We start from the raw sequence: 45,803 nt of genomic DNA on the forward strand, positions 1-45,803 counted from the left end.
CAACCGGCTCAAGCAGTGGCGCGGCATCGCCATGCGCACCGACAAACTCGCCACCAACTACCAAGCCGCACTCAACGTCGCCGCGATCTTCCTTTGGCTCAAGTCTTGATTCGTAAGACAGGCCCTAACCCCGACGAGCCGGTGACGCAAGTGTGACGCGAACACCCCCTGATGAGGGAGTTCTGGTGATTCGCATACGTGACGGCAAAGTGATGGGGGGTCGAGGCCGTGCCCCCAACCGACTTAAGCAGGCGCGGCCCCACGCTGGCACGAAGCCCGGCAGCGCAACGAACCCCAGCAACAAAGCCCGCCCGCACCCCACGCAAACCGCAGCCCGGCGGAGCAAAGCAAACAAAGTGCGTCCACACCCCGCGCCCCTCCCGCCAGGTGCGAGGTGGTTCAGCGCGGACGGCCCGCGGGTCAAGCCGCCCCCTCAACCCCGGGACAGGCCGCCGCTGAAAGTGATGGTTCGGCGCGGCTTGAGGCGCGGGCCGTCCGCGCGCAAAATCCCAGAGCGGGAGGGGCGGGAGGCCTCCATCCGCGGTTCAGGTCACGCACGGTGCAGACCAAGCCGCGGGAGGGGCGGGAGGCCTCCATCCGCGGTTCAGGTCACGCACGGTGCAGACCAAGCGCAGTCCACACGAGCCGTTCGGCCAAAACACACGTCAACGCACCGAGCGGTTGGGTCACAGCCCTTCGCCAAGGGATGGGCCAACCGCCCCGCAGCCCCGTATGCTCGCCCCCGCCGCCGGGGTCTTCCCGTCGGTCGCCGGCACCCGGTAGAGGATCAGGATTCCGCGACGAGACCGACCACGCGACGGCTTTTCACCTCACGCACCCCGCGTGTCCCGGAAAACCGCCCGCCGGACGCCACCCGGCGTTCACGTGGTTGAAATCCTGTTGCCCCCTGATCCGGCACATCGGATGCTGGCGACATGTTCGAGCCAGCCAGGACCAAGTCATGACCAGTCGGGCACGCGCCGCAAACGAGCCGGCCGCCGGCAAGCCCGCCGGCGCCGCGAGCGGCCCGTCCGGTCCCCCGCCGAGCGACCTGATCGCGCAGCTCCGCAGCGGCCACGGAGAGGGTGCCCGCCGGGCGCTCGCCGTCCGTGAGCCCGACGCGCGCGCCGCTGTGGTCGCCGCTTTGGACTCCTGTGTGTTGCGGGATCCGCGCGCCGTACCGGCGACCGAATCCCGCTCCCTTTATTACGCGCGGCTATACGCCGAGCTGGGCGTCAGCCTCGACGCCCTCACGTCGCACCTGATCTGCGACGAGGACTGGACCGACGAGGACGCGGACCGTACCGCGCTCCCGTTGGCGGTCCTGGGCGTCCTCGCCAGAGCCGGCCGCTCCGACGCGACGGGGCTCTTGCGCCGCTACGCCGCCGAGGGCCGCGACTGGACGCTCGCCCTCGACCAGCTCGCCCGCGCCGCCGACCCCCGGGCGTTGGACGGCATGCTCGCCGTCGCGCTGGAACGCGCCGACGACGACGAGTTGTACGACTGCGTCCGGCAAAGCTCCGGCATGCGCCCGTGGCGCACCTGGGCCGTCACCGACCCCCGCATGCGGGCCATCGTCGAGCAGGTCGACCTGGACTGGTGGCGCTGGGAGCTCGCGCGCGGCAAGTCCGACTCCGGCGACACCCCCGGGAGCCCGGAGAGCACAAACCACACCCCCCGAACCGCGCCCGCACCCGGCGGGCAATCCGAGACCGGTCACGAGACCGGTCAACAGAACGTCACCGTCGACCAGGTCCTCTCCGAGGCCGCCGCCAGCCCGCGTCGGAGCATGGTGTGCGGCAGGAGACTCGCCTCCGTCGCGACCGCCGAGCACCGAGGCCTCATCCTCGCGACCGCCTGGTCGGGCGCGGCGGGCGCGAGAGTCGCAGCGCTGCGCTACCTCGGCGAGGTCGGCGATCCCGCGCTGCTGGATCTGGCGGAGAGCGCTCTGGCGCCCGAGACGCCCGTCCAGGTGCGTCAGGTCGCCGTCCAGGCCGTCGGCGCTCTCCGTACGGGCGAAGCCGTCGCCCGGGCACGCGGCTGGGTCGCCGCCGGAGGCGTCCTCGAGCAGGCCGCCGTCCGGATACTGGCCGGAGCCGGAGAGCCGTCGGACGGACCCGCGTTGATCGCCGCCCTGCGTCGAGGCCTGCGCACCGTTCAGCAGGAGCGTTTCACCTTGCTGGACGTCGTCGACGGCATCGGAAGGCTGGGCCTGGTCGAGGCCCTGGAGCCGGTCCGCGACCTGTACCGGGTCAGCCCGTGCGCCGGTGTCCGGTCCCGTGCCGTGGAGACGCTCGCCCGCATAGATCCCGGCTTCACCGTCACCACGGCGGTGGACTGCCTGTGGGACTGCGAGGCAGGCACCCGCATGGTCGGTGTCGACTCGGCGGACACCGCCGTCGACGGCGTGCCGGAGCGGCTGCGCGAACTCGCCCGGGACCCCGCCGAGGACGACGACGTCCGGGCCGCCGCACGCCGCAGACTGGCCGCCCTGTGACCGCCCCGCCCCCGCCCCCTTCGACCCCCACCGACCACCGCTGAACCCTCGCCGATCCGCCGCGACCCCCCTACCACGGCGGCCGGTCCCGATCGGGTGACGCCCGCACACCGCCGACCGGCGCAACGAACCCCGCGCGCCGTCGGCGATGCGTGGCGAGGGCTGTCGGCCGGACCCCCTACTCTTGTCGACCGTGACCGTTTCCGCCCATGCTGCCCCCGTTGGCGCCCAGCCCCTTCCCGGGGCGTCGCCGTACCGGTCGGGGGTCACCGAGGACGGACTCGCGCGCCGCCTCAAAGCGCTGGCCTGCACCGCGCCCCTCCACGACCTGGAGGCCCGCAAGGCCAACCTCGCCGGCGAGTACACGGTCTACGCGATGGCCGAGCTCGGGCTGACCGCGATCGACCTGGTCACCGTGACGATGGACTTCGACACGGGCGCCGACCACGAGGACGTCGTCTCCCGCCTGCGCCCGCGCGTCGCCGCGCAGGCGCCGGAGCGCAGCCCGGCCGAGCACGAGCGGGTGGCCCGCTGGGTGCTGGAGAACCTCATCAACGTCGGCAGCGTCGACCGCGGCTTCCGCGCCGTCTACGGCACGTGGACGCAGGGCGAGGGATACGTCCGCCGCGACTACGACTTCAAGCTGCTCGAAGAGGTCCCGGGGCCGGACGGCGACATCTTCCTGCGCGCCACCGACGAGGCGGTCAACGTCCTCGTCGGCGCGCTCGACACCGACGTCACCAGCGCGCAGATCGCCGCCGAGGTCAAGCTCGAACACCTGATCCGCCGCGGCCGCCTCGCCGAGGCCCGGTTCGCCGCCGAACAGGCCCGCTACCGCACCGTGCAGTACGCCGAAACGCTGCGCCGCGCGCTTGAGGCGACCCGCCGCAACGTGCGGGCCGTCGACTGGCTGCGCGCGGTCCCCGACCTGATAGACGAGGCGCTCGACCACGTCGCCGAGCGGTACCGGCACGAGAACGCGATCCTGACGAACATCCGGCGGGCGCGCGACGAGGCCGAGGAGCCCGACCACAAGCGCAGCGCGGCCGAGCTGGTCGACATCGTGCAGGACTGCATCCGCCGCCACACCCAGCTGCAGACCCGGCTCATGGAGGCCGGCCCGCTGTTCCGCGCCGAGCAGGACCGGCAGGCGTTCGCGGCGCGGCCGCAGCGCCCGGGGCTCGACCTGTACGGGCAGTTGCTGCGCCCCGTCCTCGAACTCGGCGTCGGGGACGCCCGCACCGTCACGGACCGGTTCTTCGCGACCGGCGTCGGCCTGCGCACACCGGTGTCGGTGCGCCTGTACGACCTCACCGAACTGCTGCTCACACCACCCGTCGAGCGCGAGCACCTCGGGGCCGAACTGCCCGAGCCCGACCTGGTGGAGAAGGCCGACGACAGCCGGTTCAGCGAGGCGCAGCACGATGCCGCGGCGGCCCTGCTCGACCTGCCGCCGGACGCGCCGCGGCGGCTGTCCGGGCTGCTCGCCGAGGCGCGCGCGAACGACCCCGATCTGCCGTACCTGGTCGCGCTGCTCGCGTTCCACGCCGCGTCGCCGCCGGTCGGTACCGCGTTGCGGCAGGGCGACACGTCGCTGCTGGTCGCGGTCGACGACGGCGCGGTCCTCGACGACCCGGAGGTGGGCGGCGCGGACCTGATCGTCGGCACCGCGCTGCTGACCGGCGACGGCGGCTCGGCGGCGGGCGAACCGCCAGTAGTATCCGACGCGTTGGGCGGCCTCGGAGGCGACCTGCGCGACGCGCTCGCCGACGGCATCGACCTCCTCGACCCCGTGGCGGCCGCCCCGCCGCGCCCGGCCGCCGAACCGTCGGCACCGGTTGCACAGGCGGCACCGGCCGCCACGCCGCAAGCACCGCACATCACGCACCCCAGGGACGGGCAGGACGCATGACCGACCCCACCGTGCTGGACCGCCAGGCCCCGGCACCTCCCGCACTCACGCCCGCGGACGTCAGCGACGCGGCGCGCCTCGTGGCGTTCGGCCTGCAGCCCAAGCTGCTCCCGGCCCGGGACGCCGAGTACGCCGAACTCGTGCGCCGGCACCGCGAGGACCCGCGCTTCGCCGCGCTGTCCGACGCGGTGGCCGCCGGGCTCGGCCTCGTCGTGCTCGAGGTGTCGCCGCGCGCGGGGATGGCCGTGACCGCCGCCGAGGACTCGGTGTTCGCGGTCCGCATGAGCGACTACGCGCGGCGCGCCTCCAGCGAGTCCGCCGACCGGTTCCTGCACGGCCTGGCCCATCTGGCCATAGCGGCACTGGCGTTCCCGCGCCCGGAGGACCTGGCCGAGGACGCGTACGTCGGCCGGATCAGCGTGCACGGCGTCGACGCGTTCGTCCGGCAGGCCTGCCGCCGCCTCGAACAGCGCGCCGAGGAGACCGGCGAGAACGCCGACCCGGCGACCGACGCGCCAGGCCTCGAGGCCGCGTGGCGGGTGTACGCGCGGCGCAGCGCGACCGGTGCGACCAAGGACGCGCGCCGGCTGTCGGCGTCCACCATCGGCATCGTCGGCAAGGCGGTCGCGTTCCTCGTCGACTCGGGCTTCCTGCAGCGGGTCTCGGACGAGGCCGGCGGCACCTACCGCACGACCGCCCGCTACCAGCTCCAGGTGCGCGACATGGCGGGCAGCGCGGCGATGAGCGAGCTGCTCGAACTGGGCGTCGTCCCGGTGTCGGACGGCAGCGCCACGCTGGTACCGCCGAGCGACGACGCGGGGGAGCTGGCGCCCGGCGCGGGGCTGCCGTTCCACGGGATCTGACCCGCTCTCCCGACGCACGCGAAGCACCCGCCGCACCACCGCGCCACCGCGCGGCACCCTCCAAGACCGTCCCCGGCCCGGCCGAACCGAGAGAAGACCGCCACCGATGTACGAGCTGTCCCGCGTCCGCCTGTTCTCCATCGGGCCCGCGGGTGCGCGCTACGCCGACACCGTGCTCGACCTGCGCGGCGTCGGCGAGCCGGTGCCCGACCCGGCGCCGCGCCAGGCCCAGCTGTTCGAGGGCGAACCGGTCGGCCCGCCGCGCCGGCCCGCGCCCGCCGGCGTGCTGTTCCTGGAGAACGGCGGCGGCAAGTCGGTGCTGCTCAAGCTGATCTTCTCGGTCATGCTGCCCGGCCACCGCAACACGCTCGGCGGCGCGAGCTCGGGCGTGCTGCGCAAGTTCCTGCTCGCCGACGACTGCGGGCACGTGGCGCTGGAGTGGCAGCACACGCAGACCGGCGAACTGGTCGTCGTCGGCAAGGTCAGCGAGTGGCGCGGCCGCCAGGTCTCGTCCGACCCGCGCAAGTTCGCCGAGGCCTGGTACTCGTTCCGGCCCGGGCCCGGGCTCACGCTCGACGACCTGCCGGTGGTGTCCGCCGGACGCCGCCGCACCATGCGCGGGTTCCGCGACGCGCTCGCCGAGACCGTCAAGCTCTACCCCGACGTCGACGTGGTGTGGGAGGAGATCCACGAGAGGTGGAACGACCACCTCAACCACCTCGGCCTCGACCCCGAGCTGTTCCGCTACCAGCGTGAGATGAACGCCGACGAGGGCGAGGCCGCGGGTCTGTTCGCGGTCAAGAACGACGCCGACTTCGTCGACCTGCTGCTGCGCGCCGTCACCGACACCGCCGACACCGACGGACTCGCGGACCTCGTCGACGGGTTCGCCGCCAAGCTGTCGCAGCGCGCCGAACTCATGGCCGAGCGCGACTTCGTCGAGGGCGCCACCGGTCTGCTGCACAGCCTCGCCGACACCGCGGACCAGCGCGGCCGGGTACGCGCCGCGCACCAGGCCGCGGAGCACGAGGCCCGCGAGCTCGGCCACCGCCTCGCGCTGCGCGCCGAACGCGAACGCGGCCGCGCCGCCGACCTGTCCGACCAGGTCGCGGCCGCCGCCGAAGCCGTCGACGCGGCGCAGCGGCAGCGCGCGCACACCTCGCTCGTCACCGCCGAGATCACCCACCGGCACGCGGCGATGCGGCTCGCCGCCGCGGAGGCGGACGGCGCCGCGCTCAAGCGCGAACTCACCGAGGCCCGCGGCCTGCACGCCGCCTGGCTCGGCACCGAGGCCGTGCTGCGGCAGCGCACCGCCGCCGACCGCGCGGAACGGGTCGCCGCCGCCATCCAGGCCGCCGAACGCGACGCCGCCCCCGCCCTCGCCGCCCGTCAGGCCGCCGCCGGGGCGCTGGTGCGCGCGCTGCACGCCGCCGCCACCGTCGCCGAGGAGCGGGCCGACGAGGAAGAGGCCCGCGCCGCCGAACTCCAGGACCGCGGCGAGGCCGCGCAGCGCGCCGCGACGGTCGCCGCGACCGAGTCGCAGCGCACCCGCAGTGAGGCCGTCCACCTGCGCGCCCGGCTCAGCGAGGTCGGCAGCGAGCTCGGCCAGGCCGTGGAGGCCGGCTGGATCGCCGAGCACGACGACCCGGCGGAGGCCGCCGAACGCGCCGCCGCCGAGGAGAAGTCCGCGTCCGCCGCGTGGGGCGAGGCCCGTGCCGCCGTCGAGTCCGCCACCGGCGCGGTCCGCGACGCCGAGGCCGAACGCGGCCGCGCCCAACTCGCCGCCGCGCGCGCGTCGGACAAGCTGGCCGCCGCCGAACACGAGCTGGCGGGCGTGCAGGCGTCCGCGCGCGAGCTGCTCGACGAGCCGCGGGTGCGGGAACTGCTGAGCCTGGAAGGCGCGTTCGACGGGGCCGACGAGGGCCGTGGGCGAGGTGGCCGCGGCTCGGCGGGCGACGGTGCCGGGCGGGGCGACGGTCGCAACAGCGCGGACGGTGCGGACGACAGCGACGCCGGCGGGTACGGCGAGGGCGCGTCGGGCGAGTCCGCCGCGATGCGCGGTCGCAACGGGCGAACCGGCTTCGCGGGCCAGGCCGGTGACCTCGACGCGGACCAGGCCGCAGCCGACGCCGAGTGGCCGAACGGGGCGTCGGGTAACGGGCGGCGCGGGGGCGCGGACCGGCGCCGTGCCGGGCGGCTGGACGCCTTCGGCCGCCGCGCCGACGACCCCGCGGGCCCCGCCGGTGTGCTCGACCGGGCGGCGGGCGTCCTCGCCGGGCTGCTCACCGACGCCGTGGCCGACGGCGAGCGCGCGTTGTTCGCGCTGCGCACCGAGGCCGCCGAGGACGCCCGGATCCTGGCCGCGCTCGGTGACGGGGGCCTGCTGCCGCCGAGCGCCGACGTGCTGGCCACCGTCGAGTACCTCGGCGAGCACGGCATCCCCGCGCTGCCCGGCTGGCGCTACCTCGCGCAGTCGGTGCCGGCCGAGCGGCACGCCGCCGTCCTGGCCGCGCACCCCGACCTCGTCGACGGCGTCATCGTCACCTCGCCCACCGAAATGCCGCGCGCCCGCGAGGCGTTGGCGGAGGCCGCGCTGCTGCCCCGCTCGGCGGTCGCGGTCGGCACGCCCGACGCGCTGCTCGCCGCCCGCGAGTCCGCCGCGCCCGGCACCGAGGAGACGTTCCTCGTCCCGCCGAACCCCGCCATGCACGACGAACGCGCCGCCGACACCGAGCGCACCGCGCTGCGCCGCCGTGCCACCGACCGCGACGACGCCATCCGCGGCCGCGCCGCGCGCCTCGAGGGCGACAGGGCACTCGCCGGGCGCCTGGCCGCGTGGCGTGCCGCGTGCCCCGAGGGCCGGGTCGCCGAACTCGTGGGCGCCGTCGAGGCCGCCACCACCGCACTGGTCGACGCGCGCGCCGCGGGCAACGCCGCCGAGGCCGCCGCGGCCGCGGCCGAGACCGTGCGGGCCCGCGCCGTCGACCAGCGCGACCGCCGGATGGACGCCGCGCAGCTGGCCCGCCGCCGCGCCGACACGCTCGCGGGTCTCGCGTTCCGGCTGCGCGAACGCGCGGGCTGGACCCGGCGTATCCGCGAACTCGACCAGGAGACCGGCGAACACGAGCGTGCCGCCGAGGCCAACCAAGCGCACGCCCGCGCCGCCGACCAGGACCGCCGCCAGGCGCAGCGGGCCGCCGACGACGCCCGCCGCACCGCGCGCGCCCTGCGTGAGGAACGTGCCGCCATCAGCGGCGCGCCCGACGACGCCGACGCGGCAGAGACCGGCGAGCCGCCCGCCGCGCTGCCGGCGCTGCGCGAGGCGTACCGGACCGCGTCCGTGCTGTACGACAAGGTCGGTGTCGGCGCGGACCTGCGCGCCGAGCAGGCCCGGGCGGAGAGCGAACAGGCCGCCGCGCAGGCGGCGTTGGACCGGCTGTCCGCGCGCGTGCGCAAGCACGCGGGCGAGCTGCTGGCCGGGCCGGACGGCGCCGACGGGCCGTCCCGGCTCGCCGCCGCGACCCGCGCCGAGGAGCACGTCCGGACGATCGAGGGCCGCGCCGACGCGGCCAACGAACTCCTCGGCCGGCTCCGCGGCGAGGCCGAGCGGCACGCACCCGGCGACGGCCGCGAGGCGCACGTCGAGCTGCCCGAGAGCCGTGTTCCGCGCGACCCGGAGCACGCGCAGGAGCTGCTGCGCGAGGCCGCGGCCGAGCAGGCCGCGTGCACCGAGCGCGTCGACGCCGCCCGTGACACGCACACCCGGCTCGTCCGCGGGCTGTCCGACGCGGAGTCCGGCGCGGCGACGTTCGCCGAGATCTCGGTGTCGCTGACCGACACCCTGCCTGCCGCCGAGACGCCCGACGACGAGGACGCGGTGCCGTACGAGGGCGCCTCCACCGAGGCACGTGAGGCCGCCACCGGGTGCCGCCGCGCGCTGCGGGCCGCCGCGGGCGAGCTGTCGGCCGCCGAGGGGCAGGTCCGCGAACGCGCGGAGGCCGTCGTCCGGCACGCGGGCGCGGGCCGCTTCGAGCAGGTCCGCATGCCGGCCCGCCAGCAGATCCGCGAACTGCCGCTGTCCGCGCTGCCGGAGCACGCGCTGGCGTGGGCGGCGGCGTTCGAGCCGCGGCTGCGGGTGCTGACCGACGAGCTGGCGCAGATCGAGCGCAACCGCGACAGCATCGTCGACCGGCTGCGCGGCATGGTCGAGGCGTCGCTGACGACCCTGCGCGCGGCGCAGCGGCTGTCGCGGCTGCCGGAGGAGCTCGGCGAGTGGTCGGGCCAGGAGTTCCTGCGGATCCGGTTCGACGACCCGGACGCGGCGCACCTGTCCGACTGCCTCGGCGAGGTCGTCGACGAGGCCACCAAGGCGGCCCGGCGGACGGGCGCGGCGGCGGTGCGGCGCGACGGCATGACGCTGCTGCTGCGCGGCGTCCACGCGGGCCTGGCGCCGCGCGGCGTGCAGGTGGAGATCCTCAAGCCGGACTCGGTGCTGCGGGCCGAGCGTGTGCCGGTCGGTCAGATGGGCGACGTGTTCTCGGGCGGCCAGCTGCTGACCGCGGCCATCGCGCTGTACTGCACGATGGCGGCCCTGCGCTCGAACGACCGCGGGCGCGCGCGGCACCGGCACGCGGGGACGCTGTTCCTGGACAACCCGATCGGCCGCGCGAACGCCGCGTACCTGTTGGAGCTCCAGCGGGCCGTCGCGGACGCGCTCGGCGTCCAGCTGATCTACACGACGGGCCTGTTCGACACGACGGCGCTGGCCGAGTTCCCGCTCGTCGTGCGCCTGCGCAACGACGCCGACCTGCGCGCGGGCCTGAAGTACATCTCCGTGGAGGAGCACCTCCGCCCTGGCCTGCCGCAGCCGAACCCGGAGATCCCCGAGGGCCTCGGCCAGATCCACGCGACACGGGTCTTCCGCAAGCCGGCCGACGCTCCGGGGGAGCCCTCGGCCGCCGAGCCGACGGTCGTCCACCCCCGCGACACCCCGGGCGTGAGCGTCCCCTAGGCGGCGGTCGGCTGGAGCTCGTCGCGTGCGGCGGGCTCCGCGCCGTGTGCCTCCGCGGCGGGGAGCAGGGCGCCCGCGAGGACGACTGCGGTTGCGGCGAGGTGGGCCTGGGCGGCCAGGGTGGGGGTCAGGGCCAGGCCTGCGGTCGTCGCGCCGAGGCGTTCTGCGGCTTGGACCGCGGCGGCGAGGAACGGGGTGCCCAGCGCCAGCAGGAGCGTGATCTCGCGGTTGGTCAGCGAGCGGGTGCGCAGCAGGCGGAGCGGCGCGCAGCAGGCGAGCGCCAGGGTGGCCGTCAGGTAGAGCAGGGTCATGGCGACGGCGTCGGGCCCGTGCGGCATCCACACGGCGAACGCGGCCGGAGCGGCGGCGAGCAGCCAGACGCGCGAGAGGGCATGGGCGCCGGGGTCGGCGAGGCGGCGGACGGCCCACGGAGTCACGGCCAGAAGTTCCGCCGTGGTCAGCAGGTTGAGCAGGAGCGCGGGCACTCGGTCCCCCCGAGTTGAACGTGTTCAAAGTCTGACAGGGGAGATTTGAACACGTTCAAGAGAGGAGGGTCAAGATTCGTTCGCGAACGGCGCGTAGACGGGGTCGGTGCGGTCCCGCCGTCCGGTCGACACGCCGTCGGGGACCGGCCACCACCCCTCCGGGTCGTCCACCCGCACCCACTCCGTCGTGGCCACCCGCCGGGCGATCCGCCACACGCCGTCCCGCCGCGCGAAGTCGTCGACGTACCGGAACCCGATCGTCAGGTTCCCCCGCGGATCGGGCGACGCGCTGCGGTGGAAGGCGATCCCGTACGTCTCCGCCCGCGCCAGGTCGGCCGAGTCCTCCGGGAACTCCGCCAGATGGTTCGCGACCAGGTGCATCGTCGTCTCGTAGCGCGGCAGCAGCCGCCCCACCCACGCCACGAACTCGTCGGCCGTCCCCGTGAACGACCCGTGGTCGTCGGTCGCGTCCGGGTGGTAGCAGGAGCGCACCAGGTCGAGGTCCATCCGGTCGATCCCCCGGCAGTAGCGCAGCACCACGTCGTGGATCTCCTGCCGCGCGAGCAGCCGCGAAACCGCGTGATCGTTTTCCATCCCCGGATTGTCGCGGCCGCGCATCGCGGCGGCCACCCCCGTCCTTTGGGTAGCGTCGAAGGGGAGGGACGGACCTCCCACCGGCGGACGAACGTGAGGCGGAGCGCATGGCTTACGGCGAGTTGGATCTGACCGTCCAGGAGTACGCGGGCGAGATCCGCGAGCTCGGCTCCCGCTGGCTCGACGCCGTGCTGTCCGACCCCGCGGTGCGCGGCGCCGGCGGGAACGCCGCGTGCTCGCCCGCCGGGCTGTGGCTCGCCCTCGCGGCCGTCGCCTGCGGCGCGCTCGGCGACACCGCCGAGGAGCTCGCCGACCTGCTCGGCGCCGCCGGCGAGGAGGCCGCGCCGCTCGTCACCGCGGTGGCCCGCGACCTCGCGGCGACCGACGCGCTCGCCGTCGCCACCGGCGTGTGGAGCCGCACCCCCGTACGCCCGTCGTACAGCGCCGCGCTGCCCGACCTGGAGACCGCCGAACTGGCCGACGTCTCCCGCATCGACGCCTGGGTCGCCGAGCACACCGACGGAATGATCGAACGACTGCCGGTCGACGTCACCGCCGAGACCCGGCTGTTGCTGGTGAACGCCCTGGCGATCAAGGCCCGTTGGGCGTTCCCGTTCGACCCGGCCAAGACCGTCGACCGGCTCTTCACCGCCGCCGACGGCACCGCCGAAGCCGTCCCGTTCATGTTCCGCGAGGTCTCGCCCGTCGACGTCTGGACGGTCGGCGCCCACGGCGGCTCCGTCCACGTCGCCGAGCTGCGCTGCGCGGGCACGCACGGCGCCGTCGTGCGGTTCGCCCTCGGCCCGCAGGGTGCACCGCCCGCCCCCGTCATGAGCGCCGCCTGGGCGCCCCGCAGCACGGGGAACCCGGTGCCGCCGAACACCAAGGTCGTGCTGCGCCTGCCCCGCTTCGCGCTGCGCACCACCCTGGACGTCACGCGCCACCTGGGGGCGCTGGGCGTCGCGCTGGCGACGGATCCGCACGGCGCGGAGTTCGGCGGCATCTCCTCCGAGCAGCTCTACATCGACGCGGTCGCCCAGGAGTCGCTGCTGCGGGTCGCGGAGGAGGGCGTGGAGGCCGCCGCGGTCAGCGCGATCGCGATGGCGCCCGCGGGTCTGGTGCGGCCGCCCGAGAACCGCCTGGAGCTCACCTTCGACCGGCCGTTCGCGTGCGCCGTCCTCGACGCGTCGGGCGCGGTACCGCTGTTCGCCGGCTACCAGGCCGCCGTGCCCAGCCACCCGGGCGCCTAGAGCTCGCGCGCGCCCGTCCCGGAGCGGAAAACCGCCGCGACCGGGACGGGCCGCTCCGCTAACGTCGCCCCTATGCCTGAAACCGACGCCTCACGTACCCCTGTGACCGCCGCCGACGTCGAATACGCCGTCTCCCTGGCCAACGCCGCCTTCCGCCGTGCCCCCGCCGACGCCTCGTGGGACGCCCTGGCCGGACCCCTCACCTGGACGTGCTGGGAAACCGCCGAGCACCTGATCGACGACCTGTTCTTCTACGCCGCGCAGATCGCGCCCGCCAAGCCGTGGACGAACACCTACATCCCGTTCACGTACGACCAGAAGAGCCCCGAAGGCCCCCACAACTCGCTGTGGGCCGACCGCGAGGCGGGCGTCGACGGCCTGCTGCACCTGCTCGAGGTCGGCGCCGGGATGCTCGCCGCCGTCGTCACCGTGAAGCCCGCCACGGTGCGCGGCTTCCACTCGTACGGCGTCGCCGATCCCGAGGGCTTCGCGGCGATGGGCGTCATCGAGACGCTCGTCCACGCCGACGACATCTGCAAGGGCCTCGGCATCGAGTTCACGCCGCCCGTCGACCTGTGCGACCGGGTGATGGCCCGGCTGTTCCCGGACGCGCCCGCCGACACGCACCGCTGGCAGACGATGCTGTGGGCCACCGGCCGCGCCGAACTCCCCGGGCACGGCAGGCGCGAGGGCAAGTGGCGCTGGCACAGTGCGCCGCTGGGCGAGGAGTCGGTCGAGGCGTAGCCGACGGACGGACGCGGGGAGCGGGCCGGCCGCGCGCGGTACGGCCCCTCAGCCCCACACCCGTCCGACGGCGGCCCACGCGTCCCGCGCGAACGCGGCCGGGCCCGCCGCGGCGAGCGCGGGGTTGATCACCTCGACGCTCACCACCCCGTCGAAGCCGATCCCGTCCAGCACCCCGCGGAACCCCGCGAGGTCGAAGACGCCGTCGCCGGGCATCACCCGCCGCTCCATGCACTCGGTGTACAGGTCGGCGTCGGCCGGAAGCGCGTGCGGGTGGTCGTCGACCTGGACGTACGCCAGCTCCTCCAACGGCAGCGCGGCCAGCCCCTCCAGCGTCTCCGGCCCGTTGAACACGTGCCACGAGTCGACCACCACGCCCGCGCGGTCGGTCCCCGCGTGCCGCACCAGCGCCCGCGCCTGCTCGACGGTCGCGACGGGGCTGAACGGCAGGAACTCCACCGCGGCCTTGGCGCCCGCCTCCGCGAGTATCTCGGCGCAGCCCGCGAACAGGTCGAGGCACCGGTCGTCCGGCGGCGTGGTCACCATGCCGAGCACGTACGACGCGCCGAACGCCGCCACCGCGTCCGCGACCGTCCGCGCGCCGTCCAGGACCGACGCGGGGTCGTCCTCGGTGACCATGAAGCCGAGCATCTCCGGGCAGACCAGGCCCGCTTCGCGCATCCGCCGGGCCAGCGCCCCGTAGGTGTGCCCGGCCTCGGCGTACGCCGCCAGCGTGAACGCGTCCAGGCTCAGCGCCGGGAACCCGGCCTCCGCCACACCGTCGAGCAGTTCGCCGAAGTCGACCGGCTCCTTGGCGCCGGCGAACGGCGAGAACGTGAAGGTGTTGAGGCAGAACACGGGCACGCGGCGGCTCCGATCACGGGCGTGAGGGGCGGACGGGCGGCTGAAGGCGGCCTGACGCTATCTCAGAACGCGGTGATTTTCGACGCCTTCGTTCGGCTAACCGAACAACGGCCGGTCGGCGGACGGCGTTCCGGACACCGCTCCCCGCACGCCACGCCCCCGACGCACCCTTGGGGTTCGCCACACCCCCGCGCCGACCCCGACGACCCCGCACGGCCGGTGTGGTAGTTGTGAGAGCGCCCCGAGACCACCACGATCACCCCCACACGGAGGCCGACGTGACCAGCGAGCGCCCGAACCGGTACGGCATCACCGTCCCGCTCAACGCCCCGCTGGGCGACCATCCGCGCCTCGTGCGGGAACTCGCCGACGTCGGCTACACCGACATCTGGTCCGCCGAGGTCGACGGCCTCGACGGCTTCACCCCGCTGACCGTCGCGGCCCTCGCCGACCCGCGCGTCGAACTCGGCACCGCCATCGTCTCGCCCTACACGCGCGGCCCCGGCGTGCTCGCCATGACCGCCGCCTCGCTCGCCGAACTCGCCCCCGGGCGCGTCACCCTCGGCGTGGGCTCCGCGTCGCAGCTCATCGTCGAGTCGTGGAACGCCGCCGAGTTCGACCGCCCGTACCAGCGGGTCCGCGACACCGTCCGGTTCCTGCGCGCCGCGTTCACCGGCGAGAAGGTCACCGAGCAGTACGAGACCTTCTCCGTGCGCGGCTTCCGCCTCAGCCGCCCGCCGCAGACCCCGCCGCGCATCCTCGTCGCGGCGCTGCGCGAGGGAATGCTCCGGCTCGCCGGGCGCGAGGCCGACGGCGCGATCATCAACTGGCTGTCCGCGGAGGATGTGCGCACCGTCGTGCCCTACGTGCACGCGGGCGGTCCCGACAGAGACATCGTCGCGCGGATCTTCGTGTGCCCCGTCGACGACCCGGTCCTGGCCCGGTCGATCGGGCGCCGCATGATCACCTCGTACCTCAACGTCCCCGTGTACGCCGAGTTCCACCGCTGGCTCGGCCGCGGCGAGGTGCTCAAGCCGATGTGGGACGCGTGGGCGGCCGGGGACCGGAAGAAGGCCCTCGAACTGGTCCCCGACGAGCTCGTCGACGACCTCCTCGTGCACGGCTCGCCGGAGCGCTGCCGCGCGCACGTCCAGGCGTACGTCGACGCCGGGGTGACCGTCCCGGTTCTGGCCGTCATCGACCCGCGCCCGGACGCCGACCCGATCGAGGCCGCGCTGGCGCTTGCCCCGCGGGCCTGACCCGGGGATCCCGCCGACCCGTCGCTACTGCGCCGGACCGGACTGCCCAGTCTGGTCCGGCCGCGGCTGCGGCTGCGGTGCCGGGCCCGCCTGCGGCGGCAGCGTCGGAAGCGGCGGAGCCGGCGGCACCTGAGGCGGCTGGACAGCCTGCGGCGCCTGCGGAGGCTGGGGAATCCACGGCGCCGCCGGAGCCGTCGCGTGCGGGTCGGGCGTGAACGCGAACCACGCCCAGAACGCCGCCGTCGCCACGAAGAACACGCCGAACGCGACGCCCGCCCGCAGCAGCATCGTGCGCGAGCCCCCGTCCGTCGTGCCCTGCGGGTCGACCAGCACCAGCACGAACAGGAACGCCGTCACGGCGTAGACGAGCGCCCACGCGGTACGGCTCCACTCCCACAGGTCGCCGCCGTCGGTCCCGCGCAGCGGCAGCAGGCCGAACACCAGGCCCACCACACCCGCGACGAACGCCTGCGTCAGCACGTCCTCGGCGAGCACCAGCCCGAACCCGGGGTGCGCGACGCCGTCCAGGTGGTCGCTCAGCGGCACGCGGGCCAGCCACGCCGCGCCGGAAAGCGCCGCGAGCAGCACCGACCCGAGCGCCACCGCCCGACCCTCCTGGGCCGGTGTCAGGCTCCGCGCCTTCACCGCACCGAACGCGAGCACCAGCCCGAACACGTAGCCGGGCGTCAGCTCCGCCAGCCGGGACACCGCCGCGACGACGACCGCCACGGCGACCGCGCCGGGAATCAGCGAGGGCAGCGCCGGAATCCCGCTCACCCGGCGCCGGTACAGCTCGGCGCTGCCCGAGTACGCGAGCACGCCCAAAGGCACCGTCACCACCAGCGCGAGCGCCAGGGCCAGCGAGCCGCGGTCGAGCCCGGCTCCCGGGTCGGCGACCACCGTGAACACCGCCGACAGCACCACGAACACGGCCACCTGCAACGCCGGGACGCGCGGCCGGGAGCGCGGCGCCGTGCCGCCCGGCCGCAGCCACCGGCGGATCCGCGCCCGGTTCCGCTCCACCGTCTGGTTGAACACCTCGGCGCCGAACCCGATGATCGGCAGCGCGACGGCGGTCGCGGCCGTCGCCGCCACGACCGGCGCCGGATCGTCGAACACGTCCGCGGGCCGCGGCAGATCCAACGACGCCGCCGACCGCCCCGCGGCGAGCGCCTCCGAGCGCGACACCGTGCCGCTGTGGGACGCGGCGGCCCCCGCGCCGGGCGCGCCGACCCGCACCACGGCCTGCGCCGTGCCGTCGAACCGCTCCTGCGCGCAGGCGGCGGTCAGGGTCGTGTCGCCCTGGGCGTCCTTCGGGACGGTCACCTCGCCCGTGACCGACCCGTCCGGTGCGACGGGCAGCCGGGCCAGTTCCCGCCCGGCACGGTTGACGGCCAGCTCGGCGCGGGTGCCGGGCGGGGCCGCGGCGCAGCCGGTGAAGTAGCGGCCCTGCACCCGGGCGGTGGAGCCGGCGGCCGGCTGCTCGGGGGTGACGGTCAACTCGGGAGGGGAGACGGTGAAGGTGGCGGTGAGCCAGCTCTTCACACCGGACGTGTCCACCTCGCACGGCACCTTGACGGTGTGCGGGCCGCGCTTGCCGTCGACGGGCACGGTGAACGCCACCGCCGTCGGCGGCCCGTCGGTCGGGGCGCCGACGACGGGAACGCGCGTCGGCGTGAAGGGCATCTGGTCCCACTGAACGCTTCTGCTGAAGCTCAGCTCGACCTGCGACTGACCTTGCGGACACGTCTTCCCGGTCCACAGCACCGCCTCGGTGCCGGGCGGCCCCGACGCGGGCTCGACGACGACGTCGGCCCCCGCCGCGCGGAGCGATGAGGGTGGCGTGGCCGGCGCGTGCCGCGGGTCGCCGGCCGCCTCGTCCGGCTCCGCGAACGACGCGCTCGCGGAGGTGTGCCGGTACGACACGAACTCGCCCTCGCAGGATGCCTCCACCGAGTTCTGGCCGGCCGCCCCGAAGCCCGTGCGGGCCAGGGTGTGCCGCAGCGTGAACGCGTAGCCGTTCGCGTCGTTCATCGGGAGCCCGGCGGCGACCAGGGTCACCGTCGGCGAGGCGTTCCCGCCGCGCGCCGGCCCCTGCACCAGCACGACGTCGACACGGCCGGTCGGGCAGCCGCGCATGCCCGTGCCCTTGATCTCCATGGTGTCGCCCCGTCCGACCGTCGCGGGGGCGACCTCGAGGCGCGCCCCGCGGTCGAGGGACGAGTCCGCCCCGGACGCCGGGTTCGGGGCGGCCGCGGCGAGTCCCGCCGCGAACACCGCCGCCAGCGCGCCGTAGGCGAACCTCCGTCGCCGCACGCCGAATACGCCCATGGACCGCCGCTCCCCGTTCGCCCGCGCCCGGCCGGCCGCGCTCCCCGCGCGTCCGAATGATCTTCGGAGAGTCGTATATCAGAACGGCGGCGCCGCTGTCGTGCCGTTCGCGGGGCGCCCGGCGCCGCGCGGCCCGTAGGGCACGGCCGGGACGACCCACGCGTGCGCCGAGACGCCGGTCGGCGTCCGGCGGCGGCGTACCGGGACGACGTCGTGGGGCTTGCGCGTCGCGCGTCGGGCGGGCGTCGGGGCGGTCGGCCGCGCGTGGGGCGCGCCCGCGGCCGGTCGGGTGGACGGGGGAGCGGTGGGGGTCTCGGACATGGGCTTCGCTCCGAACTCGGGCGCTGCGCGCGGGCGGTGCGCGACCCGGCCCGGACCGCGCTTGCCGCCGGGCTTGCCTGGAGCCGACCGGTCAGACGGACGTGCGACCGCTTTCATTCGTCCGGCCGCGCGCCCGCACCGGCTCGGACGCGCCCGAACGGGCGTGCGGCTCCACGCGCGGCCCGCGCGGCTCAGCCGTCGAGCCCCAGCACCCGCAGCGCGTTGCCCCGCAGGAACTTCGGCCAGACCTCGTCCTTGAACGGCACCTGCGGCAGTTCCCCGAAGATCCGGTCCAGCGTCAGCCCGTACGGGAAGTAGCCCGCGTACATGACCTTGTCCGCGCCCCGGCTGTTCGCGTAGTCGACGATCTCGCGCGGGTAGTGCCGGGGCGCGAACGCCGACGACGACCAGTGCAGGCCCGGCCACTTCAGCATCAGCTTGACCGCGAGGTCGCACCACGGCTCGCCGCCGTGCCGCATCACGACCGTCAGCTCGGGGAAGTCGTAGCAGACCTGGTCGAAGCGGATGACGTCCTGCGCGGTCGCCGGGACGCGCGGCCCGGGGATGCCGGCGTTCACGAACACCGGCAGGCCGAGGTCGACGCACGTCGCGTACAGCGGGTAGGCCAGCCGGTCGTCGACCGGGACCGGGGGAGTGCAGCCGCACGGGAAGAACGAGGCCGCGACCACCCCGGCCTCCTCGCGGGCCCGCCGCAGGGCGCGGACGCCGTCCATGACGCGCGTCGGGTCGACCTGGAAGCTCCCGAGCAGCCGGTCGGGGTGCCGGCGGACCGCGTCGAGGGTGCCCTCGTCCTCGAACGCGACGGGGACCAGCGCCTTCTCGATCCCGAAGCGGTCCATCTCGCGGAGCAGGTCGTCGGCGGAGCTGTCGGAGCGCTCGACCTCGGGGAGGTCCTTGTACATGTATCCGGCCGGGTGGGTCATGCCGCTGCGGCTGTCCTCGTCCCGCAGCGTCCCGGCCATCGCGGTCGCCCACCACCGGCGGTCCTTGTTCGGCAGGCCCATCAGCAGGTCGACGACGCCGATGTCGGACGGGAATCCCATGTGCGCACCTTCCGGAAACGCCGGTGCCCCGAAGGCCGGCAGGCCCCCGGGACACCGGTGATATGTCGCTTTACATGCAGATCGGTCTACGGCCGGCGTACGGCTATCGCGTCACGATGATCGACGACCCGTGCCCGAACAGGCCCTGGTTCGCCGTGATCCCCACGCGCGCGCCCTCGACCTGGCGGGCGCCCGCCTGGCCGCGCAGCTGCCACGTCAGCTCGCACACCTGGGCGATCGCCTGCGCCGGCACCGCCTCGCCGAACGAGCCGAGGCCGCCCGACGCGTTGACCGGGATCCGGCCGGTGATCTCGGTCTCGCCGTCGCGCAGCAGCTTCTCCGCCTCGCCGCGCCCGCAGATCGCCAGGTCCTCGATCCAGTCGAGCTCCAGCGCGGTGGACAGGTCGTACACCTCGGCGAGGCTCAGGTCCTCGGGGCCGAGGCCGGCCTCCTCGTAGGCGGCGTGCGCCAGCGACGCGCGGAAGGACAGCTCGTTAGGCTTGACCGCCGCTGAGGAGTCCGTCGCGATGTCCGGCATCTCGATGACCGCGCTGGGGAACGTCGGGGTGACCGTGGAGACCGCCGAGATCCGCACCGGGTTCGTCGTCCGCTTGGCCGCGAACTCCTTGCTGCACAGCACCACCGCGGCCGCGCCGTCGGAGGTCGCGCAGATGTCCATCAGGCGCAGCGGGTCGGCGACGACGGGGGAGGCCGCGACGTCCTCGAGCGTGAACGCCTTCTTGTAGCGGGCGTTCGGGTTGTGCAGGCCGTTCTTGGCGTTCTTCACCTTGACCTTGGCGAAGTCCTCGACCGTCGCGCCGTACAGGTCGATGCGGCGGCGCGCGTACAGGCCGAAGTACGTCGGGTTGGTCGCGCCGAGCACGTGGAAGCGCACCCAGTCCGGGTCGTCCGGGCGGTCGCCGCCGACGGGCGCGAAGAAGCCCTTCGGCGCGGCGTCGGCGCCCACGACCAGGGCGACGTCGACGAGGCCGGCCAGGATCTGCGCGCGGGCGTTGGCGATGGCCTGCGAGCCGGACGCGCAGGCAGCGTAGGCGCTGCTGATCCGCGCGCCGGTCCAGCCGAGCGCCTGGGCGAACGTGGCGCCCGCGACGAAGCCCGGGTAGCCGTTGCGGATGGTGTCCGCGCCCGAGACGTACTGGATGTCCTGCCACTCCAGGCCGGCGTCGGCCAGCGCGTCCTGCGCCGCCTTGATGCCGTACTCGACGAAGTTGCGGCCCCACTTGCCCCACGGGTGCATGCCCGCCCCGAGGACGACGACCTCGCGCTCGCGGCTCATGCCGCACCTCCCGCCGGCTTGAACTTCCAGGTCGTGTAGACCTGCTCGTCGGTCTCGTACAGCACGCCGGGGACGATCTCCACCTCGGCGCCGACCGTGAGGTCGTCGACGGTGACACCGGGCTCGGCCTGGCCGAGCACGATCATGCCCTCCTCGGCGAGCTGCACGGCGACGATGGTGAACGGCACCCACTCGGCGTCCGGGTCCGAGACGTACGGCGCCGGCGGCCGGTAGCCGGCGTTCGTGTACGACCACACGGTGCCGCGCCCCGAGAGCCGCACCTCCTCGAACTCCCGGCCCGCGCACGCGGGGTTCTTGCAGAACGTGTCCTGCCGGGGGAAGAACACGGTCCCGCAGGCGGTACACCGGGTGCCGAGGAGGCGGAAGTCCTCGTCGTCCTGGGTGAACCAGCCGGGGACCACAGGCTTGTGGTCCTTCATCGCCTGGGCCTCCTTAGCGTCTCGGGGGCAGTCCTCTCCGCACCGCGGTCGAGGCTGCTGCTCGGGCAGGGGCCGAGCGGGCCCCCGCCCTATTCTGACGGTACGTCAGTTACCCGGGGCAAGGTGGTGGGCAGTAGCGATGCTCACACGGCCTTCGCCGGCGGCCGGTAGTCGGGCGCGACCAGGCCCGAGCGCCGCCACAGCGCCAGGCCGGGACCGCCCATGAGGTCGTTCTCCTCGAAGAACGCGACCAGGCGGCGCCCCCACTCGCGCATCGTCTGGTTGCGGTGCGGATTGGCCAGCGCCTCGCGCCGGGCGAGCTTGGGGTCCAGGCCGACCGACGCGTAGACGTTCGGGTGGATCAGGTGGTTGGCGATGATGTGCGCCGACCGGGCGATCACCAGGCGGGTGAAGGCCGTCTCGGCGGCGTTCAGGCGCGGCGCCCGGCGCACGACCTCCTCGCGCGCGTAGCGGACGTGCCGGGCCTCCTCGATCACGTGGATGCGGGAGACGCCGCGCACCAGCGGCTGGATCGTCTCGTCCTGCATCATCTCGCGCTGCGCGGTGTCCAGGATCTCCTCGGCGATCAGCGCCGCCGCGAAGGTCTGGATGCCCCAGCCGATCGTCTTCATGATCCGGCCGAGCTCGTGGGCGTGCTTGCCCGGCCCGTAGTTCGGCGCCTCGAACTTCTCGACCATCCGGCCGAACATCGTCGAGTGCCGGCACTCGTCGGCGATCTCGGTGAACGCGTACTGCACGTGACGGCTCGTCATGTCCTGGTCGTACGCGTGCCGGATGAGCAGCTGCATGAGGATGACCTCGAACCAGATGCCGACGCTGGCCGTGCTGGCCACTTCGTGCCGGGTCAGGTCGACGCGCTGCTGGTGGCTCATGCGCTCCCAGGTGCGGGTGCCGTACAGCGTGGCGCGCTTCTCGTTGATGAAGAAGGTGTCCGGCAGCAGGGGCGCGTCCCAGTCGATCTCGGTGAGCGGGTCGAACGAGTTCTTCGCGGAGGCGGCGAGCAGGCGCTCCGCGACCAGCTCGCGGTCCTTGGCGGCGTACTTGACCGGCATGCCCGGCCCTCCTCGTCGTCCTTGCTGAAACCAGGGATGGCGTGCAGGTGTGGCCCGGCGGGGCGCGGGCAGGCGCGCCCCGCCGGGGGGTGTTACCGCAAGTAACATCCCCCCTGAGGTGCCCCCGTGTCAACATGTGGCCATGTCTGACGTGCCCCGGCCGCCGGCCGTCCCGGAGATCCTCTGGCAGCCCTCGGACGAGCGCGTGCGCGCCGCGCGCGTCACCGCGTTCGCGGACTACGTCGCCACCCGCCACGGCCTCGCGCCGTTCGCCGACTACGCCGCGCTGTGGGCGTGGTCCGTCGCCGAACCGGAACGCTTCTGGTCGGACGTCTGCGACTACTTCGACGTCGCCTTCAGCACGCCGCCCACCGCCGTCCTCCCCGACCCCGCGATGCCCGGCGCCCGCTGGTTCCCCGGCGGCCGGCTCAACTACGCCGAGCACGCGCTGCGCCGCGCCGACACCCACCCGGACGAGGCCGCGATCGTCCACCTGGACGAGGCCCTCGAACCGCGCACCGTCACCTGGGGCGAGCTCGAACGCGCCGTCGCCGCGGTCGCCCACCACCTCGACGCGCTCGGGGTGCGCCGCGGCGACCGCGTCGCCGGCTACCTGCCCAACATCCCCGAGGCCGTCGTCGCCCTGCTCGCGTGCGCGAGCGTCGGCGCCGTCTGGTCCTCCTGCGCGCCCGACTTCGGGGCCCGCAGCGCCCTCGACCGCCTCCAGCAGATCGAGCCCGTCGTCCTCGTCGCCGTCGACGGCTACCGCTACGGCGGCAAGGAGATCGACCGCCGCGCCGAGGTCGCCGAGCTCACCCGCGAACTGCCCACACTCCGGCACACCGTGCACATCCCGCTGCTCGGCACCGACGCCCCCGAGGGCGCGCTGCTGTGGGACGACCTCGCCAAGGGCGACCACGCCCCCGCCTTCGCCCAGGTTTCCTTCGACCACCCGCTGTGGATCCTGTACTCCAGCGGCACCACCGGCCTGCCCAAGGCGATCGTCCAGGGCCACGGCGGCATCCTCGTCGAGCACCTCAAGCACAACGCCCTGCACCTCGACCTCGGCCCCGGCGACCGCTTCTTCTGGTACACCTCCACCGGCTGGATGATGTGGAACCTGCTGGTCGGCGGCCTGCTCGTCGGCGCCACCGTCGTGCTCTACGACGGCAGCCCCGGGTACCCGAGCCCCGACGCGCAGTGGACCGTCGCCGAACGCAGCGGCGCCACCGTCTTCGGCACCTCCGCCGCCTACGTCATGGCCTGCGGCAAGCGCGGCCTGCGCCCCCGCGACACCCACGACCTGTCCCGCGTGCGCGCGGTCGGCACCACCGGCTCACCGCTGCCGCCCGACGGCTTCCGCTGGGTGTACGACGCGGCGGTCCCGGACGTCTGGCTCGCCTCCGTCAGCGGCGGCACCGACGTGTGCAGCGCCTTCGTCGGCGGCGTCCCGACCCTGCCCGTCCACCTCGGCGAGCTCCAGGCCCGGCTGCTGGGCTGCGCCGTCGAGGCCTGGGACGAGGCCGGCCACCCGGTCGTCGACGAGGTCGGCGAACTCGTCATCACCGCGCCCATGCCGTCCATGCCCACGCGGTTCTGGAACGACCCCGACGACGCCCGCTACCGGGCCTCGTACTTCGACACCTATCCCGGCGTGTGGCGGCACGGCGACTGGATCACGCTCACCTCGCGCGGCACCGTCGTCGTCCACGGCCGCTCCGACTCCACCCTCAACCGGCAGGGCGTCCGCATGGGCTCCGCCGACATCTACGAGGCCGTCGAGCGCATCCCCGAGATCGCCGAGTCCCTCGTGGTCGGCATCGAGCAGGAGGACGGCGGCTACTGGATGCCGCTGTTCGTCGTCCCCGCACCCGGCGTCGAGCTCGACGACGCGCTGCGCGACCGCATCAACGACGCCATCCGCACCCAGGTCTCGCCCCGGCACGTCCCCGACGAGATCATCGCGGCCCCCGGCGTCCCGCACACCCTCACCGGCAAGCGCATCGAGATCCCCGTCAAGAAGCTCCTCCAGGGCCGGGCCCTCGACGAGGCGGTCAACCCCGGGTCCGTCGACGATGTGGAGATCCTGCGCTTTTACGCCCGGGTCGGGGCCGAGCGTATGAAGAGAAGTTAACCGGCTTGTGACCCTCCGGACCGGGGTTTCCCGGAGTGCGTCGGACCGGGCGTGGGGCCTGCCGATATCCTGACCGGCGGCCGTACCTCCGGCCCTTCCGTGTCACAGGAGTCTCCAACACCCATGTCCTTCCACCGCGTGCTTGTCACGTCCTGCCGCGAGCTCCTCACCCTCGCGCTCCGGACCCCGTACAACGCGGAGAAGGACAAGGACGCACCGCGTAGCCGCCGGTTCCTCGTCGTCGCCGTCGCGGCGGCGCTGCTGACCCTCGGCGTGTGGATCTGGTGGTCGATCGCGCAGCACCGGGTCTTCTGGAACATGATCGACCTGAACGTCTACTACGACGCCGCGCACAAGGAGCACCTCAACGGCGAGGACGTCCTCTACGAAGCGAACTTCGGGGGCAAGTTCGGAAGTGCGGACGGACTCCCCTTCATCTACCCGCCGTTCTCCGCACTGGTCTTCATCAAGCTGCTCCCGCTCGGCTTCGGCGGCCTCAAGTGGCTCATGACGATCACCAGCTTCGCGTCCGTGCTCGCGGTCAGCTGGGCGTCCTGGGGCATGCTCGGCTACCGCAAGAGCGCGGGCCGGCTCGGCATGGCGCTGCTCACGTTCGCCGCCGTCGTGTGGCTCGAACCGGTGTCCTGGACGCTCATCTGGGGCCAGGTCAACCTCGTGCTCCTCGCGGTCATCATGCTCGACCTCGCGCAGCCAGACTCCCGCTGGTGGAAGGGCATCGGCATCGGTATGGCCGCCGGCTTCAAGCTCACCCCGGCGATCTTCATCGTCTACCTGGTGATGACCCGTCGCTTCCGCACGGCCGCCGCCGCCGTCGTCGGCTTCGCCGCCACCGCGCTGCTCGGACTCGCCCTGCTTCCCCACGCGTCGACGAAGTACTGGACCCACATCGGCGAGATCAGCGGCCGGGTCAACTCCACGCTCAGCGTCGGAACGCTCAACAACCAGTCGCTCAAGGGCATGCTGACCCGCTGGCTGCACAACGACACCGCGGTGTCCGTCGTGTGGCTGGTGCTGGTCGCCGCGATCGTCGTGATCGCCATGGTCGCCGCCGCGAAGGCCTCGCTCGCGGGACGCGAACTGCTCGGCGTCGTGATCGTCGGCACGCTGAGCCTGATCGTGTCGCCCATCGCCTGGTCGCACCACTGGGTGTGGGTGATCCCGGCGTTCATCCTGCTCGTGGACGCCGCGCTCCGGCACCGCACCCGGCTGTGGTGGTGGGCCACCGCCGCGTTCTTCGTCTTCTACGCCTCGTGGCCGATGAAGATCAACCAGCAGGGCCACTGGGACGACCGCTGGGCGCTGCAGCCGTTCGGCCTGATGTGGCTCGTCCCGCGCGACGGCAACCGCGAGCGGCGCTGGAACGTGTGGCAGTTCTTCGTCGGCAACAGTTATGTGCTCGCCGGCATCGCGCTGCTGCTTGTCGTGTCCTGGTGGGTCCTGCGCAACCTCAGCGCCGCCACCGCCGCGGTTCCCGAGGTCTCCGAGGCCGCCGACGGGCGCCTTCCCGAACCCGCCAGCGTCGCCCCTACGGGGTAGTCGCTCGTACGGGTTAAGCGCATGGCGGGCCCGGCCCGCCCGGCGCCATGATGCGTCGCATGTCCCTCTCGGCGCGGATCTGGCTCCCTGTCGGCGTGCTCATCGCGGGCATCGCCGGAGCGGCCTGGGTGTGGACCGTGCGCCACCACCCCGACCTGCTGTGGCGCCTCCTCGACCTCCAGGTCTACGACGACGCCGCGGCGTCCCTGTCCCGCGCCCAGCACCGGCTCTACACGCACCGCTTCGGCGACGCCGGGCTGCCGTTCATCTACCCGCCGTTCGCCGCGCTCGTCTTCTACAAGCTGCCGCTCGGCTTCGCCGCCCTCAAACTGCTGGTCACCGGGCTCACCCTCGGCGGGCTGGCCGCCGTCGTGTGGGTGTCCTGGGGGATGCTCGGCCACCGGCGCGACGCCGGGCGCGTCGGGGCCACACTCGCCGTCACCGGGGCCGCCCTGTGGCTCGAACCGGTCCAGCAGACGCTCGCCTTCGGCCAGGTCAACGTGATCCTGATGGCCGCCGTCGTGCTCGACCTCGCCCAGCCCGACCGGCGCCCGTGGAAGGGCGCCGGCGTCGGACTCGCCACCGGCTTCAAGCTGACCCCCGCGATCTTCATCGCCTACCTGCTGGTCACCCGCCGGTTCCGCGCCGCCGCGGTGGCCACCGGCACCTTCCTCGCCACCGTCGCGGCCGGCTGGGCGCTGATCCCGGGCGCGTCCCGCACCTACTGGTTCGGCGCGATCGACGTCGGCGACAACGTCGGCCAGGACTTCATCTCCAACCAGTCGTTCAACGGCATGCTGCGCCGTCTGCTCGGCAGCGGCCCCGCCGAGCAGGCTCTGTGGCTGCTGCTCGCCGGGGCGACGGCCGTCGTGGGCCTCGCCGCCGCCGCGCTGCTGTCCCGCCGCGGCCGCGAGCTGGCCGGCGTCGTCACCTGCGGCGTCACCGGGCTCCTGGTCTCGCCGATCTCCTGGACCCACCACTGGGTGTGGGCCGCGCCGCTCCTGGTGCTGCTCACCCACACGGCGCTGGTACGCGGCGCGCGGGCCGCGGGACCGGCCCGGCGGGCCCTGTGGGCGGCCCTTCCGGTCGGCCTCGTCCTCCTCGCCTTCGCGTGGCCCATGGCCCGGCCCGGCACCGCCGCGCTCACCCCGCAGGGGCTGCTGTGGCGGCTGCCGTACGAGCAGGGCCGCGAGCACCGGTGGACCGCCCTCCAGACCCTGCTCGGGAACGGCTACCTGCTGGCCGGCGCCGCGCTCGTCGCCACCGCCGCCGGGCTCGCCGCGCGCGCCGCACCGCGCACCTCCGAGGGGGATGCGGTGGCCGCCCGGCCCCGCACCGATACGGTGGGAGCGTCCGTAAACGGCGGCGGGAGCCCGCCCTGAGCTGGAGTAACCGGGAGTAGCGAGTGGTCGAGGCGCCCGCGCCCAACGCATCCGGCGGGTCGCAACCCCCGTCCGGCACCACGGTCACCACCGACCGGGTCTTCACGATCCCGAACCTGCTCAGCTTCGGGCGGCTGCTCGGCGTGCCGGTCTTCCTGTGGCTGATCCTGTGGCCGCGCTTCGGCGGGCCCAAGCACGACGTCATCGCGCTGGTCATCCTCATGGTGTCCGGCTTCACCGACTGGCTCGACGGCAAGCTGGCCCGCAAGTGGAACCAGGTCAGCCGGGTCGGCCAGATCCTCGACCCCGCCGCCGACCGGCTCTACATCCTGTCCACCCTGGTCGGCCTCACCGCGCGGGACATCCTGCCGCTGTGGGTCACCGGCCTGCTGGTCGCCCGCGAGCTGTTCATCGCCGCGCTGTTCCCGTACCTGCGGGCGTACGGCTACGGCCTCCTGCCGGTCAGCTTCGTCGGCAAGGCGGCCACGTTCAACCTCATGTACGCCTTCCCGCTCCTGCTGCTGAGCGACAGCACGGGACGTGTCGCAACTCTCGCGGCGATCTTCGGCTGGGCGTTCGCGTGGTGGGGTATCGCCCTGTACTGGTGGGCAGGAGTCCTGTACGCGGTGCAAGCCAGACGCCTGGTGGCCGCGGTGAAACAGGCCGGGACCGGGTACGCGTAGCACGGCTCCCGCGCCTGCCGGCCCGCGCCGGCCCCCTCGCTCAAGGAGGCCGCACCGCGCGGGCAACGAAGCGATAGGAGGACGTGACTCGATGAAGGCCGTCGTCATGGCCGGTGGTGAGGGAACCCGGCTGCGCCCGATGACCTCCAGCATGCCCAAGCCGCTCCTGCCGGTGGTCAACCGGCCGATCATGGAGCACGTGCTCAGGCTGCTGAAGCGCCACGGGTTCTCCGAGACCGTCGTCACCGTCCAGTTCCTCGCCTCGCTCGTCCGGAACTACTTCGGCGACGGCGAAGAGCTCGGCATGAGCCTGACGTACGCCAACGAGGAGACCCCGCTCGGAACCGCGGGAAGCGTCAAGAACGCCGAGGAGGCGCTGCGGGACGACACCTTCCTCGTCATCTCCGGCGACGCGCTCACCGACTTCGACCTCACCGAGCTCGTCGAGTACCACCGCGCCAAGGGCGCCATGGTCACCGTGTGCCTCACACGCGTGCCCGACCCCGTCGAGTTCGGCATCACGATCATCGACGAGGAGGGCCGCGTCGACCGCTTCCTCGAGAAGCCGACCTGGGGCCAGGTCTTCTCCGACACCGTCAACACCGGCATCTACGTCATGGAGCCGGAGGTCTTCGACTACGTCGCCCCCGGCGTCAGCGTCGACTGGTCCGGCGACGTCTTCCCCAAGCTCCTCGAAGAGGGCAAGCCGATCTACGGCTACGTCGCCGAGGGCTACTGGGAGGACGTGGGCACCCACGAGTCCTACGTCAAGGCGCAGGCCGACGTCCTCGACGGCAAGGTCGACGTCGACATCGACGGCTTCGAGCTCGCGCCCGGCGTGTGGGTCGCCGAAGGCGCCGAGGTCGACCGCGAGGCCGTCCTCAAGGGCCCGCTCTACATCGGCGACTACGCCAAGGTCGAGGGCGGCGTCGAGATCCGCGAGCACACCGTCCTCGGCAGCAACGTCGTCGTCAAGCGCGGCGCGTTCCTGCACAAGGCCGTCGTCCACGACAACGTGTACGTCGGCCCGCAGACCAACCTGCGCGGCTGTGTCGTCGGCAAGAACACCGACGTCATGCGCGCCGCCCGCATCGACGAGGGCGCGGTCATCGGCGACGAGTGCCTCATCGAGGAGGAGTCGCTGGTCGCGGCGGGCGTGCGCGTCTACCCGTTCAAGACCATCGAGGCCGGCGCCGTCGTCAACACCTCGGTCATCTGGGAGTCGCGCGGGCAGAAGAACCTGTTCGGGCCGCGCGGCGTGTCCGGCATCCTCAACGTCGAGATCACCCCCGAACTCGCCGTCCGCCTCGCCGGCGCCTACGCGACCACGCTGAAGAAGGGCGCCACCGTCACCACGGCGCGCGACCACTCGCGTGGCGCGCGTGCGCTGAAGCGCGCGGTGATCTCCGCGCTCCAGGCCAGCGCGATCAACGTGCGCGACCTGGAGAACGTGCCCATGCCGGTCGCCCGCACCGAGACCGCGCGCGGATCGGCGGGCGGCATCATGATCCGCACCACGCCGGGCGTCCCGGACTCCGTCGACATCATGTTCTTCGACGAACGCGGCGCCGACCTGTCCCAGGCCGCGCAGCGCAAGCTCGACCGTGTCTTCGGACGCCAGGAGTACCGCCGCGCGTTCCCCGGCGAGATCGGCGAACTCACCTTCCCGGCACGGCCCTTCGACAGCTACTCCGGCACGCTGCTCAAGACCGTCGACATCTCCGGCGTCTACGACTCCGGGCTCAAGGTCGTCGTCGACGCGGCGCACGGCAACGCGTCGCTGCTGCTGCCCAGCGTGCTCGGCCGGCTCGGCATCGACACGCTGTCCGTCAACACCGGACTCGACGACGCCCGCCCCACCGAGACCGCCGAGGACCGCGCCGCCGGCCTGATCAGGCTCGGCGAGATGGTGTCCTCCGCGCGCGCGGCCTTCGGCGTCCGCTTCGACCCCGTCGGCGAACGCATGTCGCTCGTCGACGAACGCGGCCGCATCATCGACGACCACCGTGCGCTGCTGGTGTTCCTCGACCTGGTCGCCGCCGAACGACGCGGCGGGCGCATCGCGTTGCCGGTCACCACGACGCGCATCGCCGAACAGGTCGCCGCGTACCACGGGGTCCAGGTGCGGTGGACCACCACGTCGCCCGACGACCTCGCGCGCGTCGCCGCGCAGGACGGCACCGTGTTCGGCGGCGACGGCCGCGGCGGCTTCGTGGTCCCGGAGTTCAGCACCGTCTTCGACGGCACCGCCGCGTTCGTGAGGCTCATCGGCCTCGTCGCCCGCACTCAGTTGACGCTCAGTCAGATCGACGCGCGCATCCCGCGTGCGCACGTGATGCGCCGCGACGTCCCGACGCCGTGGGCCGCCAAGGGCATGGTCATGCGTTCCGTCGTCGAAGCGGCGGGGGAGCGCGGCATCGACACCACCGACGGCGTCCGCGTCGTCGAGTCCGACGGCCGCTGGGTACTCGTGCTCCCCGACGTCGCCGAAGCCGTCACCCACCTGTGGGCCGAAGGCCCCGACGACGACGCGGCACGCGAACTCCTCGACGAATGGGCCGCGGTGGTCGAGCGCGCGGGAGACTGACCGGGCCCTCGAGGCGGCGACCAGGGCCGACATGGAACGATGGCCCCCATGACGCCGAGATCGACGCCCGAGGACGCCCGCTACCGGCGTCCCGACGCCTCGATGTCGCTGCTGATCAACATCATGGATCACAGCCTCGACGAGGGGTACGCCGAGGCCACCGCCCGCCGCGCCGTCCGCGGCGAAGGCGGCGCCCTCAGCAAGGCGCCCGCCGCCAAGCTCCTGGTCGCGCTCGGCGTGGGCCTGATCGCGATCGTGGTCACCATGGCCGCGATCCAGGTCCGCGCCGCGGCACCCCAGGCGGAGAAGGAGCGCCAGGACCTCATCAACCGCATCCACACCCGCGAGGACGCGGCGGACAAGCTCCAGGACGACGTCAGCGCCCTGCGCGACCGCGTCGACGGGCTCCAGGACCGCAACCTCACCCCCGAGGCCGTCAAACGCGTCGAACTCCTCGCCATGGTCACCGGCGCCGACCCCGTCGAAGGCCCCGGCCTCAAGGTCGTCGTCGACGACGCGCCGCAGTCCACCGACCAGGACGGCGCCAACAAGGACCCGCGCGCCGCCGAATCGCTCGCCAACGGCCGCGTCCTCGACCGCGACCTGCAACGCGTGGTCAACGGGCTGTGGGAGGCCGGCGCCGAAGCCATGGGGATCAACGGGCAGCGCCTGACCGCGCTTTCGGCGATCCGCGCGGCCGGCGCGTCCATCCTCGTCGACAACCGGCCGCTGTCCCCGCCGTACACCGTCCTCGCGATCGGCAACGGCAAGAAGATGCAGGTCGCCTTCCAGGACGGCAAGGACGGCCGCTACCTGCACGCGCTCAGCGAGCGGTACGGCATCCGCGCCACCATCGGCACGCAGAAGACCATCAAGTTGCCCGCGGCCATCGGTTTGACACTCCACGTCGCCCAACCGGAAGGCGCGGCACCGCCGCCGAGCACCACACCCACACCCCAGCCGGCGCCCGCCCCGAGCGGGACGCCGACTACCGGTACGGTGTCCCCCACCCCCACGCCGGGGGCCACCGGCGGCAAGACCCCCACGGGCACCGCCACACCGCGTACGCCCACCCCGTCCAAGACCGGGAAACCCACCGGCAGCGGACGCCCGTCGAACAACGCGGCGGCACGGACGACCGTGCCGGCGCCGGAGGAAGGACAAGCGTGATCGCGGTACTCGGCCTGGTCTTGGGCGTCGTGGTCGGGTTCTTCGCCCGCCCGGTGATCCCCCACGAGCTTGAGCCGTACCTGCCCATCGCGGTCGTCGCCGCCCTGGACGCCGTGTTCGGCGGCCTCCGGGCGCTGCTCGACGGCATCTTCGACGACAAGGTCTTCGTCGTCTCCTTCCTCTCCAACGTCGTTGTCGCGGCACTCATCGTGTTCCTCGGCGACAAACTCGGCGTCGGCGCGCAGCTCTCGACGGGTGTGGTGGTCGTGCTCGGCATCCGGATCTTCTCCAACGCGGCCGCGATCCGCCGGCACGTCTTCCGGGCCTGACGGGAGACCGACGACATGCGCGACGAGCCCCGCGAGCCCCGCGACGAGGACCGCCCCGACGAGCGACGGGCCGACCACGCCTCCGACGCGTCGCAGGCCGACCACCGGTCAGACGCGCCGCGGGCCGACCGACGGGCCGACCGGCGCTCGCGCCCGGAGCCGCCCGCCTTCCGGACCTTCCGCGACCGCGCTGAAGCCGACGAGACCCCCGACCCGGAAACCGACCCGTCGCTCGACCCGTCGTCGGACCAGCACCACCCCGTCGACCTGTACCACCGCGACCGCGACCTGCGGGAACAGCTGTACGCCGACGATGACGAGGACGAGTCGACACCGCCCGGAGGCACCGCCCAACTGCGCGCCCAGCGCCCCCTGCCGCCCCCTGACCCGACGGGCGGCACGGCCCAACTGCGAGTCCCGAGGCCCGGCGCCGGCCGCCCCGACGACCCCTACGCCCCGACCGCAGGCACCGGCCCGAGCGGCAGCACCGCCCCGAGCGCGGGGACAGGTCTGAGCGGCGGCACCGGCACCGGTGCCGGCCTGAGCGGCGGCACCGGCCTGAGCGGCGGCATCGAGCCCCAGGCCCCCCAAGCCACCGGCTTCGGCGGAGCCTCGGACCGCCCCGCGCCCAGCGGCGCCAGCGGCCCGGCACCCACCCCCGCCCCCGGCAACGGCCTGGGCCCCCTCCCACGCCGCCCTGTAGGCGCCTCCCTGGGCCCGGCCTACACGGCCCCCTTCGACAACCCGCCTTTCCTCGACGACCCGGAGGACTTCGACCCCGCCGACGACCCAACGGACGACCCGGACGCCCCCGACCAGGGCCCCGACGACCTGGCCAACCGCCCCTCCCCGTACTGGAACGCCCCGTCGTCCCCGCGCAGCACCACGACGCCACCGCGCCACCCGGCGCAACCCGGCGCCCACCCCGGCCCCAGCCTGCCCGGCCCCGACGGCACGGCTGCGCCCAACACGAGTGCGGACCCCGCACAGCGTGGGCCTGAGGGGGGTGCTCCCGCGCCTGGTGTGCAGCATGGAGCGCACCCTGGTGGCCTCCTGCTGCCAGGTGCCCAGCGTGGCCCCCAGCCCGCCGATGGCCTGCGCGGCCCCGACGGTACGGGCGCGCCCGACGCGAGTGCGGGCCCGGTTCAGCGTGGGCCGTGGCCTGGGGAAGGCGCGGGTTCCAGCTCTGCGCAGCCTGGAGGGCGTCCGGAGGGTGCACCGCGCGGCGGGGGCGCCCCGTCGGGGCAGGTACCGCAGCAGCCTGGCGCCGGCGAGTCGCCGGGTTCGGCGGGCTCTGTAGCCGACCCGCGGCAGCATGGCCGACACACCCCGGGCGCGGTCGGCCCCGCGCAGCCTGGTGGTGCTGGTGCCCCGGGTGCGCAGCGAGGTTCTCAGCGGCCGGGTTCCGCCGGCGCGGGGGAGCAGGGTTCCGTGGTCGACCCGTTCCAGGTCGGTGGCGTGCCGGGAGCTGCCCAGGGCGGGCCCGGGGGCGGTCCGTCGGGTGCCTCCGGTGTGCCCCGGCAGCCCGACGCCGACGGGTCGCCGCGTTCGGGCTCTACGGCCGACCTGAGGCATCACGGTCGCCACGCTCCGGGGGCCGCTGGCCCGGCGCAGCGTGGGCCGCAGCCTGGTGGCGCTTCTACGCCTGGTGCGCAGCGTGGGCCTCGGCGGTCCGGGGCCGACAACATGGGCGTGCCTGAGGGCGGCTCGCGGGCGTCTCAGCAGCCTTCCGCCGCTGACGGCGGGGGGTCGGCCCGTTCGGGGGACACCACCGCCAACCTGCGGCATCACGGTCGTCATGCTCCGGGTGCGGGTGGTCCCGCGCAGGCCGCGGGCGCTGGTGCGCCCGGTGGGCCTGGGTCCGCCGACGGTCCTGTCGGCCCGCAAGGTCCCGGCCCGCACGGTCCCGGCGCGGACCTGCGGCACCGGGGGCGGCATGCTCCGGGTGCGGGCGGTCCCGTGCAGCTTGGGCCGCAGCCAGGTGGTGGGCCTCGGGGCGGAGGCGCTGCCTCCGGTGGCTCGCAGGTGCCTCAGCAGCCGGGCGTTGCCGGTGGGCCTGGTGCCCCGTCGGGGCCCGGGCAGCCGGGGCCGCGTGGTGGCGGTCCTGTGCCGCCTGGCACGCAGCGTGGGCCGCAGCGGGCTGATCTTGGTGACACCACTGAGCTGGGTGCCGTTGCCGATCCTCGGCGCGGTCGTCGCGCGGGTGGTGGGCAGGGGGTGTCCGACGGGTCCGTTGGGCCCGGTGCGGGTGTGGGGTCCGGACCGCGTGGGGCTCAGCGGTCGGATCTTGGTGACACCGCGGAGTTGGACACCGTCGCCGACCCTCAGCGTCGTCGGCACGCCCCGGGCACCGGCGGTCCCGGGCAGCGGGGGCGGCATACGCCTCGGGCGATCGCGGAGAGCAATGCCGGGGCCTCGTCGGAGGCGCCGGATGGTGCTGCCGACGGTGGGGCGTCGGAGGAGGGTTCCGGGCGGCGGTCCGGGCGTCGGTTGTTCGGGCGCCGTGCCGCGGACAGCGGGTCGGGGGAGTCCGGCTCGTCGGAGGGCGGTGCGCCGCAGCGTCGGCGGCATGCGCCTGGGGCCCAGGCTGCCCGTGGCGCGTCGGGTCTCGCCGCCGATGCCACCGTCAGCGCCTCCTCGGAGACCGGTGGCGGGCCTTCCTCGGCGTCCGAGGGTGGCGACACGCCCGGGGCGGCGGAACGTGACAAGGATCGCTCCGGGGGCGTTCCCGCCTCCGATCCCGCGTCCGATCCCGTGTCCGAGGAGGCGCCTCCCGTCGACGCCGGCGGCCCGTCGGAGCCAGGTGGGCCGGGCGACGGTGACGGCGGTGTGCCGGCCGAGGATCCGAACACGCCGGAGCCGAGCGGTCGTCGGAGGCTCGGGATCGCGTTGTGGCCCCCGCGCGTCAGTCGGGCCCAGCTCGTCGTCGGGGTGCTGCTCTTCGCGCTCGGTGCGGGCCTTGCCATCCAGGTGCGGACGAACACCGAGTCGGACCCCCTGCGAGGTGCCCGCGAGTCCGACCTCGTCCGGGTGCTGGACGAGTTGGAGCAGCGAACGCAGCGGCTCGAAGCCGAAAAGCACCGGCTCGAGGTCAGCCGCGACCAGCTGGAGAGCAGCAACAACCGTGCGGAGGAGGCCCGTCAGCAGACGGACCAGCGCGCGCAGGTGCTGGGCATCCTGGCCGGCACGGTGAAGGCGACGGGACCCGGCATCACGTTGACGATCAACGACCCGCAGGGCAACGTCCGTCCGGACATGCTGCTCGACACGTTGCAGGAACTGCGCGCGGCCGGCGCGGAGGCGATCCAGATCAACCAGGTCCGGGTCGTCGCGTCGACGTGGTTCGACGAGCCCGTCCAGGGCCAGATCACGATCGACGGCCAGCGCGTCACCGCGCCGTACGTCTTCAAGGTCATCGGCAACCCGCAGGATCTGCAGCCCGCGTTGAACATCCCGGGCGGCGTGATCCGCACGCTGGAGAAGAAGCAGGCGCAGGCCGTCGTCGTCCCCTCGCAGCAGGTGCTGGTCGACGCCTTGCGGGCGCCGACGGCGCCTGACTACGCTCGCTCGGCACCCGGCGCGGGCAATGGCTGAGCCCCGGGTGATCGGGACCTGACAGAATCAGCGCACGGACCGGCCGTGGCGGAGAATCGCCGCACCGGACCGCGCGGCACGGTGGCTTCGAGCGGCAAGGAAGGCAGGGCGGATCCGGCATGTATCCCGAGGACCTCACATACACGGCGGAGCACGAGTGGGTGCGTTCGCTCGCGGTCGAGGACGGGACCGTGCGGATCGGCATCACCGAGTTCGCGCAGGACTCGCTCGGTGACATCGTGTTCGTGACGCTGCCTCAGGTCGGCGCCGAGGTCACCGGCGGCGAGCCGTGCGGCGAGTTGGAGTCGACCAAGAGCGTCAGCGACGTCTACGCACCGGTGACCGGTGTCGTGGTGGCCGTCAACGACGCGCTGGAGACGTCGCCGGAGCTGGTCAACTCCGATCCGTACGGGGATGGTTGGATGTTCGAGGTGCGCCCGGCGGATCCGTCCGCCGCGGGCGCGCTGTGGGACGCCGCGGCGTACGTCAAGAGCCTGGATTCCTGACCGCCGATGCGAGGAATCCCGCGCACACTGCATCGGCACAACACCGTTACTACGACGACTTGTACCTGCCCCACGACGGGCGGGCCAGGCTTTCTCGGGGAGGTTCTCGCGTGAAGTTGTTCGCGAGGCTGTTCGGACGTTCACGCCGCGCCGAGGAGGAGACGCCGCAGGCGCCCGCCGGCGTGCCGTACCCCGGCCCCGGACAGGTTCCGCCCGGCCCCGGTCAGGTTCCGTCGGGCCCGCCCGCGCTCGGCGACGTCGAGAACACGGTCGGTTTCCCGGCGATCCAGTTCGGCGCCGCGCCGGGCGCCGGCGACGGTGTCACGTGTGCCAACTGCGGCAACGTCAATCCGGCGGGTGCCCGGTTCTGCTCGAACTGCGGCCACCCGCTGCGCCCGGACGTCGAACGTCCGTCCGAGCAGACGTCGACGATCTCGATCACCGGCATCGAGGCGCTGGACGCCGAGCCGGCGCCGCGCGAGGTGCTGAGCCCCGAGGCGCAGGCCGCCGTCGAGGCGCTGCCGCCGGGCACCGCGCTGCTGGTGGTGCGCCGCGGCCCGAACTCGGGCAGCCGGTTCCTGCTGGACTCGGACCGGACGACCGCGGGCCGCCACCCGGAGAGCGACATCTTCCTGGACGACGTCACGGTCTCCCGGCGGCACGCCGAATTCCGGCGCGGCCCGGGCGGGTTCACGGTCGCCGACGTCGGCAGCCTGAACGGCACGTACGTCGGCCGCCAGCGCATCGACGAGGTGCCGCTCACGGCCGGCGACGAGGTGCAGATCGGCAAGTACCGGCTGGTGTTCTTCCCGAGCCGCCACGCGCAGATCGGCAGCGGGGAGTACGCGTGACCTCGGCCCCGCCGCGCACCGGCGGCGGGCGCGCGCTGGTCGGCATCGGCGACGTCATGGCGATGCTCCGTGCCGAGTTCCCGGACGTGAGCATCTCCAAGATCCGTTTCCTCGAGGCGGAGGGGCTGGTCGAACCGCAGCGGACGCCGTCGGGCTACCGCAAGTTCGGCCCGTCCGACATCGACCGGCTGCGGTTCGTGCTGCGCGCGCAGCGCGACCAGTACCTGCCGCTGAAGGTCATCAAGGACCAGCTCGACGCGATCGACCGCGGCCTGGAGCCGGACGGCGACGGCGCCGGGTTCCCGGCGCCGGGCGGGCCCGACGGCGCCGGGCCTGACGGCGAGCCGCGCGAGCCGGCCCCCGTCGTGTTCGACCGCGCCGAACTGCTGGCGGCGGCCGGAATAGACGAGGCGGCGCTCGCCCGGCTGGAGGAGTTCGGCCTGATCGAGCCGGAGGCCGGCCCCGACGGCGCCCCCGGCTACGGCGGGGACGCACTGGTCGTGGCCCGCCTGGTCACCGCGCTCGGCGAGTACGGCCTCGAACCGCGCCACCTGCGGCAGGTCAAGGCGGCCGCGGACCGCGAGGCCGCGCTGGTCGAGCAGATCGTCGCGCCGCTGCTGCACCGGCGCGGCGCAGGCGCCAAATCGGGAGCCGAGGAGACCGTCCGCGACCTGTTGTCGCTGACGTCGCGGCTGCACACGGTGCTGGTGGGGGCGGCCCTGAGGCCGCTCCTCGGCCGCTGAGCCGGGCCGCGCGGCGGCGGTTTCCGGCCGTCCCGCGGTCGCCTTCCGGACGTCTTACCGGTGTCCCGCCCGAAATCCGGCGCGCGCCGGTTTATCCGGGACGAAGAAAATGCGACGAATCACGGCGCGAATGGGCCCGGGGGGATCTGTGCTCCTCACTCGGGCGCGCTAGTGTGGCGATGTGAACGAGCTTGAGGTCGTGGGCGTCCGGGTGGAGATGCCTTCCAACCAGCCGATCGTGCTCCTGAAGGAAACAGGAGGCGACCGGTACCTCCCCATTTGGATCGGACCGGTGGAGGCGACGGCGATCGCCTTCGCCCAGCAGGGCGTCGTGCCCGCCCGCCCGCTGACCCACGACCTGTTCCGCGACGTGCTCGAGGCGCTCGGCCAGGAGCTCACCCGCATCCGCATCACCGACCTGCGCGAAGGCGTGTTCTACGCCGAGCTGGTGTTCGCCAACGGCACCGAGGTCAGCGCGCGTCCGTCCGACGCGATCGCGCTGGCGCTGCGCACGGGGACGCCGATCTTCGGCGCGGAGGCGGTGCTCGACGAGGCCGGCATCGTCATTCCCGACGAGCAGGAGGACGAGGTCGAGAAGTTCCGGGAGTTCCTGGACCAGATCTCGCCCGAGGACTTCGGCACCACCAGCCAGTAAGTGGCACCCGGTAGCGCTCCGGAAGTCGTCCGACGCGTCGTCCGCCGTGCCGCCCGGCCGCGGAGCCGGGAGGGACGGCCGGTCCGGCGTGTCGCTCACCCGTTCGGCCGGGTCGGGCGGTTCGTCTGAGTGGCCGAGACGGCGCCACTCGAACGGGCCGATTCGATCACGGCGCGACAGGAACCGACAGCAGGGCGGTCGGCATGCGTACCCGGGTTGTCGCGACTTCAAACCGCAGTTGAGAGATGCGTCACTCGGCGTGCCGAACGTGCCGGTCGTTGACGCGCTGTGGGTGACTGCCTACCGTCGAAATCGACAGTTCCGGGGGTGATCCGTGCGCGTTGCACTCCGCCGCTTGCGGCCCGGAACTCACGGCATTCCTCTCGCCGCAGGCAGGTGCGGAGAGACGAAACGGAGGTCGGCGTGAGCAGCACCGGCGACATCACGGCCCAGGGCCGTGCCCGCGCGGCCCGCCCACTGCCGTCCGCGTCCCCGCAGGGGGTGCCCCGCGACGAGGCGGCGACGACGACACCGGGCGCCGACGAGATCGGCTACCGCGGCCCCACGGCGTGCGCGGCGGCCGGCATCACGTACCGCCAGCTCGACTACTGGGCGCGCACGGCGCTGGTCGAGCCCAGCATCCGGCCCGCGCACGGGTCGGGCACGCAGCGGCTCTACAGCTTCCGCGACATCCTCGTCCTGAAGATCGTCAAGCGGCTGCTCGACACCGGCGTAGGCCTGCAGAACATCCGCGTCGCCGTCCAGCACCTCCGCGGCCGCGGCGTCGCCGACCTGGCCGGAATGACCCTCATGAGCGACGGCGCGAGCGTCTACGAGTGCACCTCGTACGACGAGGTCGTCGACCTGGTCCAGGGCGGCCAGGGCGTCTTCGGCATCGCCGTAGGCGCCGTCTGGCGCGAGGTCGAGGCCTCCCTCGGCTGCCTCCAGGGCGAACGCCCCGACACCGGCGAGGTCCTCTACCGCCACAACCCCGACGACGAACTGGCCCGCCGCCGCCGCGAACGCGCCGGCTGACCGGCGGAATCGTCGGAACATCCAGGACCGGCCCGCGGGTAGGCCGGGACTGCCGCACGCGCAGGCCCGGCCCGGGGCGCAGGTCCGTGGCGGCGTCGGACGGGTCCGGGTGACGCTCAACGGCCACGTGGCGTGGGCGGGCATAAGGCGCATGCATGCGTGTCGATCGCCGTGCCCAGATGCCGCGCCGCGGCCGCGACGGCGGGCAGGGGATCCGCCGTGAGCCGGTCCACGACCGCCCGCGTGCCGAGGACGGCGGCGTGCACGGCCCGCCGAGGGTCGGGCACGGTCCCGGCACCCGCCCACAGCGCACACAACACCAGGTCGAGCAGCTCGCGGCGGCAGGTCACACGTTCGTCGGCGGCAAGCGCCACGAGGAACGGCACGGCTGCGGCGGTCGCGGGGGAGACGCCCGGCTCGATCAGCAGGGCGGACAGTTCGCGCAGGGCTCCGGAGGCCTCGCGTGAGGTCGGCGCGCGGGCCAGGCGGCGGAGCTGGGCAGGGACGTCGGCGGCGGTGCCGTGGGTGGTGGGGAGGTCGGGCCATGGGAGGGCGTCCATGCCCTTGTGCGGTTTTCGCGTTGGGGTCGCCTCCTCCGTCAAGTGCTCGCGCGGTCGTTGGAGCGCCGGAGCAGGACCGGCACGTCGGCGGCGGTGCCGCGCGCGGTGGCGAGGCCGGGCCACGGCACGGCGTCCACGCCCTTGAGCGGTCTGCGCGTCGCGGTCACCTCCGTCAGCCGAACGGGCCGGGCCCGGCGGGGCCGTCGCGTCGGTGGAGACCACCGCGTCGACTCCGCCGCCGCCCGCCGGGAGCCCCCTCGAGCCGGCGGCGGCGCGGCCATTGCAGCGCCCGGGCCGGGGAAAGGCAAGGGTGTGGGATCTGTGAGCGCGGGAACCGGTCGGGGTGGTTGGGTCGTCACTGCCCACATGGGGTCTCGGGTGGGGCGGTTCGTGCGGACGCGGCGGGGGCAGCGGGTGGTGTTCCAGCTGACCGCGGTGCTGACCGTGCTGGGGCTGACTCCGGTGACGTGGGTGTACCTGGTCGGGAGCGGGCGGATGCGGGGCGTGGACGACGTGCCTGCCGCGCCCGTGGCGCTGGTGCTCGGCGCGGGCATCGACGGGGACCATCCGTCGCGGCTGCTCGCGCGGCGGCTGGACGTGTCGCTGGCGCTGTACCGGGCAGGCAAGGTGAAGGTGCTGCTGGTGTCAGGCGACAACGGCCGTGAGGGCTACAACGAGCCGGACGTGATGCGCCGCTACCTTGTCGCGCGCGGGGTGCCGGAAGCGCAGGTGGTGTCCGACTATGCGGGATTCTCCACGTGGGACTCCTGCGTCCGGGCCAAGAAGGTGTTCGGTGTCGACCGGGCGATCATCGTCAGCCAGACGTTCCACCTGCGGCGCGCGTTGGCGCTGTGCGACGCGGCCGGGCTCGACGCTTACGGCGTGGGCGACGACTCGTTGTCCGGAGACACGGTCGGTGTCACGTTGTTCGGCGGCGCGCGGGAGATCCTGGCCGCCTACAAGGCGCTCGGCGAGGCGGTGCTGACGCCGGACCCGAAATTCCTCGGCCCGAAGGAACCCGGCGTCGAACGGGGCCTCGCGGCTGCGGGCTGATGTCACCCCGATGCGCCATCATCGGAGGAAATGCGAAAGACGTCGGCCATCCTCCACCTCGACATGGACGCCTTCTACGCGTCCGTTGAGCAGGCCGCCAAGCCCAGTCTCAAAGGCAAGCCGGTCATCGTCGGCGGGGTCGGCGGCCGCGGTGTCGTGGCCACCGCGTCGTACGAGGCCCGGAAGTTCGGCGTGCGGTCCGCGATGCCGACCGGCGAGGCCCGCAGGCGGTGCCCCAACGCGGCGTTCCTGATCCCGCGGTTCAGCGCCTACCGCGAGGTCAGCGACCAGGTCATGGGGCTGCTGTCAGAGCTGTCGCCGCTGGTCGAACCGCTCAGCCTCGACGAGGCGTTCGTCGACCTCGAGGCCGGACCCTACGGCGAGGGGCTCGACACCGAGCGGGCCACGGAGCTCGCGGTGGAGCTGCGCGCCGAGATCCACGCCCGCACCGGGCTCACCGCGTCGGTGGGGCTGGCGCCGTCCAAGCTCATCGCCAAGATCGCCTCGGAGGCCGCCAAGCCGGACGGCCTCGTGGTGGTGCCGCCGGGCGGCGAACGCGCGCTGTTGGACCCGCTCCCCGTACGCGCCCTGTGGGGAGTCGGGCCGGCGACGGCCGAGACGTTGCGCAAGGTCGGCATCACGACGGTCGCCGGCATCGCCGCCGCCGACCCCGACGAGCTGGTACGCATGTTCGGCCAGGCCCACGGGCGCGGCCTGCACGCCCACGCGCTGGGCCTCGACGACCGGCCCGTCGTCGCCGAACGCGACGCCAAGTCGGTCTCCGTCGAGGACACCTTCGAGGTGGACCTCGTCGACCGCGTCCGGATCACCGCCGAACTCGACCGCCTCGCCGCCCGCTGCGTCGAACGCCTGCGCGGCGCGGGCCGCTCCGGCCGCACCGTGGTGGTGAAGATGCGGCGGTACGACTTCAGCACGCTGACCCGCTCCGAGACCCTGCGCGCCCCCACCGACGACCTGGCGGTCGTGCGCGAGACCGTCCACCGGCTCGTGGCCCAGGTCGACTTCACGGGAGGCCTGCGGCTGCTCGGCGTGGGCGTGGCGTCGCTGGCGGACTTCGCGCAGCAGGACCTGTTCGGGACGGCGGACGAGGCGCCGGCGGACGAGGCGGGCGACCAGACCGGCGAGGCAGCGGACGCGCCGACGGAGCGACCCGACTCGGGCGACGCCGACGCCGCCGACCCGGAGGCCGCCGCCTACGGCAGCGTCCCGGTCTTCCACCCCGGCCGGTTCGGCAACGCCCGCTGGCTCCCGGGCCAGGACGTCGAGCACACGGAGTTCGGCCCGGGCTGGGTCCAGGGCAGCGGCGTGGGCCGGGTGACGGTCAGGTTCGAGACCCCGGGATCACCCCCGGGCAGGATCCGCACCTTCCCGGAGGACACCCCGGACCTCAAGGCCACGCCACCGCTGCCCCTGGTCCCGCCGGGCAACACCGAGGCCACGACGTAGCCGACCGAGTCGACCGACGAAGTGGGCGAACGACCCGCGAAACGAAGCGCACGGGACCCACGAGACCCCCGGGACGCGTGTGAGATCGAATACGACAGAACACGACGGGGATCATGCTTCCCAGCGACCGCTCCCGCACTGGTAGCGTTGAGGCTGCACCAACAGTCGTGCGGGAGAGTCCCGGTCCCCGAGCCGGGCGCCGAAGGAGCAACCCCTCCCCGGAATCTCTCAGGCACCCGTACCGCGCGACCATGGGCACTCTGGAAAGCAGTCCCGGCGCGTTGTCGGCGGGGCTCACCGACGGTGAAAGCCTCCGGCCGGCGCTACCGGCCACGGGGTGAAGCTCTCAGGTACCGATGACAGAGGGGGAGGCCTACCGAGGCCACGCGTCCCTGCGTGGTCTCGCCGGAGCGATCCTGGAGGCCTCCACGTGAGTTCGTCGTTCACTCCCCGGGTTTCCGGGCCCGGCAGCCTTGCCGGCCTGGAATCGGCCGCGCCGTTCACCGGTCGGCACATCGGCCCGGACACCGACGAGCAGGCCAAGATGCTCGCCCACATCGGCTTCGGGTCGCTCGACGAGCTGACCGACGCCGCCGTGCCGGGCGCCATCCGCACGCTCGACCGGCTCGCGCTGCCCGAGGCGGTCAGCGAGGCCGCCGTCCACGACCAGCTGCGCGCGCTCGCCGCCCGCAACACCGTGCTGCGCTCCATGATCGGCCTCGGCTACTACGGCACCCACACGCCGCCGGTCATCCTCCGCAACGTGCTGGAGAACCCGGCCTGGTACACCGCGTACACGCCGTACCAGCCGGAGATCTCGCAGGGCCGCCTGGAGGCGCTGCTCAACTTCCAGACGATGGTCTGCGACCTGACCGGCCTCGACGTCGCCGGCGCCTCGCTGCTCGACGAGGGCACCGCGGCCGCCGAGGCGATGACCCTCGCGCGCCGCTCCGGCCGCGCCAAGAGCAACGTCTTCCTCGTCGACGCCACCGTCCTGCCGCAGACGATCGAGGTCGTGCGCACCCGCGCGGAGGCGCTCGACATCGAGGTCCGGGTCGTCGACACCTCCGCCGGGCTGCCCGAGGGCGAGTTCTTCGGCGCGCTGCTCCAGTACCCGGGCGCCGACGGCCGGGTCCGCGACCTGACCGCGCTGGTCGAGGACGCGCACGGCCGCGGCGCGTTCGTCGCCGTCGCCGCCGACCTGCTCGCGCTCACGCTGCTGACCAGCCCGGGCGCGATGGGCGCCGACATCGCCGTCGGCACCACGCAGCGCTTCGGCGTCCCGATGGGCTTCGGCGGTCCGCACGCCGGATACCTGGCGGTCCGCGACAAGCTCGCCCGCTCGCTGCCCGGCCGCCTCGTCGGCGTCTCCGTCGACGCGGACGGCGACCAGGCGTACCGCCTCGCGCTCCAGACCCGCGAGCAGCACATCCGCCGCGAGAAGGCGACGAGCAACATCTGTACGGCGCAGGTCCTGCTCGCCGTCATGGCCGGCATGTACGCGGTCTACCACGGCCCCGAGGGCCTGACCGAGATCGCGCGCCGCACCCACCGCTACGCCGCGATCCTCGCGGCCGGCCTGCGCGCCGGCGGCGTCGAGATCGTGCACGAGCACTTCTTCGACACCGTCCACGTGCGCGTGCCGGGCCGGGCCGCCGCGGTCCGCGAGTCGGCGCGCGGCGAGGGCGTCAACGTCTTCCAGCCCGACGCCGACCACGTCACCATCAGCTGCGACGAGACCACCACGCGCGCCGACCTGGCCGCCGTGTGGCGGGCGTTCGGGGTCGCCGAGGCCGACGTCGAGGTGCTCGACGCCGCGACCGCCGACGCGCTGCCCGACGGGCTCGAGCGCACCGGCGAGTTCCTCACCCACCCGGTCTTCCACGAGCACCGCTCCGAGACCGACATGCTGCGCTACCTGCGCCGCCTCGCGGACAAGGACTACGCGCTCGACCGCGGCATGATCCCGCTCGGCTCGTGCACGATGAAGCTCAACGCGACGTCGGAGATGGAGCCGGTCACCTGGCCGGAGTTCGCGAACATGCACCCGTTCGCGCCCGCCGACCAGGCCGCCGGGTACCTCGAGCTGATCCACGGCCTGGAGGACGCGCTCGTCGCCGTCACCGGCTACGACAAGGTGTCGATCCAGCCCAACGCCGGGTCGCAGGGCGAGCTCGCGGGCCTGCTCGCGGTGCGCGCCTACCACCGGGCGAACGGCGACACGGCGCGCGACGTCTGCCTGATCCCGTCCTCCGCGCACGGCACCAACGCGGCCAGCGCCGTGATGGCCGGCATGCGCGTGGTCGTCGTCGGCACCGGCGAGAACGGCGACGTCGACCTCGACGACCTCAAGGCCAAGATCGAGAAGCACCGCGACAGCCTCGCCGTGCTCATGGTCACCTACCCGTCCACGCACGGCGTGTTCGAGGAGCACATCGGCGACGTGTGCGCGCTCGTGCACGACGCCGGCGGCCAGGTCTACGTCGACGGCGCGAACCTCAACGCGCTGGTCGGGCTCGCCCAGCCGGGCAAGTTCGGCGCGGACGTCTCGCACCTGAACCTGCACAAGACGTTCTGCATCCCGCACGGCGGCGGCGGCCCCGGCGTCGGCCCGGTCGCGGTGCGCGAGCACCTCGCCCCGTACCTGCCGAACCACCCGCTGCAGCCGACCGCGGGGCCCGCCACCGGCGTCGGACCGATCTCGGCCGCGCCGTGGGGCTCGGCGGCGATCCTGCCGATCTCGTGGACGTACATCCGCCTGATGGGTCCGGACGGCCTCAAGCGCGCCACCCAGGTCGCGGTGCTCAGCGCGAACTACATCGCGCGTCGCCTCGCGCCGCACTTCCCGGTGCTCTACACGGGTCCCGGCGGGCTGGTCGCGCACGAGTGCATCGTCGACCTGCGCGGCATCACCAAGGCGACCGGCGTGACCGTGGACGACGTGGCCAAGCGCCTCATCGACTACGGATTCCACGCCCCGACCATGTCGTTCCCGGTGCCGGGCACCCTCATGATCGAGCCGACCGAGAGCGAGAACCTGGTCGAGATCGACCGGTTCTGCGACGCGATGATCGCCATCAAGGGCGAGGTCGACCGCGTCGGCGCCGGCGAACTGCCCGCCGACGACAACCCGCTGTGCAACGCCCCGCACACCGCCGCGATGGTCGCCGGCAACGACTGGGCGCACGCCTACAGCCGCGAAGAGGGCGCCTTCCCCGGCGGCGTCAAGGCCGCCGGGAAGTACTGGCCGCCGGTCCGCCGCATCGACGGCGCGTACGGCGACCGCAACCTGGTCTGCTCCTGCCCCTCCCCGGAGGCCTTCGAGAGCTGACCCCACGGTCCTGGGCCGGCCACAGCACACTCACACCCGGCCGGCCCACGGCCGCACCGCGCGCCACAAGCACGCGGCCGAGCCTGAACACACGGGAGGGCGGCCCCCCCATCAGGGGGGCCCCCCGTCCGCGCTCCCCCGGCCCGGGGGGCGCCGCGGCG

Annotated in this window: 34 protein-coding genes, 1 pseudogene and 2 riboswitches; of the genes and pseudogenes, 24 read left to right on the forward strand and 11 right to left on the reverse strand. The window is 73.8% G+C overall.

The features are described from left to right. From QI554_RS26460 to QI554_RS26480, 5 genes and pseudogenes are all read left to right on the forward strand, one after another. A pseudogene (locus QI554_RS26460) lies at positions 1 to 109 on the forward strand (IS5/IS1182 family transposase); the annotation flags it as partial. 852 nt (positions 110 to 961) lie between these two features. Then, a complete protein-coding gene (locus tag QI554_RS26465) occupies positions 962 to 2,497 on the forward strand; it encodes a HEAT repeat domain-containing protein (RefSeq protein ID WP_281473005.1) in 1,536 nt (511 codons plus the stop codon). Positions 2,498 to 2,690: 193 nt separating this feature from the next. Beyond that, positions 2,691 to 4,409 (forward strand): hypothetical protein, encoded by a 1,719-nt coding sequence (locus QI554_RS26470; RefSeq protein WP_425528058.1) that lies wholly within the window; start codon positions 2,691 to 2,693, stop codon positions 4,407 to 4,409. Next, complete coding sequence (locus QI554_RS26475; RefSeq protein ID WP_281473009.1) at positions 4,406 to 5,272, forward strand: hypothetical protein; 867 nt, start codon at positions 4,406 to 4,408, stop codon at positions 5,270 to 5,272. Before QI554_RS26470 ends, QI554_RS26475 begins: the two co-directional genes overlap by 4 nt. A gap of 106 nt (positions 5,273 to 5,378) precedes the next feature. Then, positions 5,379 to 10,283, forward strand: a complete 4,905-nt coding sequence (locus tag QI554_RS26480; protein ID WP_281473011.1) for a hypothetical protein — start codon at positions 5,379 to 5,381, stop codon at positions 10,281 to 10,283. On the opposite strand, the gene QI554_RS26485 is transcribed toward QI554_RS26480, so the two are convergent. Both QI554_RS26485 and QI554_RS26490 read right to left on the reverse strand, forming a co-directional pair. After that, on the reverse strand, positions 10,280 to 10,768 hold the full coding sequence (locus tag QI554_RS26485; RefSeq protein ID WP_281473013.1) for a YndJ family transporter: 489 nt from the start codon (positions 10,766 to 10,768) through the stop codon (positions 10,280 to 10,282). The two genes, QI554_RS26480 and QI554_RS26485, sit on opposite strands and share 4 nt — an antisense overlap. A gap of 69 nt (positions 10,769 to 10,837) precedes the next feature. Further along, a complete protein-coding gene (locus QI554_RS26490; RefSeq protein ID WP_281473015.1) occupies positions 10,838 to 11,362 on the reverse strand; it encodes a nuclear transport factor 2 family protein in 525 nt (174 codons plus the stop codon). A 107-nt stretch (positions 11,363 to 11,469) separates the two neighbouring features. On the opposite strand from QI554_RS26490, the gene QI554_RS26495 reads away from it, so the two are divergent. Then, positions 11,470 to 12,612: a serpin family protein gene (locus QI554_RS26495; protein WP_281473017.1), complete on the forward strand. Its 1,143-nt coding sequence runs from the start codon at positions 11,470 to 11,472 to the stop codon at positions 12,610 to 12,612. Between the two features lie 72 nt (positions 12,613 to 12,684). Then, the gene (locus QI554_RS26500) at positions 12,685 to 13,356 is read left to right on the forward strand and encodes a hypothetical protein (RefSeq protein ID WP_281473019.1); all 672 of its coding nucleotides are present in this window, start codon (positions 12,685 to 12,687) and stop codon (positions 13,354 to 13,356) included. A 48-nt stretch (positions 13,357 to 13,404) separates the two neighbouring features. Here the strand turns inward: QI554_RS26500 and QI554_RS26505 are convergent, their stop codons facing one another. Further along, positions 13,405 to 14,220, reverse strand: a complete 816-nt coding sequence (locus tag QI554_RS26505) for a sugar phosphate isomerase/epimerase family protein (protein WP_281473021.1) — start codon at positions 14,218 to 14,220, stop codon at positions 13,405 to 13,407. A gap of 278 nt (positions 14,221 to 14,498) precedes the next feature. Here QI554_RS26505 and QI554_RS26510 point away from each other — a divergent pair, with 278 nt between their 5' ends. Further along, positions 14,499 to 15,479 (forward strand): LLM class F420-dependent oxidoreductase, encoded by a 981-nt coding sequence (locus tag QI554_RS26510; RefSeq protein WP_281473023.1) that lies wholly within the window; start codon positions 14,499 to 14,501, stop codon positions 15,477 to 15,479. Positions 15,480 to 15,503: 24 nt separating this feature from the next. Here QI554_RS26510 and QI554_RS26515 read toward each other — a convergent pair whose 3' ends face one another. From QI554_RS26515 to QI554_RS26540, 6 genes are all read right to left on the reverse strand, one after another. Continuing rightward, positions 15,504 to 17,810 (reverse strand): FGLLP motif-containing membrane protein, encoded by a 2,307-nt coding sequence (locus QI554_RS26515; protein WP_281473024.1) that lies wholly within the window; start codon positions 17,808 to 17,810, stop codon positions 15,504 to 15,506. A 78-nt stretch (positions 17,811 to 17,888) separates the two neighbouring features. Further along, complete coding sequence (locus QI554_RS26520; protein WP_281473025.1) at positions 17,889 to 18,131, reverse strand: hypothetical protein; 243 nt, start codon at positions 18,129 to 18,131, stop codon at positions 17,889 to 17,891. A 191-nt stretch (positions 18,132 to 18,322) separates the two neighbouring features. Further along, on the reverse strand, positions 18,323 to 19,195 hold the full coding sequence (locus tag QI554_RS26525) for an amidohydrolase family protein (protein WP_281473027.1): 873 nt from the start codon (positions 19,193 to 19,195) through the stop codon (positions 18,323 to 18,325). A gap of 103 nt (positions 19,196 to 19,298) precedes the next feature. After that, positions 19,299 to 20,492 carry a lipid-transfer protein gene (locus QI554_RS26530; RefSeq protein WP_281473029.1) on the reverse strand — a complete coding sequence of 398 codons (1,194 nt, stop codon included), beginning with the start codon at positions 20,490 to 20,492 and terminating at the stop codon, positions 19,299 to 19,301. Then, positions 20,489 to 20,932: a Zn-ribbon domain-containing OB-fold protein gene (locus QI554_RS26535; RefSeq protein ID WP_281473031.1), complete on the reverse strand. Its 444-nt coding sequence runs from the start codon at positions 20,930 to 20,932 to the stop codon at positions 20,489 to 20,491. The genes QI554_RS26530 and QI554_RS26535 overlap by 4 nt, the downstream gene beginning before the upstream one ends. A 143-nt stretch (positions 20,933 to 21,075) precedes the next feature. Further along, positions 21,076 to 22,005 carry an AurF N-oxygenase family protein gene (locus tag QI554_RS26540; RefSeq protein ID WP_281473032.1) on the reverse strand — a complete coding sequence of 310 codons (930 nt, stop codon included), beginning with the start codon at positions 22,003 to 22,005 and terminating at the stop codon, positions 21,076 to 21,078. 142 nt (positions 22,006 to 22,147) lie between these two features. Between QI554_RS26540 and QI554_RS26545 the strand changes: the two genes are divergently transcribed. The 13 genes from QI554_RS26545 to QI554_RS26605 all read left to right on the forward strand — a co-directional run bounded on the left by QI554_RS26545 (position 22,148) and on the right by QI554_RS26605 (position 39,231). After that, the gene (locus QI554_RS26545; RefSeq protein ID WP_281473034.1) at positions 22,148 to 24,139 is read left to right on the forward strand and encodes an acetoacetate--CoA ligase; all 1,992 of its coding nucleotides are present in this window, start codon (positions 22,148 to 22,150) and stop codon (positions 24,137 to 24,139) included. 123 nt (positions 24,140 to 24,262) lie between these two features. Further along, positions 24,263 to 25,696, forward strand: coding sequence for a glycosyltransferase 87 family protein (locus QI554_RS26550; protein WP_281473037.1), 1,434 nt, complete (start codon positions 24,263 to 24,265; stop codon positions 25,694 to 25,696). Between the two features lie 59 nt (positions 25,697 to 25,755). Further along, the gene (locus QI554_RS26555; protein WP_281473040.1) at positions 25,756 to 27,078 is read left to right on the forward strand and encodes a glycosyltransferase 87 family protein; all 1,323 of its coding nucleotides are present in this window, start codon (positions 25,756 to 25,758) and stop codon (positions 27,076 to 27,078) included. Positions 27,079 to 27,101: 23 nt separating this feature from the next. Next, entirely contained in the window at positions 27,102 to 27,761 is a 660-nt protein-coding gene (gene clsA / locus QI554_RS26560; RefSeq protein WP_281473041.1) for a cardiolipin synthase ClsA, read from the forward strand. 91 nt (positions 27,762 to 27,852) lie between these two features. After that, positions 27,853 to 30,348, forward strand: coding sequence for a sugar phosphate nucleotidyltransferase (locus tag QI554_RS26565; RefSeq protein WP_281473043.1), 2,496 nt, complete (start codon positions 27,853 to 27,855; stop codon positions 30,346 to 30,348). A 48-nt stretch (positions 30,349 to 30,396) separates the two neighbouring features. Continuing rightward, on the forward strand, positions 30,397 to 31,518 hold the full coding sequence (locus QI554_RS26570) for a DUF881 domain-containing protein (RefSeq protein WP_281473045.1): 1,122 nt from the start codon (positions 30,397 to 30,399) through the stop codon (positions 31,516 to 31,518). Beyond that, a complete protein-coding gene (locus QI554_RS26575) occupies positions 31,515 to 31,847 on the forward strand; it encodes a small basic family protein (RefSeq protein ID WP_235051704.1) in 333 nt (110 codons plus the stop codon). Before QI554_RS26570 ends, QI554_RS26575 begins: the two co-directional genes overlap by 4 nt. A 2,829-nt stretch (positions 31,848 to 34,676) precedes the next feature. Next, entirely contained in the window at positions 34,677 to 35,441 is a 765-nt protein-coding gene (locus QI554_RS26580) for a DUF881 domain-containing protein (RefSeq protein ID WP_343230820.1), read from the forward strand. Between the two features lie 119 nt (positions 35,442 to 35,560). Then, positions 35,561 to 35,947 (forward strand): glycine cleavage system protein GcvH, encoded by a 387-nt coding sequence (gene gcvH, locus QI554_RS26585; RefSeq protein WP_281473053.1) that lies wholly within the window; start codon positions 35,561 to 35,563, stop codon positions 35,945 to 35,947. Between the two features lie 110 nt (positions 35,948 to 36,057). After that, complete coding sequence (locus QI554_RS26590) at positions 36,058 to 36,798, forward strand: double zinc ribbon and FHA domain-containing protein (protein WP_343230821.1); 741 nt, start codon at positions 36,058 to 36,060, stop codon at positions 36,796 to 36,798. Positions 36,799 to 36,854: 56 nt separating this feature from the next. Continuing rightward, a complete protein-coding gene (ftsR, locus tag QI554_RS26595) occupies positions 36,855 to 37,541 on the forward strand; it encodes a transcriptional regulator FtsR (protein WP_281473061.1) in 687 nt (228 codons plus the stop codon). 181 nt (positions 37,542 to 37,722) lie between these two features. After that, positions 37,723 to 38,196 (forward strand): bifunctional nuclease domain-containing protein, encoded by a 474-nt coding sequence (locus QI554_RS26600; protein WP_281473054.1) that lies wholly within the window; start codon positions 37,723 to 37,725, stop codon positions 38,194 to 38,196. 423 nt (positions 38,197 to 38,619) lie between these two features. Further along, positions 38,620 to 39,231, forward strand: a complete 612-nt coding sequence (locus QI554_RS26605; protein ID WP_425528059.1) for a MerR family transcriptional regulator — start codon at positions 38,620 to 38,622, stop codon at positions 39,229 to 39,231. A 116-nt stretch (positions 39,232 to 39,347) separates the two neighbouring features. Here QI554_RS26605 and QI554_RS26610 read toward each other — a convergent pair whose 3' ends face one another. Together QI554_RS26610 and QI554_RS26615 are read right to left on the reverse strand one after the other, a co-directional pair. Continuing rightward, positions 39,348 to 39,791 (reverse strand): hypothetical protein, encoded by a 444-nt coding sequence (locus tag QI554_RS26610; protein ID WP_281473055.1) that lies wholly within the window; start codon positions 39,789 to 39,791, stop codon positions 39,348 to 39,350. A 38-nt stretch (positions 39,792 to 39,829) separates the two neighbouring features. Then, a complete protein-coding gene (locus QI554_RS26615) occupies positions 39,830 to 39,958 on the reverse strand; it encodes a hypothetical protein (protein WP_281473056.1) in 129 nt (42 codons plus the stop codon). A 199-nt stretch (positions 39,959 to 40,157) separates the two neighbouring features. On the opposite strand from QI554_RS26615, the gene QI554_RS26620 reads away from it, so the two are divergent. The 3 genes from QI554_RS26620 to gcvP all read left to right on the forward strand — a co-directional run bounded on the left by QI554_RS26620 (position 40,158) and on the right by gcvP (position 45,642). After that, positions 40,158 to 40,844, forward strand: a complete 687-nt coding sequence (locus tag QI554_RS26620) for a SanA/YdcF family protein (RefSeq protein ID WP_281473057.1) — start codon at positions 40,158 to 40,160, stop codon at positions 40,842 to 40,844. A 30-nt stretch (positions 40,845 to 40,874) separates the two neighbouring features. Further along, a complete protein-coding gene (locus tag QI554_RS26625; RefSeq protein ID WP_281473058.1) occupies positions 40,875 to 42,311 on the forward strand; it encodes a DNA polymerase IV in 1,437 nt (478 codons plus the stop codon). Between the two features lie 160 nt (positions 42,312 to 42,471). Further along, positions 42,472 to 42,565, forward strand: a riboswitch (glycine riboswitch). Positions 42,566 to 42,567: 2 nt separating this feature from the next. Then, a riboswitch (glycine riboswitch) is annotated at positions 42,568 to 42,678 on the forward strand. A gap of 114 nt (positions 42,679 to 42,792) precedes the next feature. After that, on the forward strand, positions 42,793 to 45,642 hold the full coding sequence (gene gcvP, locus QI554_RS26630; protein WP_425528060.1) for an aminomethyl-transferring glycine dehydrogenase: 2,850 nt from the start codon (positions 42,793 to 42,795) through the stop codon (positions 45,640 to 45,642). The last annotated feature ends 161 nt before the right edge of the window (positions 45,643 to 45,803 follow it).

Source organism: Yinghuangia seranimata, assembly GCF_029953285.1.
Taxonomy (GTDB): domain Bacteria; phylum Actinomycetota; class Actinomycetes; order Streptomycetales; family Streptomycetaceae; genus Yinghuangia; species Yinghuangia seranimata.

Coding starts and splice junctions, on each gene's coding strand:
- QI554_RS26625 (WP_281473058.1), top strand. CDS start 40,875: ATGCGAAAGACGTCGGCCATCCTCCACCTCGACATGGACGCCTTCTAC.
- QI554_RS26545 (WP_281473034.1), top strand. CDS start 22,148: ATGTCTGACGTGCCCCGGCCGCCGGCCGTCCCGGAGATCCTCTGGCAG.
- QI554_RS26555 (WP_281473040.1), top strand. CDS start 25,756: ATGTCCCTCTCGGCGCGGATCTGGCTCCCTGTCGGCGTGCTCATCGCG.
- QI554_RS26475 (WP_281473009.1), top strand. CDS start 4,406: ATGACCGACCCCACCGTGCTGGACCGCCAGGCCCCGGCACCTCCCGCA.
- ftsR (WP_281473061.1), top strand. CDS start 36,855: ATGGCGATGCTCCGTGCCGAGTTCCCGGACGTGAGCATCTCCAAGATC.
- QI554_RS26515 (WP_281473024.1), bottom strand. CDS start 17,810: ATGGGCGTATTCGGCGTGCGGCGACGGAGGTTCGCCTACGGCGCGCTG.
- QI554_RS26565 (WP_281473043.1), top strand. CDS start 27,853: ATGAAGGCCGTCGTCATGGCCGGTGGTGAGGGAACCCGGCTGCGCCCG.
- QI554_RS26490 (WP_281473015.1), bottom strand. CDS start 11,362: ATGGAAAACGATCACGCGGTTTCGCGGCTGCTCGCGCGGCAGGAGATC.
- QI554_RS26610 (WP_281473055.1), bottom strand. CDS start 39,791: ATGGACGCCCTCCCATGGCCCGACCTCCCCACCACCCACGGCACCGCC.
- QI554_RS26520 (WP_281473025.1), bottom strand. CDS start 18,131: ATGTCCGAGACCCCCACCGCTCCCCCGTCCACCCGACCGGCCGCGGGC.
- QI554_RS26480 (WP_281473011.1), top strand. CDS start 5,379: ATGTACGAGCTGTCCCGCGTCCGCCTGTTCTCCATCGGGCCCGCGGGT.
- QI554_RS26530 (WP_281473029.1), bottom strand. CDS start 20,492: ATGAGCCGCGAGCGCGAGGTCGTCGTCCTCGGGGCGGGCATGCACCCG.
- QI554_RS26550 (WP_281473037.1), top strand. CDS start 24,263: ATGTCCTTCCACCGCGTGCTTGTCACGTCCTGCCGCGAGCTCCTCACC.
- QI554_RS26570 (WP_281473045.1), top strand. CDS start 30,397: ATGACGCCGAGATCGACGCCCGAGGACGCCCGCTACCGGCGTCCCGAC.
- QI554_RS26495 (WP_281473017.1), top strand. CDS start 11,470: ATGGCTTACGGCGAGTTGGATCTGACCGTCCAGGAGTACGCGGGCGAG.
- QI554_RS26620 (WP_281473057.1), top strand. CDS start 40,158: ATGGGGTCTCGGGTGGGGCGGTTCGTGCGGACGCGGCGGGGGCAGCGG.
- QI554_RS26540 (WP_281473032.1), bottom strand. CDS start 22,005: ATGCCGGTCAAGTACGCCGCCAAGGACCGCGAGCTGGTCGCGGAGCGC.
- QI554_RS26465 (WP_281473005.1), top strand. CDS start 962: ATGACCAGTCGGGCACGCGCCGCAAACGAGCCGGCCGCCGGCAAGCCC.
- QI554_RS26500 (WP_281473019.1), top strand. CDS start 12,685: ATGCCTGAAACCGACGCCTCACGTACCCCTGTGACCGCCGCCGACGTC.
- QI554_RS26535 (WP_281473031.1), bottom strand. CDS start 20,932: ATGAAGGACCACAAGCCTGTGGTCCCCGGCTGGTTCACCCAGGACGAC.
- QI554_RS26525 (WP_281473027.1), bottom strand. CDS start 19,195: ATGGGATTCCCGTCCGACATCGGCGTCGTCGACCTGCTGATGGGCCTG.
- gcvH (WP_281473053.1), top strand. CDS start 35,561: ATGTATCCCGAGGACCTCACATACACGGCGGAGCACGAGTGGGTGCGT.